The following is a 56,329-nucleotide window of genomic DNA, read 5'->3' as shown; positions in this document are numbered from 1 at the left end:
TCTGCAACGATTATCACATTGAAATTGTGAATATTTCTGGCTCTCCGCATGAATCGTTGCACTGCGGATGAAACGATAAGCAGAACTACCGAGTTTGTGTCAGGCATGGCAATGGAAACCGGCAACGCGTTACCCGAAATCGACTTGTGAAGCTTCCGCCACAACCCCCGCATCCTCCAGCTGCTCCCGATCGGGAAGATCGCGCAGGGACTCCAATCCGAAGGCAACCAGGAACTGCTCCGTGGTGACGAAGGTATAGGGAGCGCCGCGTCGCGGCGACCGCGGCCCAGTCCCGATCAGGTCGCGCGCATGCAGCCGTCCGATCAGGTCACGGCTGATCTCCTTGCCGAAGATATCCTTCAGTGCGTCGCGGGTGATCGGCTGGTGGTAAGCGATGGCGGCCAGGACCGCGACGTCGAATTCGCTCAGGTCCAGCAATTGGTCCCCGATATCTGCCGCCGCGCGGATCGCGGGGGCGTAGGTGGCGCGCGTGCGGAATATCCAGCCGCCAGCGACCCACGCAACTTCAAAAGCCCGCCCCTCCAGCTCGGCGGCGAGGTCCTCGACGAGCAGGTCAACCGAGGCCCCCTGCCCCACGACCCGCGCCAGATCCTCGCGCGGCACCGGCGAGGCAGAGGCAAAGAGCACCGCCTCGATCCGGCGCATCCACTCCCGCCAGCGCAGCTCCGGCGGCAGGTCGGCCAATTCGAGGTCCAGGTCAGGTTCCGAGCGATCCTTCGCCATAGCTACACCCCATAGAGCCGGAAGGTATCGCGCCCGGTCAGCTCGCGCACCGCGCCGAGGTCGACCAACCGGTCGCAGAGCCGCCGCGCGGCGCGATCCGGCAAGGGCAAGGCCGAAGGCGCCACCGCATCGCGGGTCAGGAACATGTCAACCGCGCCCCCTGCCCCCTTGGCCCGCAGCTTCAGCGCGACGGCTTTCAGATGCGCAGCTCGGCGCGTGAGGTCGGCGGCCTGCCGCACCGACTCGATCGCCGAAAAGATGAGTGCCCGATGACAAGCCAAGCGAAGGTCGTCGCCATGCTTGCGCAGGTCAGCGCGCTTCAGGCCCGCAGCCAGCAGCGGCACAAGATGCCCCCAACCAAGCGCCTGCGCGAGCGCCGCATCCGCGAGGATCAGCGCCGACACATCGGCACGGGGCCCCTCCGTCAGCACCGCCTCCAGCACCATTGCCGCACGGGTGACTGGCGCCCCCTGCCCCGCGTCGAGCCAGCCTGCTATCTGTGCAACCTCCTGTCCGCGCAGCGCGCGATGCAGAGCCTTGACTGACACCGGCCGTTCCGCCGCGCGGCGCCAAGCCAGGTAGGTTTCCCCCGCCGGTCCGGGCAGATCGCCGGGGCGCAGAAGGTGCACGACGTCGCGCAGCTCCCCTGCCCGCTCCGGTCGGCCGGAAAACGCGACACACGCTTCGGCCGCGCGCAGCGCGAGCCGGTCCGACAACAAGGCTTGGGGCACCTCCACGCGTCCCAACACAAGATGCAGGTGGTTCAGCGCCGCGCCCGACAAAAACGCAACATCTTCAAGGGTTTCAGCGCGTGCAGAGGTGACCCAGGCAGGCATCCGGGGTAACGTGTCGAGGTCGCTGGTGTGATCTGGTCGGGAAAAAGTCATGCCTGAAGCCTACATCAGCGCGGCGCTTTCGTCCACAATATGATGTGCAAACCGCCTCGCTTTGCAGTTCCTCGTTATGTCCAATAAGTTTGTATTATCGGACATAAAAAGATACGCTGAAAATCAGTTTAATTTCATCGCTGGATTCACTGGAAAATGGCCGCAGAGGACGAGAAATCGACATCATCAAACTCTGATGCAAGTCATAATGCTCAGGGCGACGCGAGAAATCAAGAAAAAAGCGATGGGATCGCCCTGCCCTCCCATGTCGCGGGCTCCGGCAGCCTTGATCGCCTGGTCGACACCGCCCGCGACTATGCCCGCGCTGCAGCGTCCGACAACACGCTGAAGGCCTATGCCAAGGATTGGGCGCATTTTGCGCGCTGGTGCCGGATGAAGGGAGTGGAGCCCCTGCCCCCCTCATCCGAGATGATCGGCCTTTACCTCGCCGATCTCGCCTCCGGGTCAGGCCCCTCCCCTTCGCAGTGGGCGTCCCGCCCCCTGTCGGTCAGCACGATCGATCGCCGCCTCTCCGGCCTCGCCTGGAACTATGCGCAACGCGGATTCACCCTCGATCGTAAGAACCGCCACATCGCGACGGTGTTGGCTGGGATCAAACGCAAGCACGCGCGCCCGCCGGTGCAGAAGGAAGCGATTCTGGCCGAGGATATTCTGGCGATGATCGCCGCCCTGCCCTACGACCTGCGCGGCTTGCGGGATCGGGCGATCCTGCTGATTGGCTACGCGGGCGGTCTGCGTCGGTCGGAAATTGTCAGCCTCGACGTTCACAAGGACGACACGCCGGACTCGGGCGGCTGGATCGAGATCTTCGACAAGGGCGTCGTACTGACCCTGAACGCAAAGACCGGCTGGCGCGAGGTTGAGATCGGCCGCGGCTCCAAGGACCAGACCTGCCCTGTCCATGCACTCGAGCAATGGCTGCACTTCGCCAGGATCGACTTCGGCCCTGTCTTTGTCGGCACCTCGCGGGATGGCAAACGCGCCTCTGACAAGCGGCTCAACGACAAACACGTTGCGCGGCTGATCAAGCGCACGGTCCTGGACGCGGGCATCCGGTCGGACCTGCCTGAGAAAGACCGCCTCGCTATGTTCTCTGGCCACAGCCTACGCGCCGGTCTCGCCAGCTCCGCCGAAGTCGACGAGCGCTATGTCCAGAAGCAGCTGGGGCACGCTTCGGCCGAGATGACTCGCCGCTATCAGCGTCGCCGAGACAGGTTCCGGGTGAACCTGACGAAGGCAGCCGGGTTGTGATGTGGATCAGGAGTCTTCGGACTTCAAAGCCGAAAGTGAGGCAACATGGCGAGGGAGATCGCTGCGGGAATGGAGGATATCCACGATGATGACCTCGTCCGATCGATCCAGAAACACAAGGAAATGTTCCCCTGCCCTTATGAACCGCAGGTCTTCGACATCATCAACGAGAACTGCGCAACTCCGGCTATGGGCCTGGCCGTTCAGAATTCTTTCACAGCAGTTGAGCAATTCGGCCTCGTAAAGCTCCGCTTGGCGCAGCCCGAAATTCTCGATCGTCCATCTGCCGATTTCAGTGAGGCTAGCTTCCGCACGACGAGTCAGCCGGAAGGATCGGCTCATGAACGCGCGCGCGCAGTCGCAAAGGCCCTACGGATCGCATCTTTGCCGCTTCCCTCCGCAAGATCGCCCGCCTTGGCCTGCGCCAGACCTTCAATTAGACCTTTCCGGATCCCGGCTAGTTGTGCTTCTTCCTGCTCCAGCAATCTCAGGCCAGCGCGCATTGCTTCACTCACGTTCTGGTAGCGCCCGGATGCCACCAAGGCTTGAACCAGTTGATCCTGAGGTTCGGTCAGGACAACGTTGCGTGTCACCATGTGTCAGATCTCCTTTGTTGGCAATATATGCCAATGCCACTTATTTATCAATACGTCACGCCGCCTGCCCGCTGAGCCTGCCATAGAAACTACGCTCCAAATGCAGCTCTCCTGCCCCAGCCTTCTCGACCATGCCCCGAAGATATCCGCCCGGCGAGGCAACCTCACCGACACTGTGCTTCTCGAAGACGAGCGCAAATGCGGCCGTGGCCACTTGGGTCCCCATTCGATCCTGCGCTACGTTCCAGGCATGCTCTGAGATACCGATCATCGGCCTGAGTTGCCCGGCAACGCGGTGCAGGTCGCCCCAATCCTTCAGGAATCCACCCATATTGCGCGCCCAGGACGCGAATTCCGGACAGGCCTGCATGATTGTCGGCAGATCGAGCGCCGTCCGCTTCTTGCGCACCTCGGCAACCCAGTCTTCCAGCTCCCTATCAACCCACTCTTCGGGTGGAGCATTGGGTACCACGCCCGCCGCTTCCTCTTTTTTAGAGGAATTACTAGTTACAGGATTAAGTTGATTTGTAATTAGTATATGAGGTTCAGAAATGACCTCCCTGGGGTCCATTTCTTGAGTCTTTTTTGTGATTTGGGTGTCTTTGTTACCGATGTTTTCCACAGGTTTTGTCGCACCAGTCGCCTTGAGATAGGCCGCTTCGACCCGTTCCTGAAGTTCCTTGAACCACAACAGTAGCCGTTCCAACTGCTCAGAGGCTTCATGACGACGCGGAAGCCGGTCCAGAAGTTCCTCAAAGAGTCCAGTGAATTGGCTCCAGGGCCCGCGCAGCGCGCTGCTGATAGCCGCCTCAATCCGAGCGCGGATCATCCGGCGTGCCACCGTAATCTGACGCTTCAGGCGCTGGCAGAGCTCGCGCTCGGCCTGCAGCTCGGCATGAAGCTCCTCGAACTCCTCGACACGGGCTGAAAGCGGCGACAGATCGAAGCCATACGCCTCAACGATGCGCCCATCGGCGTCCCTACGGCCCCACCGCTTGCCATTCGGGCTGTCCTGAAAGGAAATCACGCCGATCTCGGCCAGGCGCCGCGCATGGCGCTTGAGCGCGGAGAGCGAAAAGCCCGTCCGCTCCATCAGATAGGCGTTCGACGCCCAGACGATCGGGCGCTGCCCCTCCTCCCAGTCCTGGGCCTGGGTGAAGGCCCCGAGCGTGTCGAGGAGCATCATGTCGCCAGCCTTCAGGCCGATATGTGCACCAACGCGCTTGAGCGCGACAAATGCTCGTGTTTTGGGTACTGCTACCCGTTCACCGGCTTGGGCAAGTTGCTCAGCAACCCCAAGACCCGGTGTCGGCTTGCGCCAACCTGTATGTTTCATGCCTGTATCTCACCTCCGGTTATGTGGAGGCAAAAGAAAGCCGTTCGCTCAAAAGCGTTCATCGTTGACAGTGATTCGTGGGAGAGGTATCTTCTAAGCGACCAAACTTTTCAGATTAGCTCTCAGGCCACGCTGCTTGGGGGCTTTTCTTTTGCCTAGATCATTGTTCCGACTGCTCCTCTTTTGTTGCGAGGAATTCGCTGTAGAGCTGATCCAGTCGACCGGAGAGAAAGTCTCCGAACTCGGTTGAATCCTGTGCTGTCAGCGAAATACTGAATGCCCTTCCGGACCGGCCGATTACCCCTTTGATGCGGCCTTTGCCGGCGGTCCAGGTGCGCTTCTTGGGTGCCATGCGCGTCTTTCTGCGCTTGGGTGTCCTGCCCGCCTCTGCCAGTCTGCTGTGCAGGAGCTCGAACCTTGCATCGCTATCCAGCTCGTGAAACCCTTCGAGTTCCAAGGCACCTTCAAGGACCTTTTGGTTCGCAGACTCCGAAGCCAGCTTCTTGAAATCCTCCCAGCGGTCACGGCCAATCTGCTTAGCGGGACCGATCCGCTCAATCACATGCCTCGGGATGTTCTGCGCGACAGACAACATGCGCGACAACAGCGTTCCATCAATGGTCAGCGCCGACTGGATCACATCCTTCGCCTGCCCCATATCAAGGAGGCTTTTTGCGAAAAGCGCCTTCTCGATGAATGAAAGATCCGCGCGCGCCGTGTTCTCTTGCCCTTGGGCGAGAATGTGCGCCACATCGTCCATTGGTTTGACTACAGCGCGAACCTTCCGGCCAAGGGCTGACGCCACGCGCACACGCCGATGGCCGAAGACGATCATATAGCGACCGTCCAGATCCGGGTGCGGGCGAAGCAGTACTGGAGTGTCCTGGCGACCAGTTGCAATCGACTCCTTCAGCTCGTTGAAGGCCTCGTCGTCGTCGCTGAGACGATCCGAAATGAAGGACACATCGATCAATTGGGGATCGATTTCGACGATGGTTTCCCCTTCGAGCAAGCGCTTCGAATTTTCGGCAAGATTGTCAATCGAGACCTTCATGGACTTTGATGCGCCACGCATCGCATAGCCTGATCGGCCAGAGTCCTTCGGCTGCTCGGAAGAACTGGCCATCACATTTTTCAGGAGGTCTTTACGAGCCATCAAACTGTCTCCTTCTGGGCGATCATAGACGTGAACACTCTGGACAAATGGCTGTCTGCACGGCTGTCAAAACTATCAATCTGCACGGCTGTCAAAGACGTCGTCATTCGCGCCCCCATGCTTTGTGGATCAGCTCCGAAACCTCATCGTTCACGTCGTTCAGTGAAGTGATTGCCCGGTCATAAGTTGTGCGAACAAACTGGGAGCGCTCGACCTCGTAGAGTGTCTGTTTAGTAATCCCAGCGTCGGAGATCGCCGTGGATTTCAAAACAGGCGCGGTAAGCATCTGGTTCGGGAACATCGCCTGCAGAAACCCGACCATCTGCTTCTGAGGGCCATCAGTGGGTTCAAACCTGGTAACCAGATAGCGAAACCATTTCAGTCGCATGTTCGCGCCAGCGTCTCGTATTGTCTTCATGATTCCGCCAAGCATGAGCAGAAATTGACTCATCGACATAACGTCCAGCATCTGTGGGTGGACGGTGACGATGACTGACGACGAGGCTGTCAGTGCGGTCAGCGTGAGATAGCCAAGCTGCGGTGGGCAATCGATCACCACGACATCATAGCGATCATCGACTTCGTCGAGCGCCTTAGAGATCCGAGTGAAGAAAAGGCGCCCCTCGTGGGGGTCGCTGCTCGTCAAGGCAACGGGGGTATCGTACTCATACTCTTGAAGTTCCAAACTTGCAGGCACGATATCAAGGTTAGGAAAGTTCGTTGGTCGGATTACTTCGATAATTGGCTTGCGTTGATCATCGTAGCGGAGCGTCTCGTAGAGCGATGGAACATTATCGAGCTCCGGCTGAATACCATGCAGAGCTGTCAGTGATGCCTGCGGGTCAAGATCGATCGCCAGTACACGATGCCCTTTCAGCGCCAAGTGCTGAGCCAGATGAGCCGCAGTCGTCGTCTTTCCGGACCCGCCTTTGAAGTTGACGACAGAAACTACATGCAGTTCCTCACCTTCACGCCGATGGGGCACATACCGCCGCTTTCCAGGCCGACCATGCTTGTCCAAATACGCCCGCAGTTCGAGCATTTGCTCAGCTGAATAACTACGCCTCCCCGACGACGAGGTTTCGGGATCAGGCCCCTTACCTTCTAGGTGGAGCTTCTTGATTGTCGACTGGGTCACGCCGAGATAATAAGCGACCTCCGCCAGCGAAAACTGACGTAGACCTTTCTGGGCATCTGGAGGATACTGTTCCTGCCGCAACATATTGAGACGGTCAGAAATCAGCTCTCCCTGTTGAAGGATGATCTCGTCGAAGGGTTGATCCTTCGTATCAGCCGTAAATGACCTATCTCGCATCCGCCTGCCCTCTAAATATCGCTTTTTCAGCAATTTATCCCTTTAAAGTGTCATCTACACGGAAAAATGAGTCTTAACAACGATTTTCACGCGGTGGCTTATGCACTCCCGCAGCACGATCGAGTCTAGATGCGGCGACAAGCTATAGTGAGCGGCGAAAAAGGCGGCCCAACATATGGAACCAACGGTGCGGCCTTCTGCGCAGCACTCAACTCGAACGGCGCGGTAAAAATACTTTAACCTACTGTTTTAAAATACATTTATGTAACTGCACGGCTGTCAAACGGCACATGGCTTGAAGCGTCGAAACGCCTAGCGGATCCGCAAACACGACAGCCACGCAGCGAGCTGCATCAGAAAAGTTCTACATCTGAACCGTGGTCACTTGGTTCCGTCAAACACATCGCCCATGCCACTCCAACACATAATAAATCGTGTCAGTGCCATAGGAGACAACGAGAATCGGCTGGGTTGCCCCAGCCGATTCTTTGCGTCACGCGGCGTCTTTGGGGCCCCAGGGGATGATCGCCTGCAGGGACAGATCGTCCTGGCTTGCCGCCTTGCCGAGGTTGGCGTTGAAGCCGTGGTCGCGGATGGTCAGCGTGTAGTAGTCTGCGCCGGTCTCCTTGTTCTGCTTCTTCCAGATGCCGCCGCATTCGACCAGCTTGCCGCGCGGGGAGCGGCCGAGGACGCGGTGCGTGGGGGCCATCGGGTTCGAGCTCGCGACGGGTTCGACCGTGATGTCGAGGTCGAAGGTCAGGGTCGAGATGGAGCCGACGCCTTTGGCGGTTTCGATGTCGGCGCTGGTGAATTTGATGCAGTTCGTGGTCATTGCTCTTCTCCTTGTTTGCGTTGCAATGATGGTCAACTTGCAGCTGGCCAAGGCCCGGCCACACCGAAGGCGAAGCGCAGCGGAGAGGGGCAGGCGCCGATCTTTTTGCCGCGCGAGGATTGGCCCACCCCTGTTCTTTGGTGGGTCAGGGGAAAAAGATCGGCGACAACCTTTGTGGACGGGACGACAGCTGCGACCAGCATGTCATGCAACTCAGACATCGGGAGAAGTGCGGTGGCCGCGAAGGAAACTGGGTGAACAGCCGAGGGAGTTGCCACCAGAATCTTGGCTTCTTACTAACTCACAGAAGATGAGACATCGTCCAGACGTCAAAGTCGCATCCCCAGGATCACTAACGTGCCGATAGTCTTCGCTGAAGCGCCCAAGATGCGGAGGAGTGCTCGACGCGAACAGAGCGTGGAACGAAAGGCCGGGTCGCCACGAGACACCGCAACCATCCAATAGCCCTAAATGACAGCCCGTCTGGTTGGTTCGGTCAGAAAATGCGACAAGATATTTGGTCAAGGGCCGCCGGTACCAACGGACAGAGCATACTGCCTAGCTCTAGCATCAGTTGCCAACTTGCCCTTCCAGTGCGCATACTATACGTCATTGACACATACGCCGCCAAAACCTATATGGAACTGACGATGACGCGATTGCAGACAGTGGTCGAACTGCCCGAATTCCAAAGGCGCGCCAAGGCAATCATGTCGGACCAGGAGCGTGAGGCGGCGATCAACTTCATTGCCGCCAATCCGGAAGCGGGCGTCTCTCTTGGCGGCGGATTACGCAAAGTCCGCATCCCGAGAGAGGGGAGCGGCAAGAGTGGCGGCTTCAGGACGGTGTATGTCTTTGGCGGGACCCATATGCCGATCTTTCTGATCACGGTCTTCGCCAAGAATGAGAAAGCCAACCTGTCAAAGACCGAACAAGCTGCTGCGGTAGAGATGAGCAAGGCGCTTGTCGCGAAATATGGAGACGCAACATGAGTGCATTTGAAACCGTATCCAAGGGCCTCGAAGAGGCTCTGGCCTTCGCGAATGGCGATTTGGCCGACGCCAAAGTGCATGAAGTTTCCGTGGCGGAGGTCGATGTCGCCGAAGTCCGGCAACGGACGGGCCTGTCCCAGGCCGAGTTTGCGAAGAGCATTGGCGTCGCGAAAGGTACGCTCCTGAACTGGGAACACGGGCGCCGGCACCCGACAGGCCCAGCACAGGTTCTGCTGGCATTGATCGCCAAGAAGCCTTCCGTCGTACAGGACCTCTTGCGCGGGGCGTGAACCGGGGCCTAAGCCCCGATCCTCTTGATGCGGATTCCGAGCTTGCGGGCCTTGTCGACGATGTTCTCGGTGATGCCCGAACCGGGCGTGGCAATCAGACCCTGTGGCATGGTTTCGAGCATCTTGTCGTTGCGCTTGAAGGGGGCGGCCTTGCCGTGGCTCTTCCAGTCGGGCTTGAAGACCACCTGGGTGATCCCACGGGTATCTGCCCAGCGGGCCGCGATCATCTCGGCGCCTTTGGGCGTGCCACCATGCAGCAGCACCATGTCGGGGTATTTCGCATGGGTGGCATCGAGGACGGACCATATCAGATCGTAAGCCTGATAGTCCCCGCCTGAGAAAGCGATCCGCGTGCCTTCGGGGCAGTGCACCTCGGTCTCCTTGCGACGCTTGGCCGAGAGATAGGCCCGGCTGTCCACCACGGCGGAGGTGAGGCCGCGATGTGAGACCTTGGATCCGGTGCGGGGGAGCCAGGGCGAACCGGTGGCGGCCGAGAAGTGGTCTACGGCCAGATCGCGCATCTGCTCGAAGGCGTCGCGATGGTCCCAGAGCTTGAGCCCGATCATCTGGAGGCGCTCGAGTTCGACCGAGGCGACCTCGGAGCCGTCCTGTAGCCCCAAGCTTTCCCTGACCTCGAATTCGTTGTCGTCGAGAAGCTTCTGGATATGGGTGAGCCGACGATGGAAGATCGAGGTGAGGGACCAGAGCATCTCTTCGAGATTGTCTTCCAACTGGCTGCCAGTGAGGAGGCCGATGGTGGTGTCAAAGAGGGTCGCCATGGCGAGTTCGACTTCGTCGGGCTGGGGCAGGGGGCGGTGATCGGTCTCGCCGGGTCCCGGTGTTGCGCCGTGAAGTGCCAGGTGGTCGAGGATGCCGGAGGTCACGCCGGTCTCCTCTTGGATGTCTGTCTGATGGGGCATTGTCTGGTTCCTCTGTTTGATCTGACCCGATTTGGATGGGGCGATATCAGGACCGGCGGCGACCGGGCCGCATCCGTCAGGATCGGAGCGCAGCGGAGAATGCGCCCAAGGCCGGAAAATTGCTCCCGCGAGGAATGGCCCGAAGGGGCAGGGGAATTTTCTGGTTCGGGGGGCATTGCTGCCCGGGCGAGGGGCACTCTGCCCCGACCCGCCGGTCCATCGCTCCCCTTATCCAAACGGGATCAGATCGAACCCGCGGAACCTTTGCCCTGTCCGGCATCACCGGGGAGACTGGCGCTCATCCGTCCTCGATCTCCAGACCGTTTGCCTTCATGGCCCCTAACAGAGACCGGCGCAGCGCATCTCTGCCAAATGTCCGCAGATCATCGTTGAAATCGCCCAGTTCAGGGACGAGATAACCGCAGGAAATTCCTCGATATTCCAGTTGGTTACGCAATCTTATGGATGCATTGCGTCCGGCATCGTCATTGTCCCGCGCGATCCAGATGCGCTGAATCCCCGGCGATGGAATGAAGAGGCCGAGATGGGTGGCGGTGAGACAGGAGGCGAGGTCGAACTCCGGGAGAGCCGTTCCGATTGAGAGGGTGTTTTCGAGCCCTTCGCCGACGATGAGATCCGAGCGACCCGCGCCGGCCCAGAAGCGGATGGCATGGCCGTGCAGCTGCCCAAGGATCCGTTTGGGTCTCTCGATCGTGGCCAACCCGTCGGTAGACGGGTCGAGATAGACCCGCGCGCATCCGGTGATCTGGCCCCGTTTGTCGGTGATCTTTGCGAGCAGGGCAGGGGCCCTTCGCGGCTGATCGGGATCGTCCTCGCCCTGCCGCAGGAAGACTCGAGGGTGATAGCGCAGGGCAGGTCCAAGCCGTGTGATGCCGCGCCCCTGCAGATAGGTGGCGGCCGGGGTGCCAAGCACCGGCTTGCCAGCGGCAAAGAGCTTCCGCGCCCGCGCGATGCGTTTGGCGGAGGCTGCATCAGGGCGCTCAGCCCTTTGGGTGTCTCGAGGTGCGGCAGGGCAGGGGGCCTCGCCGAGAAAGGACCGGGCCTCCCTCAGCGTCTCCTTGAGCGTGACCGACCCAAGCCGTTCCTGCAGCAGGTCGATGAGATCGCCATATTCACCCGTCGCGAAATCTTGCCAGGATCCGGCCTTGCGCTCACCTTGAGCTTGCAGACGGATGGCGAGGCTTTGGCCCTTTGCACCGGACGTGTCGCCGACCTGCCAATAATTGCCCTGCTTACGACCCTCGGGGAAATACTGGCGGCAGAAACTCTCGGCACGGTCTGCCAGAGCGGCCGAGAGGTCTGCGATGCTGCGCCGCGCGCTCATGCGGCGACATCCGCTGCGCTGGCACCCACCGGGTGCTCAGCCAGAACCCGCGCCAGCACGTCAGTGCCATCCACTGGGATGAACACCCGAGTCTTCCACTGGATCACCTCGGCAAAACAACCCATCGCTTTCAGACGGGGCAGGGCCGCGCCCGACGCGCCGATCAGCTCAAGTCTCGGCTGTCCCATGACCAACGACCGGCGCAACTGGTAGCCGCCGAGGAGGTTCAGGGTCGTCCTGGCTTCCATCACCGCGCTGAGCACTTCCTGCGGCGACATCTCGATCTGACAATCGAGACCAAGGCGTGAATAGACATTCAGGAGCTGCTCCTGACTGACGAGACGGCCGATAGCGCGCTCCCCGTCCTCGGCCTGCAGGCGGTAAATGCGCATGTTGTCGGCAGGAAGCCGGTCCCAGATCGGCAGGAGGAGGCCGCAGATCAGCGTGATCTTCGATGTGGTGAACTGCGGCACCGCGTCGACCTCAGCCTGCCAGAGCTGTTCGAACATCGCATCGTCTATCTCTTCCCAGTGCGATTTCGAGAACTCGGTGAGGGCGAGGATCTCGGTCGCCATGGGCCGTAGCAGTTTCACCCGCAGGATCGGTACGCCATCCTCATCCATGAAGGCCGGCGCCTTCACCATCAGGGCCGCGCGTTTGGAGGTCTTGTTCCAATAGAGCGTCGCGCCTTTGTTATCAGCGCAGATGGCTTTCACGCGGGACAGGGTGAGCGGATCGTTTCGATCCGTACGCTCAACGGTCAGGGCGGTGGCCGTCGCCCCCGTCGCCTCATGTTCGAAGATCACCTTGCGGTCGACGATCTCGAATTTTTCGGCGCGCAGGGTCTCTAGCCCGACGTCCAGCGTGCCAGCCTGCCGTGCGTCCTCGATGATGGCCGAAAGTAACCCGCCGAAAGCCTCGAAGATCGCGTCCTGCATGTCGATCCGCAGTGCCAGACAGCGGTTCAGGAACTGCTGGATAGGCGGCAGATTCTCTTTCATCGTGCCATCCGCCTCATCGAGTGTCAGCCCGGTCATCTCCTGGAACCTGGCATATGAGCAGGCGTCGATCTTGCCCGCCCGCAGCTTGTAGAAGAACTGTCGCAGCGCCGCGCGTGCGTAGGGGCTCTCAAGATTGTCCTCGGCGCGGAACATGTTCTGGCCGCCGGTTTCGCGCTGCCCCTTGGTGATCGCCCCGAGCGTGTCGAGGCGGCGCGCGATGGTGGAGAGGAACCGTTTCTCACCCTTCACGTCTGTTGCGACGGGTCGAAACAGCGGCGGCAGCGCCTGATTGGTGCGGTTGGTGCGCCCGAGCCCCTGGATCGCATTGTCGGCCTTCCAGCCGGGCTCAAGGAGGTAATGCACCCGCAGGCGCTGGTTCTTGGCCCCGAGATCGGCATGATAGCTGCGCCCGGTGCCACCGGCATCGGAGAAGATCAGGATGCGCTTGGCATCATCCATGAAGGCCTGGGTTTCTCCGAGGTTGGAGGAAGCGGGACGCTTCTCGACCTTGAGCCGCCCCTCCCGCGTCTTCACGATGCGCCGTTTGCGCCCCGTGACCTCGGCCACAGCCTCCCCTCCGAAATGCCAAAGGATCTGGTCGAGAGCACCCTGTACTGGGGCGAGGGCACCGAGATGCTCGACAAGCTCGTCCCGCCGCCGCTCCGCCTCGCGGCAAATGATGTGATTGCCATCGCCATCGACGGCCGGGCGCGAGCGCAGATCCCCGCTCTCGTCGGTGTAAGGCTCGAAGAGCCGCGTCGGGAAGGAATGCATCAGGTAGTCCATGATGTTCTCGCGCGGCGTAAAATCGACCTGCAGATCATCCCACTCCGAAGGCGGGATCTCTTCGAGACGCCGTTCCATCACCGCCTCGCTGGTCGACACCACCTGGATCACCGCCGAATGTCCCGCCGCCAGGTCCGCCTCGATGGCGCGGATCAGCGAGGGGCATTTCATGGCGGTGATGAGGTGGTTGAAGAAGCGCTGCTTGTTGCTCTCAAACGCCGAGCGTGCGGCGGATTTGGCCTGAGGGTTCAAGGTGCCTGTCTCAGACGAAATGCCAGAGGCTTGTAGGGCAGCCTCAAGGTTGGTGTGGATGATCTGGTAGGCATCAGCGTAGCTGTCGTAGATCGCGACCTGGGCGGGCGTCAGCTCATGGACCAGCATCTCGTATTCGACCCCGGCATAGGAGAGGGACCGCGCGAGATAGAGCCCAAGCGCCTTCAGGTCGCGGGAAATCATCTCCATGGCGGCGATGCCCCCGGCCTCCATCGCGGCGACAAATTCTGCCCGCGTCACGAAGGGGAAATCTCCCGTGCCCCAGAGACCGAGGCGCGAAGCATAGGCAAGATTGCCAACGACCGTCGCCCCGGTGGCCGAGACATAGAGTACGCGGGCGTCGGGCACGGCGTTTTGCAGCGCGAGGCCCGCAAGGCCTTGTTGAGAGGCCTTTTTGTCGCCGCGGTCGGACTTTTCGCCGGCGGCATTGGCCATGGCGTGGCTTTCATCAAAAGCGATGACCCCGTCGAACCCCTCGCCGAGCCAGGAGGTCACTTGCTCGAGGCGGGCAGCCTTGCCCTCACGTTCAGCCGAGCGCAGCGTGGCGTAGGTAACGAAGAGGATGCCCTCGGGCAGGCGTATGTCGCTGCCTTGGCGGAATTTTGAGAGCGGCACGATATCGCTTTCACGCCCGCCGAGCGCCATCCAGTCGCGTCGCGCATCCTCGATGAGCTTGTCGCTCTTCGAGACCCAGACCGAGCGGCGACGCCCCTGCAGCCAGTTGTCGAGAATGATACCCGCGACCTGTCGCCCTTTACCGCATCCAGTGCCATCACCGAGGAACCAGCCCTTGCGCAGGCGGAAGGCGCCTTCGTCACCCTCAGCCGCTGCAATCAGTTGGCCTTCGATCTCGCCACGCTTGAACAAGCCTTTGAGATGCGTCTCGTGTGCATTGCCCGCGTAGATCACGCTTTCGAGCTGCGGCGCAGAGAGGAGACCGTCTCGAACGAGGGTCTTCGGCAGAACGGGGCGGTAGCTCGGCACGGGCGGCGGCACCGAGGCCATGGCGGCGGATTGCACAAGTGCTGTCGGATGCTCCGCCGCGCCGTCGATCCGGATCGCCTGCAGGTCATAGACCTCGTAGACCGTGTCCTGCAACGTGCCATAGGGTTCGCTCCAGGCTTTTGGCAAGTAGTCGAGCGGGGCCGTCTCGATGTCGTCGAACGGATGCTTCGCGCGTTCCTCGGCGAGCGCACGGGTTTCTTTGCGTGCTGCGTTGCGCAGGGCGTGGAGGTTGGTGCGGGTCGGCTGAGACGGGACCGAAAGGGCCGATGTGGTGGGGCAGGGCGGGGGGCTGCGGCGTTCCGGGCAATGGGCGAGTACTACGGAGAGAAGATCACTCGTGGTCGCGCAGATCGGATGATAGGCGGCGTCAATATCAGCCGGTGCGGTCTCTTCAGCACCAGCCGCGCGCTTATCGATTACCGTCAACCGCGTGTCGATCGTGGTGCCATGCCGTGCGAAGACCTTGCCGTCGATGGGGGCCGAAAACACGACATCGGCGCTCTGGCCGATCCGCTGAAATGTCGACTGGAAGGATTTCAAAGAGGGACGGAAGCTTTCGCCGGTGATGACGACAAGCCGCCCACCAGGCGCGAGGCGTGCCAGGGCGGAAAGCACATGCTGACTGGTCGCTTGCCTAAACCGGCCCTCGACATGGTTGGCAGCGGAAAACGGCGGGTTCATCACCACGACCGAGGGCGTGATCGAGCGATCAAGACGATCGTCGATCGAGGCAGCATCGTGGTCAGATACGGCGGCATCGGGGAACAACTGCCCCAGTAGGGCGCGGCGCGTGTCGGCAAGTTCATTCAGCGCCAACCGTGCACCAGCGATCTTTGCAAAGATGGCCAGCATGCCCGTGCCCGTCGACGGCTCGAGCATCAGGTCGTCGTCCCGAAACCCGGCGGCCTGCGCGACGATGGCCGCGAGGGGCAAAGGCGTGGAAAACTGTTGCAGACGGATACTGTCTTCGGAGCGGCGCGTGTGAGACGGGGCCAGAGCCGTGAAACGTTCGATCATGGTGAGGAAGGCCTGCGGCGACAGTGCCTGACGCTGCATCAGCGCGCCGTAGCGCGAGAGTATAAGGATTTGGGCGACCTCGGCCGCCTCATAGGCGTCTTTCCAGACCCAGGCACCACTTGTGTCACTGGCACCGCAAGCATCTTCCATCGCGGCGCGAAGTGCGGCGGCGTCGATGGACCTGCCTGCCTCGAAAACGGGGACGAGGATTTTCGCAGCCTGCATCAGGTTTTGGGCGAAGCGTGGGGCATCCGGCAGGGCAGGGGCTTCGGGCTCGGTTGCAAGTTGGACGGAATGGGGGTGAGCGTTCATCGGCAATCTCCGGGGTTGAGGGTTGGCCCCGAGCCCCGCGTGCACTCTCTCACCCGGGAGGGGTCACCCCTCCCGCCCTGTCTCTCACTCTTTCATGGCCTCGAAAACTGAAGTCTTGGCAGCGAAAACTTATCCACAAAATCTGGGGATGACGCTGTGGGCGTTGTCGCGCAAACCCATGCCAGGCTGCTGGGACACGGCCGTGCCTGCATTTTGGGCACCTCCAGCGAAACGGACCCGACACACAGCAAGCTCGGGGACCGAATGGTCAACGAGGAGAAATCGCAAGAGCTCAGAATGGGGATCTGCAAATAAAAAGGCGACATCCGGGAGGAGGTGGATGCCGCCGATTATTCCGGATCGGCTCAGGGAGGAGGAGAGAACCGATCACAAGAGCGAACATAGGAGCAATGCTGCAGTCGCACAATGGGCGGGCTATGACTTTTCTGCAATGCAGCAATGCATGTCCGCGATCGGGTGCTGCCCATAGTTCCGGTGTGTGGCGGCGAGTTATTCTATGGATATGCGGTCAATGCACCGGTCGCGGGTGGCGCATGGGGATCGGACCGAGGAACGGCATTCCGCGCCTCCGGCAAACAATGCGTCTCATAGGCGCCAACAAACCCCCAGCAAGCGTCGATCTCCTCGCCACCCTGTTCGACGATGTAACCATAGACACGCCCACCAAGGTAAGAATCGTAGTCGGCGGTCTCACCACGTAAGATGTCTACAGCCTGTTCGCGCAGGGCCTTGGTCACGCGTTTTACACCGAATTCCTTTCGGACCGCTTCGAGCGTCACGTAGACGTAACCGACCTGCCCAGAATCCCACGGGCAGTGGAACCCGACGGTGTTCATCGCGAGACCGGAATGGTCATAGAGAAACACAGGCAGAATGATTGCCTTCCGCTCGGCGCGGTCCCGCAGACGATCCATCGAGAGATCGCTCTGATCCGAGACGCCCGCAAGATCGCGCAGGAACGCCTCAGGGCTGTCGTACTGATGGCTGTCACCCAGCCGATAGCGGCGGTGCCAGCAGATCAGCGTACCGAGGTTGCACCACTCTCGTGGGTCCTCAGCGTCGGGGTCGTGGTAGATCTTGATCGTGTGGCCCTGGTGGACCTCCTCGTAGACGGGATCTTGCATGTCCATGTCCTTTCTCGAAACGCAATCGACCCGCCAAGCCGGTTGTGGCGCAGGCGGGTCGATCTGGATGGGATCAGATGGTTGGTGAGTTTGCCGCCCGGCGGATCAGGCGGCGGCGCGATTCTGGCGATGCTGGACGTGCTCGACAGAGACCTTGAGAAGCCAATCCTCAAAGCCAAGAATGGTCTGGTGACCCGCAACCGCCTGGACCCAGGCCGCACGCGGATCGCTGCCGATCTGCGTCGGGTCGTTGTCGATCCGGCCATTGGCCATCCACGGTTCGGGTTGTATGCGTCCGAGCCAGTCAGCCAGTGACGGGATACGCCCCTGGCAGTCTTCGCGCACATGCTGCTCGCCGATCCAGCGGATCGGAACGACCCGGCCCGCGCTGTTGATCAGGCTGCGACCGAACACCCGCTCGGCATCATAGATCCCGACCGTATGATGTTTTTGGGCTCTGTGAACAAAGAGACCTAGGTGCTCTTTAGATGAGTCAAACCAGTCATGCACATGTTGGTAATCATCTGGAACACCGCCAAATCTACGGGCCGAGCTTTCGGCGTGGTGGAGAGGATGTGCCATGTCAGAGCCCCTCATGTTCTGTGGTGTCGGTCTCGATGAAGCGGTTCGAGTGGCTGACATCGATCTTGTCCGTCTCGAGCGCCCAGGTCAATTCGCCATAGCCGCCCTCGTTGTTTTCGAAGCCAGGGCTCAGCGCATAGGCAAAGTCCCAGCCGAAATCTTCGACCCGTCGCCGCAGCTCTTCTGTCAGGGTAATCGTGTCAGGCGTCACGACGACCTCCTCGACATTGCCGGAATCGCCATAGCCTTCATATTGCACGTCGAGGCCGGTCACGCCGAGGCCGCGCAGTTCGGTGAGAAGGGCTGCGCGGGTCTCGACCCGCTGTTCGGCTGCCCGTCTCTGGGCTTCGAGCATCTGCGCGTAGAAATCATTTGCTTGTGTCATATCTTCGGTCCTTTGGAATTGAGGGAGGGTGAGGGCGACCGTCTTGCAGGCCGCGCCCCGGAGGTTTCCTTTGGGGGGCTTCAGGCCGCAGCGTCGCCGCGTTTCTCAGCCGTCCGGTCAACCAGGTTGAAATACAAATTCTCGGTCGCGCGCTTGAACCCCGGCGGTTTGCGCGGAGCGAGGCAGCGCACCGAGGCGCTGCAGCTCTCGCCGTGCTCCATCGCGAACTGCGTCACTTGGTCGATCAGATCATCCATGCCCGCGGCCTCGATGCGCTTTTCGGGGTAGTTCGCCAGCATCTGGAACTGGGTGACGACGAAGGCGCCATCGCGATGTGCGGGATAGAGGGTGATCTGGTAGTCGAGTGTCTTGGCCATCTCTGGTCTCCTGCGGCAGGCCGGACACGATCATCGCGCCCCTTGGAACCCGCCAGCCCGAAAGGACCGCCCTTTGTGCAAGGGCGATCCGTGGCGATGTCGGTGAAAAAGGGGCGTCAGTATTCCGACGGCAGAAGCAGGGTCAGGACCCGGCGCGTCTGATCAGGATCGGAGGGCTCAGGCGAGCCATAGGTGTAGTCGACGTCGTACAGGTCGATCTTGAACCAGACCTTCGTGCCGTCGAGGTCGATGACGCCCATCTCGTGCCATCCTTGCGGGTCGCTGTCAGCGTTGAACGCGTCAAATGAAGCCACGCTGCGGGTGAGAGCAAGCTGGGCATCGGGCCCAAGCGCTGCAACGCCACGGGTCATCACGAACTGGCCCTGCGGGGCATCGGTGACGAGGATATTGCCAAGGATAGAGCGACGAAAGGCGTCATTCTGCGAAGCGACGAGTGCGGCTTCCTTAACGGGATCGAGGTCAAGTGTGGTGGTCATGGGATATCTCCGGGACGGGCCCGCCGATCCGATATCGGCTGTTGGTAACCCGTCAGCCGGAAAGGGCCGCCCTCGATGTGAGGACGGCCCAAGGCTCATGTCGTGATCAGGTCAGCGTGCGGCTCGTCAAGCCGCATCCTCGCTGAGGAAGGCGGGCAAGGACGACGGTTCATCGCTCTCGGCGTCGCTCAGAGAATCTTCGGCGGACACATCCCCCTCCTCGGTCTCCGGCGCTTCGCCTGCCATGTCGGCAACAGCCTCCGCCGCACCGGCAAACACCATCCCGTCGGGCAGCCAGCGCGTCGTCCTGACAACCGTTGCGGCGTCGAACCCTTCCGTCTCGCCGGCCGTTTCCGCGAAGGCCCGCTCCATCGCGGCCGCGATATCGCCCTTACGCTCGCGATTGCGATCTTCGGCGTAATCGTCGCCAATGAGCTTGCGCGCGGTAGCGACCGCATGCCCCTTGTTGACCCGACCCCAGTAATTCTGAGCAGTCGGGCGCCAGCAGGCCGCCACATCGACGTCAAGACGCGCGCCGATCTCCTCGATGATCGGGGAGGGGCGATTGTCGGAGGAAAGCTGCGGCTTGACTGCCAGACCCGTCGCCCAGGCGAAAAGCGCCTGCTTGGCGGCAATGGGCAGCGCCGACATCGCCCGGAAGTTTTCGGGCTTCTCCAGCGTAATCCAGTCGGTGGCGAGGCCCTGCTCCAGCGCCTCGAGCATCTTCTGGGCAACAGTATCCGAATGCAGCACCTCGCGGTTCTGCGCCTGGAAGGGCCGGATCGAGATATCGAGCGCCTCGTTGTTGTAGGACCGCCCCAGAGCCTGCTCGCAGAGCGCGTAGAGCATCGCATCGAACGCCACCTCGAAATCCGCCGCCAGATGCGCCCGAAGGATATGCTGACGCGTCGCGCGCAGATCGTCGGCGAGGCTCGCCGAAATCCCGTTCGCCTTGCGCAAGGTCGCGGCCGGGTCGGAGGTGGGCACCGGTGTCGAGGAGGTTGGCGGCGTCACGTTCGGGCGGACAGGAGACGGGGCATCACCCGCGTCAGCACTATTTTCGCTCGGGACGACCGCAGCGGGGATATCTTCTGGCCGCACGAGGCCTTTCTCGACACGCAGCGCGCCGTCATGACCGATGGTCAGAACCACGCCCGCGATGGCACGATCTTCGTCCGCGTAAGGCTGCCGTTCGCGTTGCAGGGCCTCGATCTCGCGCAGGCGCGGCTCGATGGCATAATATTCTTCCGTCTCCGCGTCCGTCCAGTCCTCGCCGTCATTCTTCGCCGCCAGTTCTTCCTCGCGCGCAATGAGACGTTCTTCTTCGGTGAGCAGGTCCGGATCGGGGTCGATGTCCTGCGGATAGACCCGCCCGAAGCTGCGAAACGCGCCGTAATCCACCGAGAGATGCACCTCGACCCATTTCCACGTTCCCTCGAAGGTTTTCGCCGCAGCCTGCAGCTTTTCGATGGCGAGACGCTCTAGGAGTTCGGGGTTCTCCATATGGGCGCTGGCGCGGTCGTCGAAGAGATCGCGCAGCAGAACACCACCCGCCGCCTCATAGGCCTCAATGCCGACAAAGCGCCCGATGGCCGAGTTCGCCGAATGGGCGGTCTCGGTAAGATGGCGTTTGATGCTTTGCGGATGGATGTGATAGCCGCCCTTCACTGCGTTCCAGACCGCCAGCTGGCGATCATGGTCGTCGGTCAGTGTGAAAGCCATCACGCATTCAAGGGTCAGATCACCCGCGCGGAACTGCTCGATGATCTCGGGCGCGACACGGGCGAGTTTGAGGCGGCGGCGCACCAGGTCGACGGAGACGCCGAATTTGAGCGCGATCTCGTCTTCGCTGCGGCCCTCGGCGATCATCGCCTCAAAAGCCTCGAACTGGTCGGCGGGGTGCATCGCCGCGCGCTGGAGGTTTTCAGTTGCAGAAGTAAGGATGGCGTTGCGCTTATCATCGACGAGGCAGGGCACGGGGTGATCGGCGGGGATGACGCTGTCCTCAGCGAGCTGCTTCAGCGCCTTGAGGCGACGACCGCCGGCATCGACTGCAAAACGTGTCTCTGACAGCGCATGAACCACCAGATTCTGTTTAATTCCGGTCTCGCGGATACTGACGAGGAGCTCAGCATCGTCGCTGGCGCTGGCCGCAACTTTTCGAACGTTGAGCGGGCTCGGCTCCAACTGGTCGAGCGGGATCATCCGGATGTCGGTCCCGCCGCCAGGCACGGACAACTCAGTGGCTTCGGTTTTCTTCGCAGTGGCGGGTTTCGGGCGGGTTGTGGTCTTGGCCATGGTCAGGGTCCTTGTCACGCCGGACCCGGAAGAGCCTCTCTCTATCCTTTCAAGCCCGGCACCCGGGCTTCCCTTTCTCTGGCTTTTTCTTGTGTTCCCTTACATGAGATCGTTTTGCACAGGCTTTGCTGTCTCCAAAGCCTACAGGCCTAGCTCACTGTTTGATTTTCCGAACCCACTTCCGCGAGCAAAATCTGCCGAATTGAGCTTTCAATTTTGACTTTACCAAATGTTGAAGCATCTCGGAAAACTGACTTCGTTTCGCATTCGAAGCAAATCAAGTCATGCTGACGGCCGACAACTTTTAGACCAACTGAACTTTCCCCGACATGGACCACATAGACCTCGCATGCTAGGTTCGCGCCTGCTTTCACCGGCGCATGGAATTGTAGGTCCATAGAGACAAAAGGCATGGCCGTGTTTCTTTCCGTGAGTAGAAAAAGCCAGCCCCGGCCTGAAAGCAAATCGTCCCAGAAAGTCTCGATCGCTTCCAGCGCGAAATTCGTAATCCGGCCAGTAAAGGCGATTCCCAGCTGGTCACAGTCGCCAAAGAAAATCCTGCGTTCGAAGGCAAATCGTGGTTTAAATTCTGTTTCTGGTACATTCATTGCAGCGTTACGGGCTCAACATTTCTTTGTCTCTGGTGCGTGACAGCGATAGGAAGGAATAGTTTTCCGGTCATTATGCCATGCGCCGGAATTCGGCGGGGGTCGCGCCTGTCATTTTTCGAAAAGTTCGACTAAAATGACTCTGATCTGCAAAACCGCAGTCAAGCGCGACCACTTTCAGGGGGGCATTACCCTTTCTCAGCATCTCCTGGGCCTTCGATATTCGCTTGCGCAAAACATATGCATACGGTGCCAACCCAAACTCCGCCTTGAACTGACGCGAAAAGTGAAACTGGCTGAAACCGATAGATGCGGCCATGTCTTCCAGACTGAGGTTTTCACCTAAGCAGCTTTCAACGAGATCGATGATTCTCTGCCTTTGAGCAGGGCTGAAGTTCGAGTTTGCGTCGCTGGTCAAAGAGACCTTGGCGTACTGACGCAGAAGGTGAACGGCGATCTGGCTGCGCAGGGCGTCGATGATCAATCTCTGGCCGATTCCACCGTTCTTTAGCTCATTCTCTAGCAATTGGATGCAGTTCAGGATACAGGGGTCCTTCGCAGATAGCCAATCATTGATCTCAATGGACTTCGGGTCACGATCAAAGACCGAAAGGGCCGTGTTTTCGAGTTCGCTGTGATTGAGATAGACGTGTCTAACCGTGATAGGCTCGGACCAACTCCAAGTGGATTCCTCTGCACGCGTGAGCAAGGAAATCCTACCTTTCTCTACGCGCGCGCTTTGCCATGGGCCGCCACTCGTGCGGCGCATAGTGGTTGGCGCGCCATCATATGCAACAATCATATAGTCGCGCATGGGGGGAATTGCCGCGTCTTGTCGCTCATAACGATAGCCCTTCAGGGTAATGCCGTTCCAGTTGCACCCGGAACTGTCCAACGTAGTCGTGCCGGGAATCCATTCGGGTATCCGGTCCGGTGATATGAGCAGTCTTTCCATCTTGGCCTCCCTGAACTTTTTCACGATCGTCCGCTTGAGCTGAAATTTCGGCTTAGGTCGTCTCGCGCATCCGCGGTTCTTCTCGAACGATATCCGCTTGAGTCAATCTATCGATTTCAGCTTCTGTCAGTCCAGCCTCGCTAAGCAACTGCCTACTATGCTGCCCGAAGCGAGGCGGTGCCGCGCGAACCGCTCCGGGGGTACGCGACAAGCGTGCTGGCACGCCGGTGCCGCGGTAGGTACCAACTGATACCACCATGCCGCGATGTCGGGTGTGTGGATGCTCCAACGCTTCATTCACATTCCGAACGACTCCGGCGGGAATCCCAGCTTTCAAAAGCACCGGCTCAAGTTTGAAGGCGTCATGTTGCACCAGGCACTCTGACAAGACCTCTGTCATCTCTGACCGATGCGCAAGACGCGCGGCATTGTCGGCAAATCGTGGATCGCAGGGCACCTCAGGTAGGCCAAGCACGTCACAGAGTTTTGCGAACTGACCATTGTTACCGATAGCCAGATAGAGTTTGCCATTACTTGTTTCGAACATGTCGTATGGTACGATATTTGGATGCCCATTGCCGGTCGCCATTGGTATCTGTCCGGACATGAGGGAATTAGCCGCTTGGGGATGCATCATGCTGATCGCGCAATCATATAGCGGCACTTCGATGGCTTGGCCCAATCCGGACCGGCCCCGTTCCAAAAGTGCGGCGAGAATAGCGTTACAGGCGATCAGACCGGTGCCGATGTCCACGATGGGCGTACCCATGCGTGTCGGGCCTTCGGAGGGATTGCCGTTGATGCTCATGAGGCCCGTCATAGCTTGTACCACGGCGTCATAGCCGGGAAAACCGCCAAGTGGGCCATCGGAACCAAATCCAGTCACGTGGCAGAGTACCAGTCTAGGAAAACGTGCCCTGAGAACATCATCATAACCAAGCCCCCATTTTTCAAGAGTACCAGACTTAAAATTGTGAACTAAAACATCTGCATCCTGAAGAAACCGCAATATCAGGTCGCGCCCTTCCGGTTGCTGCAGATCGATAGCGATGGACCGCTTGTTGCGGTTGGCGCCAGAGAAATAGGCGCTGAGTTCATCATTGAAAGGCGGGCCCCAACTGCGGGTCTCGTCGCCCAGAGGCGGCTCCACCTTGATGACCTCAGCGCCATGATCCGCAAGCATTTGGGTGCAGTAAGGCCCGCCCAGCACGCGGCTGAGGTCGACCACCTTGATCCCGTCCAATGAGCCAGCCATCAAAGCGCCTCCTGATAGAGGCGCGACACATCTTCGGCTGTCATGTCGCGCGGGTTGGTCTCCAGCAATCGCGTGATACCGGTCACGACCTCATTAGCCATTCCGGGAATGGCTGCCTCGGTCACTCCGACACCAGAAAGTCGAGACTCAAGTCCGCTTTCGACTAGCATCCGTTCCATCTCGTCGATCAGGCCATGGGCCGCAGCCGCATCAGAGTTAAAAGGCCGCGAGGGCAGTAGTAACCGCGATAGACGAGCATATTCAGCTTCTGCAACGGGCATGTTGAACCTCATCACTGGTCCTGCGACCAGAGCGTTTGCGTGCCCGTGAGGAACCTTGAAACCTGTTCCCAGTGGGTATGACAAGGCATGAATCGCCCCCACGCTGGCATTAATGAAGGCCATCCCAGCCAGTGTCGCCCCCAACAGCATGGCCTCTCGCGCTGACAGGTCCGAAGGCGTTTCCATGACGATTGGTAAGTTCTGACCGAGAAGCACCAGCGCTTTGTCCGCCATTCCATCGGAAATGGGATTCTTTCTGGTGCGACTGGTTACTGCCTCAATGGCGTGAACCATTGCGTCTAACGCCGTGGCCGCTGTGATGTGACGAGGCATTCCCAATGTTAGCTTTGCATCTAGCAAGGCAACGTCAGGCAGAAGCTGCGGTGCATATACCGCTTTTTTTTCGTGGCTTTCCGAAGTCAGCACGGACACCCATGTTACCTCTGATCCGGTCCCTGCCGTGGTTGGCACCTGAATCAGTGGCAAGCGTTTATCGGTGACCTGATTGATCCCGATCATGTCCGTAATCGGTTGATCGTTGGCTACCGCCGCTGCGATGACCTTGGCAGTGTCCAGTGAACTGCCGCCGCCAAGTCCGATGATTCCGTCAGCACCAAAGGCCCGCGCGACCTCTACCGCGGCCTCGACGACAGCGATCGGGGGGTCCGCTTTGACTTTATGAAAAATCTCAACCTCGATGCCAGCAGCCCTAAGTGAGGCGGCTGCCTCGTCCGCAAAACCACAGGCCAATATGCCCGGGTCCGTCACGACCAGCGCACGGGTGCAAGACAAATCTTGCATCAGGCTGCCGATCCGGCCAAGCCCACCGCTCTCGCAGACGATCCTCGGGGTGGAAAGGAAATTGAAGTCCATAGTTTGTCTTCGCTCCTGTTAAGCTGCTGCAGTGCGGATCATATTCCGCGCGATCAGTATTTGCTGAATCTGGGTTGTCCCCTCGTAGATGCGGAAGAGACGCACATCGCGATAGAAGCGCTCGACCGCATATTCGGCCATGTATCCTGCACCGCCGTGGATTTGCACTGCGCGATCGGCCACTCGACCTACCATCTCACTGGCAAACATCTTGCAGCAGGCAGCATCAGTCGACACGTTCTGACCAGCGTCCTTGCGGCGTGCTGTTTCTTCGATCATGCAACGCGCTGCGAAGGCCTCGGCGCGACTGTCAGCCAGCATGGCTTGGATCAGTTGCTTTTCAGCGATGGGTTCACCGAATTGTTTGCGTTCAATCGCATAGGATAGGCTGTCACGGATCAGCCGTTCGGCGGCGCCCACACAGACGGCAGAAATATGCAGTCGGCCCCGATCAAGGACTTTCATTGCCGTTTTGAAGCCCTTGTTCAGACGGTCCGGCCCGCCGATGATGTTCGAGGCAGGCACGCGGACATTGTCAAGGATGACGTCGCATGTGTGCGAACCCTTCTGCCCCATCTTCCTGTCAGGCTGGCCAAGCGTTATGCCCGGCGTCCCTGCCTCGACGAGAAAAGCGCTTACGCCGGCAGAACCTTTCACCTCTGGACTGGTCCGGGCAAAAACCGTGAATAGATCGGCACGCGGCGCATTGGTAATGTAGCGCTTCGTGCCGTTCAGTAGGAAATCGTTTCCATCACGCCGCGCAGTGGTGCGCAGACCGCCAGCATCCGAACCAGCATCTGGCTCGGTTAGGGCGAAGGATGCGATCATATCTCCGGAGGCGAGAGCTGGTAGATACTTCGCCTTCTGCTCGTCGGTTCCATCGATGATGATTCCCTGCGAGCCGATCCCGTTGTTTGTGCCAACTAGCGACCGGAACGCAGGCGAAGCCTGGCCAAGAACGAAAGCGGCTTGCACTTCCTCTATCATCGACAAGCCAAGCCCGCCGAAATCCTCCGGGATCGACATGCCGAAAAGGCCCATCGTGCGGATTTCATCGACCAGCATAGGCGGAATCACATCTTCATCGGCGACGCGATCCTCGTAAGGGATTAGTCGCTCTTTCACGAAGCGGTCGAGCGCGTCGAGAAACTGGGAAAGGGTATCTGTATCAAGGGCCATTATGCTCTCTATTGTTCAGGGTGCGACCGCCGCAACGCGGCGGACAAGATCGACAAGGCGGTGCGCGACGTCGCTTTCGATCCAATCGCGCGTAAGGGTTTGCGAAGGACCGCCGCAGTTGAAGGCAATGATGGGTGAGCCGTCCGTCGGCACGAAGGGCACTGCTACTGCGTTCACATCACGCTTCCACTCCGTGAAGGACGTGCAATAACCGTACTGTTGGTAGTCTTCGATAGCTGCTTCGATTCCGGGCTGCACATTCGGCCAGTTGTCACCCTCATGTTCCTCCACAAGGGCCAGAATTCTGGCCTGCTCATCCGGGCCGTGTGCCGCTATGCAGGCGCGACCAACCGCGGTAGTGGCCAGTTTAATATGGGCACCAACCTCAATCGCCAGCGTGACGGCGTTGGTGCCCTTGCACCGCTCTAGATAGACCATCGATAGTCGGTCACGACTGGCCATGGCCGCCGGCATACCTGTGTAATCGGCTAATTCCTGCATAAAGGGCTTTGCGAGTTGCCGCAGCGGAATCCCTGCAAGGCAGGAGAAACCCAGCGAAAGCACTGGAGGGGCCAGTCGATAGCGTGCTGTATCCGGATCGTAGCTGAGGTATTCCAGCTTGTTCAGTGTATAGGCCAGCCTTGAGACCGTCGATCTGCTCAGGCCAGTGCGCTCGGCCAACTCACCATTCCCCAGAGCTTCCCCTTCCCGCCGAAAGGCCCGCAACAGCTCCAAGCCGCGCGCCAACGCCGTGACAAAATCGCGGTCCTGTCTCTCGGCGTCCTTGGTGCGGTCTTTCCTTGGTCTCACGACATCCCTCCTCGGGAAGAATTATGCGTCTTGAAACACATCTAAACGATCGATAACGTCCGCGTCAATACTGCGGTAAACTTTTCCGCTATGCGGAAAACTAAAGTCGTCCATCTGGTCCCCTTCGTGCCGGATCCTGCGGATGACACAACTGAGCGAGGGCATAACGCCATGAAAGAAATGAATTATCCGACCATCCAGCACCTCATCGGACGGGACTGGATCGCTTCTCCCACGCCGGAGGATCGTGCAGTCATAAACCCTGCAAACGGGCAAACTATCGGACAGATTCCGCAGGCTAGCGCCGCAGATCTGGACCATGCGGTTCACTCGGCCGAATCAGCTTTTCGCCGATGGAAAAACAGCTCTCCCATGGAACGAAGTGCAATTTTGCGACGGTTTGCCGACCTGCTGCGCCAAAATGACAGACTGATCGCTGGCTGGATCACTCTCGATGAAGGCAAGCCGCTGGCTGAGGCCTTGGCTGAGGTCCGCGCCTCAGCTGACCACGTCGACTGGCACGCCGAGGAATGTCGGCGCATTTATGGGCGCATCATTCCATCGCGCAGCCCGGGGGTACAGCAGCTTGTCGTGCGCGAACCGATAGGCGTCTGCCTTGCCATCACGCCTTGGAATTTTCCGCTGAGCCAAGCGGTACGCAAGGTCGCGGCGGCGCTTGCGTCAGGTTGCACGATGATCTTGAAAGCCCCGGCAGAGGCTCCGGCGGGCTGCATGGCAATTGCGCGCTATCTGCTGGATGCAGGCTTGCCCGAAGGCTGTCTGAACCTTGTCTGGGGTAATGCGGCCTTCATTTCGGAAACTCTTATTGCGCGCCCCGAGGTGCGCAAGATCACCTTCACCGGTTCGGTCGAGGTGGGCAAGCATCTGGCAGAATTGGCTGGCCGCCACATGAAGCGGGCGACGATGGAACTCGGCGGTCACGCGCCCGTATTGGTGTTCGACGACGCCGATGCCACGGCCGCGGCGCGCGCCTTGGCGGGCAACAAGCTGCGCAATGCAGGCCAGGTGTGCATCGCCCCAACCCGGTTTTACGTACAACAAGGCATCTACGACCGATTTCTGTCCGAGCTAGTTTCAGCATTTGAGAGCGTAAAGGTGGGCGATGGTTTAACCGAGGGCACACAGATGGGGCCATTGTGTCATCGCGGACGCGTGAATGCGATGGAAAAGCTCGTCGAGGATGCCCGCGAAAACGGTGCACGGGTGTTGACGGGAGGCAAAAGGGTTGGGAATCATGGTAACTTCTATGCCCCGACAGTCGTCGATACGCCCAACGACGACATCGACTTGATGCGCGAAGAACCCTTCGGCCCGATTGCTGTCGTCTCGTCTTTTCGTGAAATAGAGGACGGACTGTCGCGGGCCAACGGGCTACCCTTCGGGCTGGCGTCCTATGTCTTTACCAATTCGTTGGAGCGTGCAGATAAAGCAGCTGCGGGTTTGCAGGCAGGTATGGTAAGCATCAACCAGTTCGGCCTGGCTCTGCCCGAGACTCCGTTTGGCGGCGTAAGAGACAGCGGCTATGGGACTGAAGGCGGGACAGAAACCTTCGAAGGCTATCTCAATACCAAATTTATCTCGCGCAATCGAGCGCCAGTGCTGTGAGGATGCCCATGCCTGTTGAATTAAGCTTCTCAAATGGCGCAGCAATTCTGACCATAGACAATTCGCCGCTTAACCTAATCAACGCGGAGGTTCGGGCTGGAATACAACAATGTATCTTCCAAGTCCTCGAAACTGGCGCTACCAGGCTGATTATCACCGGCGCAGGAACGACGTTCGTCGCGGGCGCGGATGCGAAGGAATTCGGACAGTTGCCTGTTGATCCACAACTAAATGACGTGCTGTTGCAACTTGCGCACCTTCCGATTCCGACTATCGCAGCCATCAACGGGGCTGCGCTTGGTGGGGGACTAGAGATTGCTCTGGCTTGCTGCTATCGCATCGCCTCAACTTCTACCAAACTGGGCCTGCCAGAGGTAAACTTGGGGATCGTGCCTGGCGCAGGGGGAACCCAAAGACTGCCGCGACTTATCGGTATTGAAGCTGCGCTTGACATGATCGTCACCGGGAAGGCTGTTTCCGCCGAGCAGGCACTGAAAATAGGACTGATCCAGCTGCTAGCCGATGACCCGCTTGGCGCGGCCATAGCTCTCGATGACGCTGTTCTAGAGGCGGCACAGGCACCCGACAATCTTCCTTCACCAATGCCAAACCACTTCGCAGCGGAAGTCGCCCGCGCGCAGGTAGCGCGGCGTATGCCTGGCCAGAATGCCCCGCATGTTGCGGTGGACCTGGTCGCGGCCAGCGCGATGACGCCGCTGCACGACGCACTGGCCAGCGAGCGCGCTGCGTTTTTGGACCTTCGTGCCTCGGATCAGGCGCGGGCCCTTAGGCACGTTTTCTTCACCGAGCGTACCGCAACCAACAAGGGGCGCACCTACCCCCGACCTTCCCGAGATGCTGAAACCGCCATCGTGGTCGGTGGTGGTAATATGGGAGCAGCTATTGCGTACACGCTAGCGACCGCAGGGATCTCGGTGACTGTCGTCGAACGCAGTGCCTCGTCCGCAGAGTGGGCCAGAGAAAACCTGCAAAAGCTGATTGATCAGGGTATCAGTCGCGGCATTCTGTCCCCCGATGCGGGAAAGGCGGTTGAGGACCGGCTGGTTACGGTCTCAGGCTATGACGCTCTGCCACCAACCGATCTAGCAATCGAGGCGGCCTTCGAGGATTTTGCGGTCAAGAGCGCGATCTTGACCGAACTCGAAGGTGCTCTGCCGCCCGAGACGATTATTGCCACAAACACATCCTATCTCGATGTAAATCGGCTTTCTGATGGGTTGAAGCACCCAGCACGCTTTGTAGGGATTCATTTCTTCAGTCCTGCGCATATTATGAAGCTTCTGGAAGTCGTCAGGAGCGACCGAACGTCAGACGATACATTAGGTGCAGCATTTGTGCTGGCGCGCAGGCTTGGTAAAATCCCGGTACTGTCTGGTGTTTGCGATGGCTTCATCGGAAACCGAATTTTGTCTAGCTACCGTCACGCCGCTAATCGCCTTCTGGTGAAGGGGGCTATTGTCGACGAGATCGACGCGGCTATGCGCGGATTCGGTATGGCGATGGGTCCATATGCTGCACAGGACATGTCGGGGCTGGACATCGCCTACGCGAATATCCGTCGCAAGGCCGCTGCAGAAGGGAACTGCTGTGGTCACATGCCCTTGGTCGAGCGGCTGGTCGAAAAGCACAAACGCCTAGGACGCAAATCGGGCGCCGGATGGTACGACTATGGGCCGGACGGCAAACCCTCACCTTCGGAGCTGGTCGCTAGCGAAATACTCCGTGTCTCAGAAGAAATGAACTTCACTCGCCGGGAGTTCTCAGCTGACGAAATCGTAGAAAGGCTCTTGCTCGCAATGGTGGCGGAAGCCTGCGATATCCTTGACGAAGGCGTCGCAGAAAAACCGCAAGACATCGACCTAGTAATGATTCACGGCTACGGATTTCCCCGCTGGCGGGGAGGCCTGATGCACCACGCCAAAAATATCGGCAAGGATCGGTTGGCCGCGCTGTTTAGCGCGCTTGTCAAAGAGGACCCTTGCGACTGGAGGGTGCCTCGTTATTTAGAAAGGGTTTTCGCGACCTGACGGTCAAAGTCCCGCGCCATAAGGCGCTGCCCCAGCAACTTAACACAGTGCATCTTCGTCTCGACGCGGCTTAGGCGGTGATGGTCTTCCAAGACTTTGCGTTCTTACCTGGTGGGATAACGGCGTGGACGCCACGGTCCGCAATCGCGTCCTGGCATTTTCGTGTGTCATACGCACCGTCAGCCGTGACACTGCTGGTCTGCCGGGATCTGTTCAAGAAGGTTGGGTAACACTGGAGCGTCACCGATGTGGCTCCCGGTGATCTGAACAGCGCGCACTTCCAACGTTTGCTCGTCGATCCCGAGGTGGATCTTGCGCCAGACCCGTCGCTTGGGGCCGCCATGCTTGCGGGCATGCCACTCACCTTCAAGCTTGATCCCCGTGCTGTCCACCAACAAGTGCAACGGCCCTTTGGAGCCGCGATACGGGATGTTCACGGCCAGGGTCTTCTGGCGCCGGGACAGGGTGCTGAAGTCGAGCACCGTCCAGTCGAGACCGATCAGCCGCAACAGGCTCTCGACGAACCCGGTCGCCTGTCGCAAGGCCATGCCGAACAGGACCTTCATCGAAAGACAGGTCTGGGTCGCGGCGTCGCTGTAACTCTTCTGCCTGTCGGCACGGCCTCCCAGCTCATCTCGGGGTCAAACCAGATCGTCAGCGAGCCACGGCGCTTGAGCGCTTCGTTATAAGCGGGCCAGTTCATGGTCTTGTATGTCGGGGTTGTCGGTCTGCTCATGCACCTCAGCTACCACGCTGGATTCATAAGATGAGTCCGACACGGGATTTGTGCATGCATGCCCCCATTGGTGCAAGTGATTTTTTGAACGGCGCGAGCGTGTGATCGGGTGCGGTCATGTATCAGGCCTCTGTGTGCGGCGCTGATGTAACCGCGGGCCGGTATGGCGATGCGCGGACCAGAGGCATATCAACAAACCGAGCTCGGTGGCTCCTGCACAAATGCTGCTTTCTCTGACCCGGATCTGATCGATCCTTCGCCCTTACTTTTCAGTGACCTCCTCACACTCCCAACTTACCGGGACGTCGTGGCATGCCGTCTTCGCTATGCCATCGCCGCCACCGGATTCCGGTAATCCTCTTGTTTCATTATGATGGCCCAGAGGCCACGCGCCATCTTGTTGGCCAGCGCAATCGCGGCGACCCATGCGCGGCTTGCGGGTTAGTAGGCGTTTCAGCCAGCCATTATTCGGTGTGTTAAACCGCTCGACAGCCTGGAGGACAGCCATAGCGCCAGAGACCAAGAGTGTCCGGAGTCGCGCTGTCGCATCTTCGAGGTCTTCCCGAGCCGGGCTTTGCCGCCCGTCGAGTGCTGCTTCGGCACAAGCCCAAGCCAGGCGGCAAAATCGCACCCGCGCCGGAAGGTGGCCAGGTCACGGGCAAATGTCTCGATCGCAAGCGCCGTGACAGGAACCACGCCCGGCATGGTTTGTGTTCGGCGCACCAAGTCGGCTTTCTTGGCGGCACATCGCATCTTCGCGTCAAGCTCTGCAACACGCGTATTCAGCCCCTCAATCTGCCCCAGATACATCCGGCCGAGGTCACGAACCTCAGCATGCAGCGCGGTGTCATCACCTGCGATTGCGTCCGCGAGTCGCTTGAGATGGGCAGGCCCGCGGGCCGCGACCAATCCGTGTTCGGCGAGGTGGCCGCGTAAAGCGTTGATCATCTGGGGGCGCTGGCCGACAAACATCTGCCGCGTGCGAAACAGCATGGCACGGGCCTGCTGATCTTCCGTCTTCACTGCGAAAAAGCGCATGGTTGGACGCAATGCAGCCTCCAAGATGGCCTCTGCATCGGTCGCATCATTCTTCTGGCGTTTGACGAACGGCTTCACATAGACCGGCGGTATCAACCGCACGTCGCACCCCAGCTTCTCAAATTCGCGGCCCCAGCCATGCGCCGTGGCCACGCCTCCATGGCGATCATGCATTTGGGTTGCTGCGCCACGAACGCGAGAAACTGGCCTCGTGAAAGCTTTTTGCGAAACGCGACTGACCCATCATTGTACGCACCATGCAACTGGATAACGCGCTTTGCCAAGTCGACACCGATAATTTTAATTTCGGACATAGATGCTCCTTCCTTCTGTGATGGCTTTTAACGCTCATCATAGTGGCACATTGCGATGCCGTCGGGAGGGGGTATCCACGCCATCAACAGAGCCTAGTAACGGGCATATCTGCCTCACGACAGGCTGAGCACGATCATACTATTTCCAAAGCGGTATTGTTCAATACATGGCGCATTTTTCGCCCTTACTCTGAGATAATTGGCGTATGCCGTTGACCGTTTGACGTCTTCGAGATTGGCGACGTCAGTTGGTGGCTTTGCCAAATGTTATGCTTGGGAGGATAAACATGGAAATCAGTAGAGAAGCCGATACGCTGCGGGCGCTTTATCAGAATTGGACCGATCAGATGGTCGAGAACCCAGACCTGACGATCGCGAACCTGCGCAGCATGTTCGATGAATGGGGGCAGCCCGCACTAGAGCCGGAAAACGTTAGCTACAAAAGCGATCATGTCGGAGGAGTTGAGGCTATCTGGGCCCTACCAGCCGGGGCAGATACCTCGCGTGTAATTGTTTACACTCATGGTGGCGGCTTTGCCGTCGGCTCAGCCGATAGTCATCGAAAAATGGCAGGGCACCTCGCTAAGGTGCTTGGGGTTACGTCGGTGATCCTGCACTATCGGCGCGCACCCGAGCACCCATTTCCGGCGCAGATCGAAGATGCAGTAGCCGCATACAAAGCGCTGCTGGATAAGGGTTTCAAGGCAAGAAATATTCTGACGGCTGGCGACAGTGCTGGCGGCAATCTTGCCATCGCCAGCGTGCTGAAGTTACGCGAACTTGGGTTGCCACTGCCCGGAGCGGTCATCGCCTATTCGCCCTGGCTCGACATGGCGATGCGCGGGGAAACACTGGAAACCAACGCGGAAACCGATGCGCTAGTCGGCAAACCGATCCTCGAAGCGATGGCGGGGATGTTCCTCGGTGAAGGCACGGATCCGCTTAATCCGTTGGCCAACCCGCTGGAGAACGATTTCACCGGTTACCCGCCGCTCTATATCAATGCCGGAGGGGCCGAGACGCTTAAGAGCGATGCCGAACGGTTGCACGAAAAGGCCAAGGCACAGGGCGTAAACGTGACCCTGTCTATCGTCGAAGGCATGCAGCATGTCTTTCCCGCGCTTTCGGGACGCGCGCCCGAGGCAAACGAGGAACTTGGTCGCATCGCCGCATGGTATCGGGCCCTCTGAGACCTGTACTCGCACTGCATTGCGGTGCGGTGCGAGACAAACCCCTACGAAACATTCATCTAGCATCTCACCCGCAATCTGCGGGGCGGAGCGGTCTTACTCTGGGAGGAGTGATATGAACATTCAGACTGAGAATACTAAAACGGTCGGAGCGGATTTTGACGCAGTCGTCATTGGCGCGGGCTTCGGCGGGCTTTACGCTGTCCACAAACTTCGCAACGAGCAGGGACTGAACGTCCGGGGCTATGACAGCGCCAGTGACGTTGGCGGCACCTGGTGGTGGAACCGATATCCCGGTGCGCTGTCAGACACGGAAAGCTATGTCTATCGCTATTCTTTTGACAAAGAGTTGCTTCGAAAAGGCCGCTGGAAAACCCGGTATCTGACCCAGCCCGAGATCCTCGAATACATGAACGAGGTAGCGGATCATCTCGATCTTCGACGCAGCTACAAGTTCGACACCAAAGTGGATGGCGCGCACTATAATGAAAAAACCGGTCTCTGGAACGTGATCACTGATAGTGGTGAGACAGTTACCGCAAAATACCTTGTCACTGGCCTCGGTCTCTTGTCCGCAACGAATGTTCCAAAATTCAAGGGCATCGATGATTTCAAAGGCCGTATCTTACACACAGGTGCCTGGCCCGAGGGAGTGGACTTGAGCAACAAACGCGTGGGCATTATCGGCACCGGCTCGACGGGTGTTCAGGTTATCACTGCAACGGCACCAATTGCAAAACACCTGACTGTTTTTCAGCGCTCTGCACAATATGTCGTGCCGATTGGGAACACCCCGCAAGACGATGCTACCATCGCCGAGCAAAAGGCGAACTACGATAATATCTGGAATCAAGTGAAGAATTCTGTTGTGGCCTTCGGCTTCGAAGAAAGCGCCGAACCCGCCGAAACCGCCTCGCCCGAGGAACGGGAGCGGGTCTTCGAAGCCGCCTGGCAGCGCGGCGGTGGTTTCTATTTCATGTTTGGCACCTTTTGCGATATTGCGACCAGCCAAGTGGCCAATGATGCGGCCGCTGACTTCATCAAGGGCAAGATCAAGCAAATCGTGAAGGACCCCAAGGTCGCAGAGAAACTGACGCCGAAGGACCTTTACGCCAAGCGCCCGCTTTGCGGAAACAACTATTACGAGGTCTACAACCGAGACAACGTGACCCTCGCCGACGTGAAGGCCGATCCGATCGCAGAGTTCACTCCGAACGGCATTCGTCTCGAAAGCGGCGAGGAGCATGAGCTTGACATCGTAATCTTTGCCACTGGTTTCGATGCGGTCGACGGCAATTACGTCAAAATGGACCTCCGCGGACGCGGAGGCGTGACCATGCGCGACACTTGGAAGGAAGGCCCACTCGGTTACCTCGGCATGATGGAGGTAGACTTCCCTAACTTCTTCATGATCCTTGGCCCTAATGGCCCCTTCACTAACCTGCCCCCCAGCATTGAGACGCAAGTTGAATGGATCGCTGACACGATTTGCGCAATGGAAGAAGAGGGGGTTCAAAGTGTGGAGCCAACCGTGGAGGCGCGCGACGCTTGGGTTGGCACCTGCCGTGAAATCGCCGACATGACACTCTTCCCCAAAGCTGAAAGCTGGATCTTCGGCGCAAATATCCCCGGAAAGAAGAATGCGGTGATGTTCTACATGGCCGGGATTGGCAATTATCGCAATGCCATTAGTGCGGTTAAGGAGGAAGGTTATACATCCCTGATCCGCGACCGCACTGCCGAGAAGGTGTAAAGAATTCCGTCGGGCATTAAGAAAACCCGGCGGAAACAATTAAATTTGTTCATGAACACTCAGGAGAGAACTATGGGACGGGTATCCGGAAAAGTCGCACTGGTAACAGGTGGCGCCATGGGCATGGGAAAAGCCCATTGTGAAACGCTGGCACGTGAAGGCGCGCATGTATTTGTAACCGACCGTGATACGGAAGCGGGTGAAAGCGTAGTAAAAGGTATCATTGGAGCCGGAGGGAAGGCGGAATTCATTCAGCATGACGTGACGCTTGAAGAAGATTGGAAGAATGTCATCTCCACGGTGCAATCAAGTGCTGGTCGACTTGATGTGCTAGTGAACAACGCTGGCATTCTCATTCTGAAGCCGCTCCACGAAACCTCGCCTGACGAATTTGACATGACGATCAACGTCAATGTACGCGGTGTTTATCTCGGTATCCGAGCCGCGGTTCCATTGATGAAAGAGACCGAAAAAGCATCAATTATCAATATTTCTTCAATCTATGGGATTGTTGGTGCCGCTTCGGCGGGAGCCTACATTGGATCCAAAGGCGCCGTACGGATGTTGACCAAATCCTGCGCAGTCGACCTGGCCGAAAGTGGCATACGTGTCAATTCGATCCATCCCGGTGTCATCGATACTCCCATGACAAAAGATCTGCTACACGCCGACGAAGAGACCCGGCAGGCAATTCTGGGGGCCACGCTGCTCAAGCGGCCAAGCAAACCTGAAGAGGTTTCGAATGCGGTCCTGTTCCTCGCATCGGATGAGTCATCGTTCGTTCACGGAGCAGAGATTGTAGTAGATGGCGGTTATACTGCGAATTGACAGAGACACATCCCAAGTAACGGCCTGGAACCCGGGCCGTTACTGCCATTGCAAATTTCCAAGACGATAAACGCCAATGAAAATAATTGCACCTATAAAACACCTAATTGATTACAACGTGAAGGTTCGCGTTAAGGCGGACGGTAGCGGAGTTGGTCTCGCGAATGTGAAGATGTCGATGAACCCGTTCGACGAGATTGCGGTTGAAGAGGCGATCCGTCTGAAGGAAGCGGGCAAGGCGGACGAGCTTGTCGTCGTGTCGATCGGCGTGAAACAGGCGCAGGAAACGCTGCGCACGGCGCTGGCGATGGGCGCGGACCGGGCGATCCTCGTCGTGGCCGCCGACGACGTGCACCAAGATATCGAGCCGCTGGCGGTGGCCAAGATCCTAAAGGCCGTGATCGACGCCGAGGCGCCGGGCCTGGTGATCGCGGGCAAACAGGCGATCGACAACGACATGAACGCGACCGGCCAGATGCTGGCGGCGCTGCTGGGCTGGGGTCAGGCGACCTATGCCTCTGAGGTTGCGATCGAGGGCGAGCATGCCGTCGTGACCCGCGAAGTGGACGGCGGTCTGCAGACCATCAAGGTGAAGCTGCCGGCGATCGTCACCGCCGACCTGCGCCTGAACGAGCCGCGCTACGCCTCGCTGCCCAACATCATGAAAGCCAAGAAGAAACCGCTGGACGAAAAGACCGCCGCCGATTTCGGCGTCGATGTCACGCCGCGCCTGACCGTCGTCAAGACGGCAGAGCCCGCCGCGCGTTCGGCCGGGGAAATGGTTGGCTCGGTCGACGAGCTGGTGTCGAAGCTGAAAGAAAAGGGGATCGTGTAATGGCTGTTCTTCTCCTTGCAGAAATCGCCGGTGGTGCACTGGCGCTGGACGCCACCGCCAAGGCGGTGACCGCTGCCAAATCGCTGGGCGATGTGACCGTTCTGGTTGCGGGCCCCGCTGCCGCAGGCGAGGCCGCGTCGAAGATCGACGGCGTGGCAAAGGTTCTGGTGGCGGATGACGCCGCCTATGCCAACGGCCTGGCCGAGCCGGTCGCCGATCTGGTGGTCAGCCTGGCAGGCAATTATGAACATATCGTTGCTCCGTCCACGGCGAGCGCGAAAAACATCCTGCCGCGCGTCGCGGCGCTGCTGGACGTGATGGTTTTGTCGGACGTCACCGCCATCGTGGACGGGTCCACGTTCGAACGCCCGATCTACGCGGGCAACGCGATTCAGACGGTAAAATCCAACGATTCCAAGAAGGTACTGACCGTCCGCACCACCGCCTTCGACGCGGCTGGCCAGGGTGGTTCGGCCGCCGTCGAGGCCATCGCAGCGGCCGGCAACGCGGGCCTGAGCGCCTGGGTCGAGGACAAGGTCGCGGCGTCGGATCGTCCGGAACTGACCTCGGCCAAGATCGTGGTCTCGGGCGGTCGCGGCGTCGGTTCCGAGGAGAACTTCGCGATCATCGAGGGCCTGGCCGACAAGCTGGGCGCGGCGGTCGGCGCCTCGCGCGCGGCGGTGGATAGCGGGTTCGCACCGAACGACTGGCAGGTCGGCCAGACCGGCAAGGTCGTGGCGCCCGAGCTGTACATCGCGGTCGGGATTTCCGGGGCAATTCAACACCTTGCAGGCATGAAGGACAGCAAGGTCATCGTCGCCATCAACAAGGATGAAGAGGCCCAGATCTTCCAGGTCGCCGACTACGGCCTGGTCGCAGACCTGCTCGACGCCGTCCCGGATATGACAAAGGCACTCTAAGAATGACAAACGTCTACATCTGCGATTACATCCGCACACCAATTGGTCGCTATGGCGGCGCGCTTTCTTCTGTGCGAGCCGACGATCTTGGTGCAATCCCACTCAGGGCCCTGGCCAGCCGAAACCCGAAGCTAGATCTAGCGGCCATTGACGAAGTGATTTTCGGCTGCGCCAACCAGGCGGGCGAGGACAACCGCAACGTCGCACGCATGTCGCTGCTACTCGCGGGATTTCCGGATTGTGTCCCTGGCACGACGATGAACCGGTTGTGCGGATCGGGTATGGACGCCGTAATCACAGCCGCCCGCGCGATCAAAGCTGGAGAAGCCGATCTCATTGTTGCTGGCGGTGTGGAAAGCATGTCTCGTGCTCCGTTTGTGATGCCAAAAGCTACAACTGCATTCTCGCGCGAAAATTCTGCTGAAGACACCACCATCGGCTGGCGCTTCGTCAATAAACAGATGAAGAGTCAATACGGCGTCGACAGCATGCCTGAAACGGCCGAAAACGTAGCGGAAGACTTCAGCATCAACCGCGCCGACCAAGATGCCTTCGCCATGCGTTCGCAGCGAAAGGCGAGAGATGCCATGGCGAACGGTCGTTTGGCCCGTGAAATTGTCCCGGTAGAGATTCCTCAGCGAAAGGGGGAGCCAAAGATCGTCGTACAGGATGAACACCCTCGCGCGGGTACGACTTTGGAAGCGCTCGCCCAACTGAAAACTTTCGTAAAAGCGGACGGCACTGTAACCGCTGGGAATTCTTCGGGCGTGAACGATGGTGCCGCAGCATTGATCCTTGCCACCAGCGACGTCGCAAAAAAATTTGGCCTCACACCGATCGCAAGGGTCTTGGGCGGCGCAACCGCGGGCGTCGCACCGCGCATCATGGGTTTCGGGCCGGCACCGGCGTCGGAAAAGCTGATGGCGCGACTTGGACTGAAACAAGAAGACTTCTCGGTAATCGAACTTAACGAAGCCTTTGCTTCGCAGGGTCTGGCCACACTACGGCACCTGGGGATCGCGGATGATGACGCCCGCGTGAACCCGAACGGCGGCGCTATTGCTCTCGGCCATCCGCTTGGCATGTCAGGTGCCCGCATCACTGGTTCAGCGATGCTGGACCTCAAACCTGGAGAAAAGTCGTTATCGACCATGTGTATTGGCGTGGGACAGGGGATTGCAATCGCGCTCGAAGCTGTCTGAGGTGCCGCGACAACCACAAAACTAACATAAGTTCTCTTATGCGATTTTTGGCCAACCCCAAATTTCCTCGTAGAATTCGTCCTCTCCAACCTCCCTGTGGACGACCGACTGGCGGCACCGGTATTGCCGGTGTCGCCCTTTTCCGAAAGAACGATTGAACGACCCAGTATGTTTGCGAGACGGATCATCCCGTGACCTGCGTATCGGCAGGCATCCCATTCCGGCGATCTCGCGCCGTACCAAGAATTCTTCTCTGCACCTCCGAATGTAACATATATCGCGTGGCGATATTTCGCGCAGCGTGTCCGTTTCGCGGGCATGAACTTGCGGGACCGTGTAGCACTGAACATCCAGGAATTGAGACGCGCCCGCGGCCTCAGCCAAGAGGAGCTTGCTCATCGGGCCGATGTGAGCCGCGGCCATATGGGCAAGGTCGAGAACGCCAAGTTTGCGGCCTCCCTCGACCTTCTCGAACGCATCGCCAAGGCGCTCAATGTCGACCCCGAAGTACTCTTTGCGAAGCGCTAGTTCGTTTCCTGAGACTTTGATCCTATCCCCCAACACGAAAGATTCGAACGGCAAGAACGGTACGAGCGACACGGGTACATGACGAAGAGAAAGACAGGCTGGCCTTTCCAGGAAGGGTTTCTGAACGCCGGTACACAGGAGATTCACCTGTTCACCGATTACCGTTGGAATGATGGCTCGGTGAGCCGCCGCTGGCATGTCGATCCGGAACGCTTTGATGCAGATCTTGCCGAGCTTCGCTCAATTTCCCTGGTGGCATCGGACCGTTCGGATCAGTAGGAAAACCACTCCGAGTGGCCCATGTTGCCCTCGAAGTCGCCGTACTCGACCATGATGCTGCGAGAATAGAAGTGCCAACGGCCACCACCACTCGGATAGGCGATCTCCTGCCCGCTTTCCGAGACGAATGTCGCGGGCCAGGGCGTGTGGGATCCGTAGACCCGCTGGATGTAGCGGCAGGTCCGGTTCTCGCGATCGCAGGAGCGGATCGACCAATCCCACTGACGCGGCTCGTCGCGCGGCTCGTAGGAGCGCCCGGTGAACCAGATCACATGGGTCCGGTTCAGCCACTCGTATTCCGGCAGATTGGTGTCCAGCTCGCCCTCTCCTCCGGGTCCGCCCAGCTCGACCGGCACATGGGCGAACGTGCAGACCCCGAAGGGCGGCAGGCTCGGCCAGGGCGTGATGCGGTGGATCATGGTGCGATAGGCGCGCGCGCAGACCGCGCTCGGGGGGAAACCGCCCGCCATACAGAGCATGATGGCGCAATCGATGTCATAGGCCTGCGCCTTCTTAGGGGCTCCGAACACCGCCATCACTCCCATTGCAGCTGCCATCGCCTGTCGTTTCATGTCGCTCTCCCGCAAAAGTTGCGGCAACTATCGTGCAATATGTCTTTTTCTGCAATATGTCGTATTGACTCCATATGACTTTATGGCCTTAGTGTCGTGAAGTAGAAGGGCTCTCGTGGGGAGAGTCCGAACATGCCGATAGCGCGCAACCAGATCCTGATCACCATCGACGGTGTCAAAGACCTGTCCGAAAAGGGCATCGCGTTCCGCTGCCGGTATGAACTCGTGGGGTTCACGGACGATGGCAAGCCGCGCTACCAGTGCATCTACCTGCGCGAGGGCGAGCCGGAAGCCATTCTGGTCTCGACCCGGATCACCCCGCACGGGCCAGAGCCGCGGTATTTCAACATATGGCCGGGCCTCTTCAAACATCATCTCGAGTTCGGTGACGGGCGCGATCTGCGCTTTGGTCCTGATTACAGCATCACCCTCGAGGAGCGCGGCTGACGTCATCGCCTTCGGTCGCGACGGCACGGCACGGACCTCAGGCTGGACCTTTCATGGCGAACGACCTGCCTGGGCAGGGCTGGATGATAGCACTGAGACCGGAGAGGTTCTCGCCTCGCTGGATGCCACACCGCCGTCCGGACGCGACGACATCCTCTCCCTGATCCGCACGACTGCTGACCGGCACCAGGGGAACCGTGCCCTGCGGCACGTCGGTCTCGATGAGGACGACTGGCTGGTCCTTCTCCAGGCCTTGGTCGAGGCCGAAAGCAGCTACAATCCGACTGCCGTCAGCCCCAAGAGTGCCTACGGTCTTGGCCAGCTGATGCCGGATACTGCCCGTGCGCTCGGCGTCGATCCGCGCGATCCCTCTCAGAACCTCGACGGCGCCGCACGCTATCTCCTCGCCCAGCTCGCCACGTTCAAGGACATCAACCTGGCGCTCGCAGCCTACAACGCCGGGCCGCACCGCGTGGTCGAGTATTCCGGCATCCCGCCTTTCATCGAGACCCGCGACTACATCGCGCGCATCCATCAGATCCGGTCCCGGCTGTCGGGCACGCCCGTTTCCGCGCCGGACATCCGCATCGCAGATCGGGCCCCAGCCCGCGCGCCCGTCCTCATCGATCTTCAGTAAAACATGGGAACTTCGCATGCTCAGACATAGCCTCAGCCGCCTCTTGCCCATCGCCACAACCCTGGCGGCTTTCGCAACGCCCGCTCTCGCGCAAGACTTGTCGCCGATCCAGACCATGCTGGAAACTGTCGAGGCCGCGCTGACCGGTCCGATCGGGATCGCGGTCGCCACCCTCGCGGTCATCGGCACCGGCTTCATGTGCATGATGGGACGGCTGAACTGGGGTTGGTTCGCCTCGGTCATCATCGGGATCGTGCTGATCTTCTCGGCCGGCACCATCGTCGACGGCTTCTCCTGAGAACCGAATAGAGCAGTGGCAGAACGATCCCCCCTTTTTCTGGGCCTCGCCCGTCCGCCCAAGTATCTGGGTCTCCCTGTCGGATACCTCGTGGTGCTGGCGACCGGGGTCGTTCTGCCGTTCATCTGGACCAAGTCCATGGTCTTCTTCCTGATTGGCCTCGTCGCCTATCCGATCCTCTGGTTCGTCGCCGACCGCGAGCCGCATTTCTTCGAGGTCCTGCGCGTTTCCTTCGGCTCGGTGCGTCCGACAAAGAACCGGGCCCTGCATGGAGGCGACAGCTTTGGCGCTTGATGCGGGCACTCTTTCCACTCACGGATCAGCCCTGCATCAAGCGGGCGGCAGGGAGTTCGCGCGGGAGAGTTATCTCGCGGAACACCTGCCGTACTTTGCCCTCGCCGATGACGATGTGATGGTCCTCCGCGAGGGCGACCTCTTGGCGACCCTGCGCCTTGATGGTCTGAACCCGATGACAACTGAGGACGCCCGGCTCGACGCGCTCAAACGCGCGGTCGCGGCCATCGTCGCCCAGACCGGCAACGCCTTCGGTTTCTACATCCACCGGATCTCCGTGCCGCAGGATCTCGGAATGCGCCCCATCGAGGAATACAGCTTCGCCGCCGCGATCGACGCGCGCTGGCAGGCCCACGTCAAAGACCTGCGCCCGGCCAAGCGCCAACTCTATCTCAGCGTCATCCGGCGCCCCGACATCTCGGCCCGCATTCCGCTCTTGCGCGCGCTGGCCCGCAAGGCCTGGGTCAAGGACCGCGCGACACGTATGCAGGAGCTGAACGAGGTCATGGGCTTCTTCGAGGTGGCGCTTGCCTCGGCCAACCCGGTCCGACTGACCCGCACGGGCGGCGAATGGCTTGGCTATCTCAACACGCTGAACGCAGGCAGCTTCTCCCCCATCGCCTTCGGACAAAACGCTCTGCCTCTTTCACATACTTTGAGCAATTGCCGCGCGACCTTCGACGGCGACGTCGTCACCCTGAACGACGCCGTGACTGGGCGGGTCAAATACGGCGCGCTCTTTTCGATGAAGACCTACCCGGCGCTCACGGATGTCACGCTGCTCGACGCGCTCGACCTGCCGCTCGACATTGTCCTGACGAACTCCTTCAGCCCGATCCCGAACAACATCATGGCCGAACGCATCCAGCGGATCATCCGCCAGATGCAGGCTTCCGACGATGCCGCCGTCTCCCTGCGCGAACAACTCGGCCAGGCAGCAGACGATCAGGAGGCAGGACGCATCGCGTTTGGCGATCATCACCTCTCGATCGCGGTCTATGCCCCGGATCGTGACACGCTCGAACGCGCCGCCGCCCAGATCAAGCGCGTGGGCCAGGAGATCATGTCCGTCATCGTGCGCGAGAACATGGCGCTCAAAGCCACTTACTTCGCGCAGTCGCCAGGTAACTTCGGCTACCGCGCCCGCAAGACGCCGATTTCCTCGATCAACTTCGCCGACTTCGCGGCCCTCCATGGCAGCGTCGAAGGGCGTGGTCCGGACCAATCACCTTGGGGTCAGACCATTTCGGTCCTGCCCACGGTCAGCACCTCGGGCTATCGCTTCAATTTCCACGAGGCGGGAGCCCCAAGCAAGGAACCGACCGTTGGCCATACGCTGGTTCTAGGGCGCACCGGCACCGGCAAGACGCTGACCACCGCCTTTCTCGCAGCGCAGGCGCAGCGGGTCGGCGCACGGCTTTTCTTCTTCGACAAGGATCGGGGCCTCGAGATGGCTGTCCGCGCCCTTGGTGGCCGTTACAACGAAATCCGCGCCGGGGTGCCCTCGGGCTTGAATCCCCTCGATACCGAAATCGACGAACGTGGCCGCGCCTGGCTCTCGGATTGGCTTGCGACACTTCTCACACGCAATGGAACCCTCACGGGCGAGCAGTCACGACACATCCAAAGCGCGGTCTCGCAAAATGCCCATGCCGAGGGCTCGCTCCGGCGCTTCGCGAGTTTCGAGACCCTGTTTCAGTCGCTCGATGACGATGGCGAGCTACAGTCCCGCGTCGCCGAATGGGCCCCGGGCGGCCGCTACGGATGGGTCTTCGATGAGCCGGAACAGGGTGCCGGGCTTGAACTGGCCTCCGACATTATCGGCTTCGACATGACCGAAATCCTCGACATGACCACCGAGCGCATGGCGGTGCTCTCCTACATCTTCCGTCAGATCGAACGCGTGGTCGAGGATCGCCGCCCCACGATCATCGTGCTCGACGAAGCCTGGAAACTCCTGGACGATCCGTATTTCGGGGCGCGGCTGGAGAACTGGCTGGTGACGCTACGCAAGATGAACTGTGTCGTGATCATGATGACGCAGTACCCGAGCCAGCTCCGGGACAGCCGCGTTGGCAAGACCATCGTCGAGACGGTGCCGACCCAGATCCTCTTCCCGAACGATCGCGCTACGGTCTCGGATTACGACTTTCTTCGCGTGAACGCCAAGGAGGCGGCCCTTCTCGTCCAGCCCACAATCGGCCAGCGCATCGCGCTTGTCCGCTCGGCCGGCGACAGCGTCTTCGTCGATGCGGACCTCTCCGCCTTGGGCGACCTCCTCCCCATCCTTGGCGGCGGTGCAACCGGCGAGGCCCGTGTACCCGCCGATTGGCGCGCCAATCCCGATTTCTGGAGACATCTGATATGAGTTCAAAACCCCTCCTCGCGCTTTGCGCCGCCGCAAGCCTTCTCGCCGCTTGCGAAAAGTACACCGAGAAGACCTCGCCCTGCTTCGGACGCAATGGCGAGCCGCAGGTCACGCGCGCCGCGCTTTCCTTCTCGACCATGGGCGCACCAGTTCAGGAGACGACCAAACCCGACTGCCGTTTCGAACCCCTGCCCCGTCCGGAATGAGCCGCGCCGCGATCATATCCGTCGGGCTCTGCCTCGGCGCCCTGCCCGCGCATGCCCAGGGCGTGCCGACGCAGGACAATTCCGCGATCGGCCGCGCCATCGCGCGGGTGACGGCGCTGGCCGAAGATCTGGGCGTCCAGCAGGACAAGGATCGAACCGAGTCCACGCTTTCCGAGGTTCAGGCCGACCAGCTGCGCGTGCTCGAGGAGATGACGGCGGCCATCACCGGTCCGGGATTCGACATCCGTGCGCTCGAGGGTAATGCGGATTTCGGGGTGGCGGCGGTCTACCCGAACACCGATCCAAGCCCGATGAACAGCCGCCTTTTCGGCGAGGGCCGAGAGACGGTCGAGATGATGATTGTCGAAGTTGCGAGCGAGTTCGCAGGCGCTCCCGGTGTGGCCCGGGCCGGGCTCTCGGCCACGCAGTGGCGCTGCCTTTTCCAGGCGCTGATCAAGCAGGAAAGCCGGTTCAATGTCGCGGCCGAAAGCCCGGTCGGGGCCTATGGTCTCACGCAGCTCATGCCCGGCACCGCGTCTGACCTCGGCGTCGACCGCTATGACGTGAAAGACAACCTCCGCGGCGGCGCGCGCTATATCACCACCCAGCTCAACCGCTTCGGCAACATACCCCATGCGCTCGCGGCCTATAACGCGGGGCCGGGTCGGGTCATCGAATATGGCGGGGTGCCGCCCTTTGCCGAGACCCAAGGCTACGTGCGCAACATCTCGAAGTTCTACAACGAATACCTCGCCGTGGTCGGTGGCGCCGACGCGCTCGGAACACTCTCTCCCTCGGACTTTGCGCTCGCCGAATATGCCAGCATCTCCGAGGCGGGCGTCTATTACGCCGCCGACAGTTCGGCAACGACCGAGCAAGTGATCAACCGCCTCCGCGCGATCATCCTGCAGATCGATGCGCAACCCAACGCCAAGGCGGCCTGGGAGCTCAACACCTACGCCAAGGCCGAGATCGGCCGCATCCTCAATCTCCGCGTCCGACTGATGGCGGCAAACCAGCAGCGCGAGGCGGCCTATGCGCAGCACCTCGTGGCCGACCGGCTGGCCGAGCGCGACTTCATGCAGATGGGAGTTCCCGAATGAGACACCTTCTCCTGACCCTCGCGGCGGTCACCACACTCGGGTTTGCCTCGCCCGCAACGGCCCAGGGCGTACCAACCTTTGATGGCTCGCAGCTTGGTCAACTCGTGGCCCAGCTCGAGCACATGGCCAAGGACCTGAATGTTCAGATGCAGCAGCTCGCGACCATGCGGCTGGAATTGGAAACCCAGCTCTCGCAGCTCACCAACCTCGAGGCGCAACTGACCTCGCTCATTGAAGGCAGCGGGCTCGGAGAACTCTTTGCCACGGTCGAAGAATTCCGCGCGCTGCGTGGCAAGCTGGTCGCCCCCCTCAACACCGCGCAGTCCTTGGCCAGCGGCGATTTCCTGAGCGGCTTCAATCCCGGCGCGGAACTCTCGGCCTCGGTCGAGCGCGTGCTTTCGGGCAGCGGCTTTACCTCGGAACGTCTGAGCACGCTCTCTGGATCCGATCAGCCCGCCGACAAGCGCATCGCCACCTCGGCCGGGGCCAGCGCCATGTTGTCCGTCGCGGCGCAGGAGAGCCACGAAGAGGCGGGCCAAAGCCTCGAACGACTCGAGACCATGGTCGGCCTCATCGATGATCAGGACGGGCTGAAAGCCGCCGTCGATCTCAACACCCGCGTCACCGCAGAACTTGGCATCATCCTGACCCAGATCTGGCGGCTGGAAGCGGCGCAAGGCGTGAGCGCCGGCCAGCTTGGCGTCGTCGATGCCGCAACCCTCGCGGACGAGCGCAAGTTCCGCTCGATGGCGGTGGATCCATGAGGAAGTCCATGACCCACCGGTTGGCACCAATTCGGGCGCGTTGTCTCGCAGCACTTGTCCTGACTGCCCTGCCTTGTGTCGCACTGGCCCAGACTCCGAACACGAGTTCGTCTGATGACGCGCCCTTCAACTCGATGGCCATCGCGCGGGACGAGACCGATGATTGCCGGGTCCCGAAACCCCCAGTCGATCTCGCCGAGACCGCCTATCTCCGCAACGGCTACCGCGCAATCCTGCGCATCCTGATTGCCGAGGAGGCGCTCGCCTCGGAAACCTGCACCTGCCTGCTGGATCAGTTCACCTGGGATCAGGCACTCACCGCCCTGCCCCGGTTCCAGACCTCGGACAACCCGCGTCTGCCCTTCAACGTGCTCGAGCTCTACGCGCAGGCCGACGCGTTCGAGGCCCAAGTTGCGGAGGCCTGTGTAAAGTAGATGGGTGTTATTCGCGACATCCTCAGCCAGGTCGATGCCGCGGTGGATACTGTGGCGCAAGACGGCTTTGTCTCCTCGGCAGGTGCTGTCGGTGACGTGATCTCGGCAGGTGCCGCGCTCCTCGTCGTGCTGCTCGGGATCAATGCCGTGATGCAACTCCGGCCCCTGCCCTTCGGTACCGGCTTTGCCTTCGGGATGAAGGTGGCACTGGTAGGCATATTCGCACAAAGCTGGGACAATTTCAGCGTCATCTATGACATCGTCACGCGGGTTCCGGACTCCGTCGGTGCCTCGATCCTTGCCCTCACCGGCTCGGGCGACGAGGCCGGGGTCTATGAAAGCCTCGACAACATGGTCGCCCGCATCACCGCCTATGGCGATACGATCGGCGACCGCGCGGGCTGGGTCTTCGGCGCGGTCCTGGGTGCCATCTTCTTCGTGCTTTCCGCCGTATTCGCCGCTGTCACCGCCGGCATTATAGCCTTCGCCCGCATCGTCTTCGCGCTGATGATCGTGATTGCCCCCTTCATGATCGTGACCTCGCTCTTCAAGCCGACCCAATCCCTCTTCGAGGCCTGGACCCGCGCCACCATCGGTTACGCGCTGATGCCAGTCGCCGCCGCAGGGGCCGCGGGCATCATCGTTGCCATCGCCGAGGCGATCGGAGACGCCTCCGCCGATCCAGGTGACGTCGAGACCGTCAGCCTCATCCTGCCCTTCCTCGTGATCCTGATCCTCAGCGCCGGGATCATGGCCTCGGTCCCCTACATCGCCTCCAACCTCACCGGCGTTGTCGGCATTGCGTCCAATGCCGTGGGCCTCACAGGCCTTGCGCGCCAGGGGTTCGTGAACACGCGCCAGTATGGCACCGGCACGGCCGCGCGCCTCGTCACCGGAAAATCTCCGCACGAGCTGAACCATATGGCCAATACCGGCGTCGTGAAAACCGGCGAGATGATCCGCCAGAGCCCCGGCGCGCTTCTCTCCGCCGCCAAGGCCTTCCGCAAACCCTGATTTGAAAGACGACGACTTTGAAGAAGCTTGTGACCAGTTCCGCAGCTAGTGACCGCGACGCTTTCGAGGTGGATTTCATCTACGGGCCAAGACGGCGTGAGCGTTTCGCCTGGTTCGTTGCGGCGGCCGGCGTACTGGTCGGCGTCGCCGGCATGGTCGCGGGCGCGAGCCTCTTTCCCCTCAAATCGACCGAGACCTTCGTCGTCGTGGTCGACAAGGAAACCGGCCAGATGGACCGGGTCGCTGCCGTCCAGGCACTGACGCTGTCGGAAAGCGACGCCATCATCCAGGCCAATCTCGTGGCCTATGTTGACGACCGTGAAACCTACGACCTGACCGACGGCGAGCAACGCATCAACTCGGTGCTCGACCGCTCGGATGGTGATGCCGCCCGCACGCTGCGCGATCTCTGGTCCTCGACCAACGAGGATTACCCGATCACCGTCTATGGCCGCGACGCCAAGATCGAGGTGGTGATCAAGTCCGTGAACCAGATCGAGCGCGGGGTGGCCCAGGTCCGCTTCACCCGCACGCTGCGGCGCCCCCGCGACACCCGCACCGTGACCCGGTCTTACGTCGCCACCGTCGGCTACGACTTCCAACCCGAAACCCGCCAGCGCCTTCAGGACGTCTGGGCCAACCCCTTGGGCTTCGTGGTGACCTCCTACCGCGTCGACGCCGAGACCCTGGAGAACTGACCCAAATGAAATCCCTGCCTGCGCTCCTCACCACGTTTCTCCTGGCGCTTGCCCTTCCTGTTGCCGCCAATGCCGAAGCCACCCCCCAAGGCGGCCCGCTCGATATCCGCATCCGCACCGCCGTCTATAATGAAAACCAGGTCTACCGGATCGAGACCGATCTCAGGCATTCGACCACGATACATTTCGGGGCGGCGGAGCGCTTCGAGGCCGTCATAGTCGGCGACACCGAAAGCTTCCAGGTCGACCCGATCCCGGAGCTCGGCAATGTGCTCACGATCAAACCGCATGTGGCCAATGCCTCGACCAACATGACGGTCATCACCAACCGCCGCACCTATTCTTTCCATCTGCGCGAGGGCTCGATCCCGAACCGCACCGGCATGTTCTTCGAAGTCCGCTTCCGTTACCCCGACGAAGAACGCAGCGCGGCGGGTGCGACGCAGCCCAAGGGGTTCGAGGCCCCGCGCAACTACAACTACCGCGTCTCCGGCGAGGGCGACTTCCGCCCCAGCCATATCTATGACGACGGGCGCTACACATATTTTGTCTTCCCGGAGAACACCCGTCAGCCCGCCCTCTTCAAGGCCGATAACCAGGGCCGCGAGCGCACCGTTAACTGGACCCAACAAAGCAACACCGTCCGGGTGCTCGGGGTGAACACCTACTGGACGCTGCGCATCGGCGACGAGGCGATCTGCGCCTGGCGCGACGAGAGCGCCATCTATGTGAGCAACTGACCATGGCCGATCAACCCCCTCCCGACCTTCAGAACCGCCTTGATCAATTCAGCCAGCGCGGCAAGTCCAAGCGCCGCGGCAACAGCCTAGGGGTCGGCGCGCTCGCCGCCGCCCTCGCCCTTGGCGGTGCCGGGGTCGCGTATTTCCTGGCCACCGGCTTGCAGGAGGGCGACAGCGCGCTTGAGACCTCCGATGTCGAGACCTTCCAGGATCGCCGCCCCGGCACCGGTGGGCGGCTGGAGTTTCCACCCGATGAGACCGAACAACGGGTCAATGACGCGCTGATCGCCGTCGAAGAAGCGCTTGATGTGCCCGCCGCCCCTGCCCCCGAACCGAGCGCCGAGGTGCTGGCCGAGATCGCCAAGCTCCGCGAGGCCCTTGCCGCCAGCCAGGCCGCCCGCAACTCGGAAATCCAGTCCGCCGTTGCCGACCTGCGCGAAGCCTTCGATGAACAGAAGGCTGCATTGGAAGCGCTTATCGCTGAGAAAGAGGCAGAGCTTGCCAACCTGCAGCGCCAGACCGAGACCCGTATCGAGGGGCTTCAGGCCATGCTCGATGCCGAACGAGCGCAGCGCGAGGGGCTCGAGGCCGAGCTCGACCGCGAGGGGCTGATCGCAGACCAGCGCCTTCTCGAAGAACGCCGGCGTCAGGAAGAGGAGCAGCGCCAGCGCGAGGCCGAGCGGGTCGCCGAGGAACTTCTGACTGCGCAGATCAAATCCCCCGCCGTGGTCTATGCGGACGGTCCGCGCGGCGGCGCGAGTAGCGCGGCGGTGGCCGATCCGGCGGCCCCCGGCACCCAAGGGCCAACCCTCTCGGGCAATGAGCAGTTTTTGCAAAGCGCGCGCCCGCTCGAAGTGCAGGAGGCCGCCCGCCTCACCCATCCCGAGCGCACGCTGACGCAAGGCTCGGTCATCCAGGCCGCGCTCCAGACCGCCATCAACAGCGATCTGCCCGGGTCTGTCGTGGCGGTGGTCTCCGAGCCGGTTCCGGCGTTTTCCGGGGACCGGATCCTGATCCCCCGGGGCTCCCGCCTTTTTGGCCAATACCGTTCCGGGATCGAGATGCACCAGAAGCGTATCCTCATCCTTTGGACTCGCGTCCTGACGCCGGACGGCACCTCGATGGAAATCGCCGCCGTGGGCGGCGATCAACTCGGCCGCTCGGGCCTCACCGGTCTCGTCGACACCAAGTTCGCCGAGCGCTTCGGCGGGGCGGCGCTAATTTCCGTGATCGGTGCGGCACCTGCCGTTGCTGCGGAAAGCGCCAACAACGAAACCACCAGCATCGTCCTGGGCGATGTCGGCAGCGATCTGCAGGACGCAGTCGGTTCGGTCATCGCCGACCAGGTGTCGATCGCGCCCACGATTTATGTCGATCAGGGCGCCTCGGTCACCGTGCTCGTGGACCGGGATGTGGTGATCTACTGATGGATCAGGCGTCGCCAGCCTCCTACCTCGAGCGGTATCTTGACCCGTTCCGCGACCTTCTGCGCCGTGACGACGTGGTCGAGATCGCGATCAACCCGGATGGCAAAGTCTGGCTCGAGGTGGCGGGGGACGCCACCATGCGCCACGAAGGCCAGACCGTGGACCGGACCACCGCGCTCAACATGGCCCAAACCATCGTCGGTGACGCCAAGGCCCGCGTCTCTGAAAAGAACCCGCTCGTTTCCGGCAAGGTAGAATATGCGGGCCGCCCCCTCCGGGTCCAGGTCGCCGTGCCGCCCGCCATCGATCGCGGCGCCTCGATCACCATCCGTCTCTTCGCTTCGGGCAGCGTCCGGGACTACGCCCCGGCCTATCTCTTCGGCAAGGCCGTCTCGCTCGACGCGCTCCGCGCCGAGAAGATGAAGAACATTGCCAGTCTGGCGGGGGAGAACCTTGAGGCCGCGCTGCAAACCCTGGTCGAGGCACGGCTCAATGTCCTGATCAGCGGAGGCACCTCTACCGGCAAGACCACCTTCGCCCGCCACCTCCTGACGCATGTGAGCGAGCACGAGCGACTGATCACTATCGAGGACGCCTTCGAGCTCTTTCCCGGGCAGCCCAACACCGTCGCCCTTCTGGCCGACCGCGGTGCCGGTTCACAACGTAGCGCCAACGCCCTCCTGCAGGCCTCCCTCCGCATGCGCCCCGACAGGATCATCGTCGGCGAATTGCGCGGGGCCGAGGCCCTGACATATCTCGAAGCGATCAACACCGGCCATGGCGGATCGGTCTCAACCATCCACGCCGAAACCGCCGAACTCGCCATCGACCGGCTGGCGATCATGGTTCTGCAGGCTGGCACACCGCTGACCTTCGCCGAGGTGCGGGAATACATCCGGAAATCCATCGATGTGATCGTGCAGCTGGGACGGGCCGAGGGGAAACGGGGGATTACGGAGTTCTATCTGCCGGGTCGACGAAGCCATTGAAGGTTAACGGACTAATAGCAGATTAGCGACGTCTTGAGTGCAGTGATATCGGTGAAACGGTCGTTCACACATGGCGCAACGATCACCCTATGACATAGCAAGTATCTATTCCTGGCTTTGAAAGAGAAGTGGCTGTCGCCTAGACGCCGTGCTGAAAGATCGGGGGGCGCCCATTGTCCCAATCCTCTCGGTTCAAGAAGATTCGGTACCCTTTGAGGTGGAAGGCGGCATTTCCGAGATCCTTCACCGGATCTAGGGTGTCAACATGGATGAAGTGGCGATAGGCGACCCGGAATCCTTCGCCAGGTGCCGCACGGAAGTGAATGCCCTGGGGCCCGATCGTCAGGCATGCCTCTTGCTGCGGATCGTTCATCTCAGACAGCGAAGATGCCGTGAAATCCGGCTGTATTATCCAGTCGGTTCCAAAGGAGATACACCACTCGTCCGCTTCCCATTGGAATATCCGATGCCAAGTGGCTTCGCCTTCACGCCCGAAGTCAGGGTTCAATAGCAGAACCGTCGGCTTGTCGTTGGGCTGATCCAATGGTTCAGAAAGCTTAATGCCATAGATCGGTTGATGGCCGTACCTCTTGAGGAGAAACAGCGTACCCTTCGGCTCCTCGGCGAGAGCGGCTGATTTTGCGTTCAAAGTACTTCGCATGTGTGGACTCCCTCACGAGCCTTCATTCCCAACCCCTCCGGATATCGGTTCGATAACATTCGGGACAATGCACCGCGCTAGTCGGCCGCTTTTCACGGCGGGCCTCGCGACGTTCGTACTCATCAAGCACTTCGACTTCGAAGCGGTACCCACAATTGTTGCAGCGGAAATGAACACGCTCAGTCATAGCTGATACCTGCGTTACCAATGAACTCATTCCAGAGCACCTCAGCCGCTCGCTCTGGAGTCAGCCGTTCGTCAGCTCTACCGAAGACGTTCATGGTTTGAATCAGGAATTGCTCGTAATCATCGGCCGAAATGTTGAAACCGCCATTTGCTGTGTTGTCACCGGCGTTTTCGCTGAACGAGTAGTAAATATCGCCCAGGGCGACCTGCGAGCTCCGGCAGTGCACCGAGATGTGGGCCGTACCATTTCGATGTCCGCTGTTGACAACCGTTGCCCCAAAAGCGGTCGCACTTCTGTCAACGAAGCGTCCGCGCAATCCATCGATTAAGTCGATTTCGATGATCGCTCGTCGGAAGTAATCCTTGAAGGTGGCGAAGGCAGCATCGCGGAAATCACCCTTGTCGATTTGGTCGAACTGCCGCTTTGCGCGGTAGCGTGCCATCGAGGGGCGTGTGGCCGATGGCTCATCGGCTACTTTCGCCGCAGCTGTAGGTACGGCTTCAGCTTCGATGATGCGTCGAAGTTCCTGCACGACATTTAGGTAAGCGGTGTTTGGATTGGCCCAGGCGCTGATCGCCTTGCCGTCCGTCGGCACGGCCTTCAGTTGGCGCAACTCCCTCATCGCTTTCCAATCGCATTCCTCCACGATGATCGGCACTACACGGGCGGTCCCTGCGGCGTGGCGTTCAAGCGCGCGTCTCATTTCGCGCTCGACACAGTAGTCGGATGCGATGAAGTCGGGGCTCACCAGGAGCAGGAACAGGTCGGAAGCCTCAAGTTCCCGTTCAATCTCAGCGTCCAGTTCGCAACCAGCCAAGATGTTGCGATCATACCAGGTCTCAATACGCCCTTCCCTTGTAAGGTTCTTGAGGTGGACGTGCAGCCGATCAAGCGCGGCCTTGTCGCTATGAGAATAAGAAATAAATGCCCGCATCTGCTCAACTCAAATGTTTAATGTTTGTTCATGATTGACCCAAAGCGCTACCTACGTGAGACACGGCCTGTAGCGCTTGAACCCGAAACCACTGTTATACTGTTTACAGTCAGCGCTTCTTGTTCGACTGGGACAACACCGAAGCGGCAAGTGTCTTTGTCTTTTCAGAATAGCGATCGCTGCGAAGTACCTTTGACGCGAGGTCCTCCATTTCCGCTCCGGTTTGCCGATTGGTCTTTGACTGAGACAACGCCGAACCAGCAAGCTTGCGGGCGATCTGTGAAGAGCCAGGTTTGAAAAGGGTGTCTGCTGCAAGCGAGGCAACCTTGGTCGAAGTTCCTTTACGATTTACCGCCATACTATCCTCCATATGGTGTTTGGTTTGCTTCTAGTTACTAGATGTGGGATTTGAGCCAACTTTTCTCAAGCTTCATCAGTGACATTTTAAAATGGCAGCCTCGCCTCAAAAAGGTCTGGCGTGTCTTCGTCGCGCCGCCTGCTCAGGCCTTCACCAAGATGCAGGCACGGATGTTTAATACGTGTCAGGCCTTTGCCGCCCTCAAAATGGACCCACCCTCCTCTGGGCATGCCCACGCTTACGATCAGCGCCCCGCATATTGGACAAGTCCGCCTGAAGGATGCGCCCTTCTTGCTTTCACGATCGCCTCGAACTGCCCAACCTCCGCGAACGGATACCGTGCGCCCTGTCGACAGACGGCGGGTGTGTGCCTTCCTGTAATACCAACGGTCCGTCATCCCAGCCCCCTCCTTTCCTCGACCCGGCTGCCGCTTGGGGTCGAACGCACGTAGAAGCCTTGTGGAATAGCCTCTTGCACCAGCCCGACATGGGATATCAGGCCCACGGCACGACTGCCCTCTGTCAGCGCGGCAAGAACTTGGATCACCTGATCCAGTGTGCCCGCCCCATTTTCGGTGTCGAGGCTCCCAAAGCCTTCGTCGATGAATATTGTGTCCATCCGAATCCTGCCCGAAAGGCTCTCGACCACATCAGCGAGCCCAAGCGCGAGGGCCAGTGCCGCGATAAAGGTCTCGCCGCCTGACAACGTGGCTGTCGGGCGCGCCTTGCCGGTGTTGATGTCGAAGGCCTCGATTTCGAGCCCACGCTTGCCGCGACCGCCAGATGCCTCGAGCCCACGCGTTAGCCGGTAGCGACCACGTGTCATAGGGTCGAGCCTCATATTCGCCGCCTCAAGAACCTGGTCGAACATTGCTCCGATCGCGAAGGTCTCGAGTGTCATCTTGAAATCGTTCTTGCCGTTAGCCAGATCGGCCAGCCCCCGGAGCGGACCAGTCTCGGCTTCTAGCCGCTCGGTTTCGGCCAGAGCCGCGGCAAGCGATTCCTTGAATTTGGTCAGTGACGATACATCCGTTCTCGCTGTGGCAAGTGCAGCGTTGGCCGCGTTCAAGGTCTGGGTGGCGTCTGTCAACGCCAGCTGAAGCGGGGCAAGATCCGGGCGTTCACGATCTGCGCAAGCGGCTATGGCGTTATGCAATGTCGTGCGAGCAGCGATCAATCCATCGCGGTGATCGGTTACCTTCTTGCGGTCGGCGTCTAGAGTCGGGAAATGGCTCTTGCAAGCATCATATCCCGCTTTGTCCAGCCCAACCTCGGTAAGCCGAGCGACAAAATCACCTTGTGCCTTCTTCACGCGCTGCTGCTGCCCGTCGCGCGCCCGCTTCGCTGCTTCTAGCTGCTCTTGCGAACGGGTGAGCACCTCACTGGCGGCTCGGTCCTGTTGCGTCGCCACTTCCAGCGCCTCGGAGAGTTGCCTTTGCTCTCTCTGCAAAGCCTCCCGTCGAGCGACAACCGCCTCGGGCGTGCGCAGACCTTTCGGCAGGGCCTCAATCACTGTGTCCAGCTTGGCGCGCGCGCCGGCAAGAGCGGTCTCGGCTTTCCCCGCAGCGGTGCGCGCC

55 protein-coding genes and 2 pseudogenes are annotated in these 56,329 nt (G+C 60.2%); 27 read left to right on the top strand and 30 right to left on the bottom strand.

What is annotated here, in order from left to right:
- Positions 1-129 precede the first annotated feature (129 nt).
- The gene (locus J7359_RS16930) at positions 130-744 is read right to left on the bottom strand and encodes an SMC-Scp complex subunit ScpB (protein WP_065331086.1); all 615 of its coding nucleotides are present in this window, start codon (positions 742-744) and stop codon (positions 130-132) included.
- Positions 745-746: 2 nt separating this feature from the next.
- Positions 747-1,631: a DUF1403 family protein gene (locus tag J7359_RS16925; RefSeq protein ID WP_065331087.1), complete on the bottom strand. Its 885-nt coding sequence runs from the start codon at positions 1,629-1,631 to the stop codon at positions 747-749.
- Positions 1,632-1,787: 156 nt separating this feature from the next.
- Here J7359_RS16925 and J7359_RS16920 point away from each other — a divergent pair, with 156 nt between their 5' ends.
- Positions 1,788-2,903 (top strand): tyrosine-type recombinase/integrase, encoded by a 1,116-nt coding sequence (locus J7359_RS16920; protein ID WP_065331088.1) that lies wholly within the window; start codon positions 1,788-1,790, stop codon positions 2,901-2,903.
- Between the two features lie 6 nt (positions 2,904-2,909).
- Here the strand turns inward: J7359_RS16920 and J7359_RS16915 are convergent, their stop codons facing one another.
- The 6 genes from J7359_RS16915 to J7359_RS16890 all read right to left on the bottom strand — a co-directional run bounded on the left by J7359_RS16915 (position 2,910) and on the right by J7359_RS16890 (position 8,138).
- Positions 2,910-3,245, bottom strand: a complete 336-nt coding sequence (locus J7359_RS16915) for a type II toxin-antitoxin system RelE/ParE family toxin (RefSeq protein ID WP_064225037.1) — start codon at positions 3,243-3,245, stop codon at positions 2,910-2,912.
- Positions 3,242-3,499, bottom strand: a complete 258-nt coding sequence (locus tag J7359_RS16910; RefSeq protein WP_064225038.1) for a type II toxin-antitoxin system ParD family antitoxin — start codon at positions 3,497-3,499, stop codon at positions 3,242-3,244. Before J7359_RS16910 ends, J7359_RS16915 begins: the two co-directional genes overlap by 4 nt.
- A gap of 55 nt (positions 3,500-3,554) precedes the next feature.
- The gene (gene repC / locus J7359_RS16905; protein ID WP_065331089.1) at positions 3,555-4,835 is read right to left on the bottom strand and encodes a plasmid replication protein RepC; all 1,281 of its coding nucleotides are present in this window, start codon (positions 4,833-4,835) and stop codon (positions 3,555-3,557) included.
- Between the two features lie 160 nt (positions 4,836-4,995).
- Positions 4,996-5,991, bottom strand: a complete 996-nt coding sequence (gene repB / locus J7359_RS16900) for a plasmid partitioning protein RepB (protein WP_064225040.1) — start codon at positions 5,989-5,991, stop codon at positions 4,996-4,998.
- Positions 5,992-6,094: 103 nt separating this feature from the next.
- A complete protein-coding gene (repA, locus tag J7359_RS16895; RefSeq protein WP_064225041.1) occupies positions 6,095-7,306 on the bottom strand; it encodes a plasmid partitioning protein RepA in 1,212 nt (403 codons plus the stop codon).
- A gap of 493 nt (positions 7,307-7,799) precedes the next feature.
- The gene (locus tag J7359_RS16890) at positions 7,800-8,138 is read right to left on the bottom strand and encodes a DUF736 family protein (protein WP_065331090.1); all 339 of its coding nucleotides are present in this window, start codon (positions 8,136-8,138) and stop codon (positions 7,800-7,802) included.
- Between the two features lie 638 nt (positions 8,139-8,776).
- On the opposite strand from J7359_RS16890, the gene J7359_RS16885 reads away from it, so the two are divergent.
- The gene (locus tag J7359_RS16885) at positions 8,777-9,130 is read left to right on the top strand and encodes a type II toxin-antitoxin system RelE/ParE family toxin (protein ID WP_227511476.1); all 354 of its coding nucleotides are present in this window, start codon (positions 8,777-8,779) and stop codon (positions 9,128-9,130) included.
- The gene (locus J7359_RS16880) at positions 9,127-9,420 is read left to right on the top strand and encodes a helix-turn-helix domain-containing protein (protein ID WP_064225043.1); all 294 of its coding nucleotides are present in this window, start codon (positions 9,127-9,129) and stop codon (positions 9,418-9,420) included. The genes J7359_RS16885 and J7359_RS16880 overlap by 4 nt, the downstream gene beginning before the upstream one ends.
- A gap of 8 nt (positions 9,421-9,428) precedes the next feature.
- Here the strand turns inward: J7359_RS16880 and J7359_RS16875 are convergent, their stop codons facing one another.
- The 15 genes from J7359_RS16875 to J7359_RS16805 form a co-directional block, all read right to left on the bottom strand.
- Entirely contained in the window at positions 9,429-10,340 is a 912-nt protein-coding gene (locus J7359_RS16875) for a DUF2493 domain-containing protein (RefSeq protein WP_064225044.1), read from the bottom strand.
- 298 nt (positions 10,341-10,638) lie between these two features.
- Complete coding sequence (locus tag J7359_RS16870) at positions 10,639-11,685, bottom strand: toprim domain-containing protein (RefSeq protein ID WP_064225045.1); 1,047 nt, start codon at positions 11,683-11,685, stop codon at positions 10,639-10,641.
- A complete protein-coding gene (locus J7359_RS16865; protein ID WP_037930959.1) occupies positions 11,682-16,079 on the bottom strand; it encodes a strawberry notch-like NTP hydrolase domain-containing protein in 4,398 nt (1,465 codons plus the stop codon). The genes J7359_RS16870 and J7359_RS16865 overlap by 4 nt, the downstream gene beginning before the upstream one ends.
- Positions 16,080-16,594: 515 nt before the next feature.
- On the bottom strand, positions 16,595-17,224 hold the full coding sequence (locus tag J7359_RS16860) for a hypothetical protein (protein ID WP_037931030.1): 630 nt from the start codon (positions 17,222-17,224) through the stop codon (positions 16,595-16,597).
- A 105-nt stretch (positions 17,225-17,329) separates the two neighbouring features.
- Positions 17,330-17,806 (bottom strand): hypothetical protein, encoded by a 477-nt coding sequence (locus tag J7359_RS16855; RefSeq protein WP_037930962.1) that lies wholly within the window; start codon positions 17,804-17,806, stop codon positions 17,330-17,332.
- A 1-nt stretch (position 17,807) separates the two neighbouring features.
- Entirely contained in the window at positions 17,808-18,191 is a 384-nt protein-coding gene (locus tag J7359_RS16850) for a DUF6878 family protein (protein WP_009804230.1), read from the bottom strand.
- A gap of 80 nt (positions 18,192-18,271) precedes the next feature.
- Positions 18,272-18,568: a hypothetical protein gene (locus J7359_RS16845; protein WP_009804229.1), complete on the bottom strand. Its 297-nt coding sequence runs from the start codon at positions 18,566-18,568 to the stop codon at positions 18,272-18,274.
- Between the two features lie 116 nt (positions 18,569-18,684).
- The gene (locus J7359_RS16840; RefSeq protein ID WP_009804228.1) at positions 18,685-19,065 is read right to left on the bottom strand and encodes a DUF3768 domain-containing protein; all 381 of its coding nucleotides are present in this window, start codon (positions 19,063-19,065) and stop codon (positions 18,685-18,687) included.
- Between the two features lie 126 nt (positions 19,066-19,191).
- A complete protein-coding gene (locus J7359_RS16835) occupies positions 19,192-21,363 on the bottom strand; it encodes a ParB/RepB/Spo0J family partition protein (protein ID WP_009804227.1) in 2,172 nt (723 codons plus the stop codon).
- A gap of 149 nt (positions 21,364-21,512) precedes the next feature.
- Complete coding sequence (locus tag J7359_RS16830; RefSeq protein WP_007120589.1) at positions 21,513-21,971, bottom strand: acyl-CoA thioesterase; 459 nt, start codon at positions 21,969-21,971, stop codon at positions 21,513-21,515.
- A gap of 73 nt (positions 21,972-22,044) precedes the next feature.
- On the bottom strand, positions 22,045-22,926 hold the full coding sequence (locus J7359_RS16825; RefSeq protein WP_227511477.1) for an AraC family transcriptional regulator: 882 nt from the start codon (positions 22,924-22,926) through the stop codon (positions 22,045-22,047).
- A gap of 52 nt (positions 22,927-22,978) precedes the next feature.
- Positions 22,979-24,181 carry a CoA transferase gene (locus J7359_RS16820; protein ID WP_037930974.1) on the bottom strand — a complete coding sequence of 401 codons (1,203 nt, stop codon included), beginning with the start codon at positions 24,179-24,181 and terminating at the stop codon, positions 22,979-22,981.
- Positions 24,181-25,335 carry an iron-containing alcohol dehydrogenase gene (locus J7359_RS16815; protein WP_037930977.1) on the bottom strand — a complete coding sequence of 385 codons (1,155 nt, stop codon included), beginning with the start codon at positions 25,333-25,335 and terminating at the stop codon, positions 24,181-24,183. The genes J7359_RS16820 and J7359_RS16815 overlap by 1 nt, the downstream gene beginning before the upstream one ends.
- 18 nt (positions 25,336-25,353) lie before the next feature.
- A complete protein-coding gene (locus J7359_RS16810) occupies positions 25,354-26,514 on the bottom strand; it encodes an acyl-CoA dehydrogenase family protein (RefSeq protein ID WP_037930980.1) in 1,161 nt (386 codons plus the stop codon).
- 15 nt (positions 26,515-26,529) lie between these two features.
- Positions 26,530-27,324, bottom strand: coding sequence for an IclR family transcriptional regulator (locus J7359_RS16805; protein ID WP_037930983.1), 795 nt, complete (start codon positions 27,322-27,324; stop codon positions 26,530-26,532).
- Positions 27,325-27,495: 171 nt separating this feature from the next.
- Here J7359_RS16805 and J7359_RS16800 point away from each other — a divergent pair, with 171 nt between their 5' ends.
- Together J7359_RS16800 and J7359_RS16795 are read left to right on the top strand one after the other, a co-directional pair.
- The gene (locus tag J7359_RS16800; protein ID WP_224769585.1) at positions 27,496-28,950 is read left to right on the top strand and encodes an NAD-dependent succinate-semialdehyde dehydrogenase; all 1,455 of its coding nucleotides are present in this window, start codon (positions 27,496-27,498) and stop codon (positions 28,948-28,950) included.
- An 8-nt stretch (positions 28,951-28,958) separates the two neighbouring features.
- The gene (locus tag J7359_RS16795) at positions 28,959-30,998 is read left to right on the top strand and encodes an FAD-dependent oxidoreductase (protein ID WP_037930989.1); all 2,040 of its coding nucleotides are present in this window, start codon (positions 28,959-28,961) and stop codon (positions 30,996-30,998) included.
- On the opposite strand, the pseudogene J7359_RS16790 reads toward J7359_RS16795, so the two are convergent.
- Both J7359_RS16790 and J7359_RS16785 read right to left on the bottom strand, forming a co-directional pair.
- Positions 30,971-31,734 (bottom strand): annotated as a pseudogene (locus J7359_RS16790) (IS5 family transposase). The gene J7359_RS16795 and the pseudogene J7359_RS16790 overlap by 28 nt on opposite strands.
- 324 nt (positions 31,735-32,058) lie before the next feature.
- Positions 32,059-33,086 (bottom strand): annotated as a pseudogene (locus J7359_RS16785) (IS110 family transposase).
- A gap of 287 nt (positions 33,087-33,373) precedes the next feature.
- On the opposite strand from J7359_RS16785, the gene J7359_RS16780 reads away from it, so the two are divergent.
- The 8 genes from J7359_RS16780 (at position 33,374) to J7359_RS16745 (ending at position 40,621) form a co-directional block, all read left to right on the top strand.
- On the top strand, positions 33,374-34,276 hold the full coding sequence (locus tag J7359_RS16780; RefSeq protein ID WP_017468330.1) for an alpha/beta hydrolase: 903 nt from the start codon (positions 33,374-33,376) through the stop codon (positions 34,274-34,276).
- A 115-nt stretch (positions 34,277-34,391) separates the two neighbouring features.
- Entirely contained in the window at positions 34,392-36,029 is a 1,638-nt protein-coding gene (locus J7359_RS16775) for an NAD(P)/FAD-dependent oxidoreductase (protein WP_009804217.1), read from the top strand.
- A 72-nt stretch (positions 36,030-36,101) separates the two neighbouring features.
- A complete protein-coding gene (locus J7359_RS16770; RefSeq protein ID WP_009804216.1) occupies positions 36,102-36,857 on the top strand; it encodes a glucose 1-dehydrogenase in 756 nt (251 codons plus the stop codon).
- A gap of 76 nt (positions 36,858-36,933) precedes the next feature.
- The gene (locus J7359_RS16765) at positions 36,934-37,692 is read left to right on the top strand and encodes an electron transfer flavoprotein subunit beta/FixA family protein (protein ID WP_009804215.1); all 759 of its coding nucleotides are present in this window, start codon (positions 36,934-36,936) and stop codon (positions 37,690-37,692) included.
- Positions 37,692-38,612: an FAD-binding protein gene (locus tag J7359_RS16760; RefSeq protein ID WP_009804214.1), complete on the top strand. Its 921-nt coding sequence runs from the start codon at positions 37,692-37,694 to the stop codon at positions 38,610-38,612. Before J7359_RS16765 ends, J7359_RS16760 begins: the two co-directional genes overlap by 1 nt.
- A 2-nt stretch (positions 38,613-38,614) precedes the next feature.
- Positions 38,615-39,814: a 3-oxoadipyl-CoA thiolase gene (gene pcaF / locus J7359_RS16755; RefSeq protein ID WP_009804213.1), complete on the top strand. Its 1,200-nt coding sequence runs from the start codon at positions 38,615-38,617 to the stop codon at positions 39,812-39,814.
- 318 nt (positions 39,815-40,132) lie between these two features.
- Positions 40,133-40,342, top strand: a complete 210-nt coding sequence (locus J7359_RS16750) for a helix-turn-helix transcriptional regulator (protein ID WP_081285328.1) — start codon at positions 40,133-40,135, stop codon at positions 40,340-40,342.
- 78 nt (positions 40,343-40,420) lie between these two features.
- Complete coding sequence (locus J7359_RS16745; protein ID WP_065331048.1) at positions 40,421-40,621, top strand: hypothetical protein; 201 nt, start codon at positions 40,421-40,423, stop codon at positions 40,619-40,621.
- On the opposite strand, the gene J7359_RS16740 is transcribed toward J7359_RS16745, so the two are convergent.
- Positions 40,615-41,193 carry a hypothetical protein gene (locus tag J7359_RS16740; RefSeq protein ID WP_065331049.1) on the bottom strand — a complete coding sequence of 193 codons (579 nt, stop codon included), beginning with the start codon at positions 41,191-41,193 and terminating at the stop codon, positions 40,615-40,617. The two genes, J7359_RS16745 and J7359_RS16740, sit on opposite strands and share 7 nt — an antisense overlap.
- 132 nt (positions 41,194-41,325) lie before the next feature.
- Between J7359_RS16740 and J7359_RS16735 the strand changes: the two genes are divergently transcribed.
- The 14 genes from J7359_RS16735 to J7359_RS16670 all read left to right on the top strand — a co-directional run bounded on the left by J7359_RS16735 (position 41,326) and on the right by J7359_RS16670 (position 52,612).
- Positions 41,326-41,640, top strand: coding sequence for a hypothetical protein (locus J7359_RS16735; protein WP_008335576.1), 315 nt, complete (start codon positions 41,326-41,328; stop codon positions 41,638-41,640).
- A gap of 118 nt (positions 41,641-41,758) precedes the next feature.
- Entirely contained in the window at positions 41,759-42,277 is a 519-nt protein-coding gene (locus tag J7359_RS16730; protein ID WP_065331091.1) for a lytic transglycosylase domain-containing protein, read from the top strand.
- A 16-nt stretch (positions 42,278-42,293) separates the two neighbouring features.
- Positions 42,294-42,575: a TrbC/VirB2 family protein gene (locus J7359_RS16725; protein WP_065331050.1), complete on the top strand. Its 282-nt coding sequence runs from the start codon at positions 42,294-42,296 to the stop codon at positions 42,573-42,575.
- Positions 42,576-42,590: 15 nt separating this feature from the next.
- Entirely contained in the window at positions 42,591-42,869 is a 279-nt protein-coding gene (locus tag J7359_RS16720; RefSeq protein WP_009574107.1) for a VirB3 family type IV secretion system protein, read from the top strand.
- Complete coding sequence (locus J7359_RS16715; RefSeq protein WP_204353406.1) at positions 42,844-45,237, top strand: type IV secretion system protein B4; 2,394 nt, start codon at positions 42,844-42,846, stop codon at positions 45,235-45,237. The genes J7359_RS16720 and J7359_RS16715 overlap by 26 nt, the downstream gene beginning before the upstream one ends.
- Positions 45,234-45,443 carry a hypothetical protein gene (locus J7359_RS16710; RefSeq protein ID WP_065331052.1) on the top strand — a complete coding sequence of 70 codons (210 nt, stop codon included), beginning with the start codon at positions 45,234-45,236 and terminating at the stop codon, positions 45,441-45,443. The genes J7359_RS16715 and J7359_RS16710 overlap by 4 nt, the downstream gene beginning before the upstream one ends.
- Positions 45,440-46,546 (top strand): lytic transglycosylase domain-containing protein, encoded by a 1,107-nt coding sequence (locus J7359_RS16705; RefSeq protein WP_065331053.1) that lies wholly within the window; start codon positions 45,440-45,442, stop codon positions 46,544-46,546. The genes J7359_RS16710 and J7359_RS16705 overlap by 4 nt, the downstream gene beginning before the upstream one ends.
- Positions 46,543-47,310, top strand: coding sequence for a type IV secretion system protein (locus J7359_RS16700; RefSeq protein ID WP_065331054.1), 768 nt, complete (start codon positions 46,543-46,545; stop codon positions 47,308-47,310). The genes J7359_RS16705 and J7359_RS16700 overlap by 4 nt, the downstream gene beginning before the upstream one ends.
- 134 nt (positions 47,311-47,444) lie before the next feature.
- Positions 47,445-47,744, top strand: a complete 300-nt coding sequence (locus J7359_RS16695) for a hypothetical protein (RefSeq protein WP_065331092.1) — start codon at positions 47,445-47,447, stop codon at positions 47,742-47,744.
- Complete coding sequence (locus tag J7359_RS16690) at positions 47,745-48,758, top strand: type IV secretion system protein (RefSeq protein ID WP_065331055.1); 1,014 nt, start codon at positions 47,745-47,747, stop codon at positions 48,756-48,758. It begins immediately after the preceding gene.
- Positions 48,759-48,775: 17 nt separating this feature from the next.
- The gene (locus tag J7359_RS16685; RefSeq protein WP_065331056.1) at positions 48,776-49,456 is read left to right on the top strand and encodes a type IV secretion system protein; all 681 of its coding nucleotides are present in this window, start codon (positions 48,776-48,778) and stop codon (positions 49,454-49,456) included.
- A gap of 5 nt (positions 49,457-49,461) precedes the next feature.
- Positions 49,462-50,196, top strand: coding sequence for a TrbG/VirB9 family P-type conjugative transfer protein (locus J7359_RS16680; RefSeq protein ID WP_065331057.1), 735 nt, complete (start codon positions 49,462-49,464; stop codon positions 50,194-50,196).
- Positions 50,197-50,198: 2 nt separating this feature from the next.
- Positions 50,199-51,623 carry a TrbI/VirB10 family protein gene (locus tag J7359_RS16675; RefSeq protein ID WP_065331058.1) on the top strand — a complete coding sequence of 475 codons (1,425 nt, stop codon included), beginning with the start codon at positions 50,199-50,201 and terminating at the stop codon, positions 51,621-51,623.
- Positions 51,623-52,612 (top strand): ATPase, T2SS/T4P/T4SS family, encoded by a 990-nt coding sequence (locus tag J7359_RS16670; RefSeq protein ID WP_065331059.1) that lies wholly within the window; start codon positions 51,623-51,625, stop codon positions 52,610-52,612. The genes J7359_RS16675 and J7359_RS16670 overlap by 1 nt, the downstream gene beginning before the upstream one ends.
- A gap of 139 nt (positions 52,613-52,751) precedes the next feature.
- On the opposite strand, the gene J7359_RS16665 is transcribed toward J7359_RS16670, so the two are convergent.
- From J7359_RS16665 to J7359_RS16650, 4 genes are all read right to left on the bottom strand, one after another.
- Complete coding sequence (locus J7359_RS16665) at positions 52,752-53,273, bottom strand: hypothetical protein (RefSeq protein ID WP_065331060.1); 522 nt, start codon at positions 53,271-53,273, stop codon at positions 52,752-52,754.
- Between the two features lie 179 nt (positions 53,274-53,452).
- Positions 53,453-54,394, bottom strand: coding sequence for a toll/interleukin-1 receptor domain-containing protein (locus J7359_RS16660; protein WP_065331061.1), 942 nt, complete (start codon positions 54,392-54,394; stop codon positions 53,453-53,455).
- A gap of 109 nt (positions 54,395-54,503) precedes the next feature.
- Positions 54,504-54,752 (bottom strand): hypothetical protein, encoded by a 249-nt coding sequence (locus J7359_RS16655; protein ID WP_065331062.1) that lies wholly within the window; start codon positions 54,750-54,752, stop codon positions 54,504-54,506.
- Between the two features lie 394 nt (positions 54,753-55,146).
- On the bottom strand, positions 55,147-56,329 hold a 1,183-nt coding region (locus tag J7359_RS16650; RefSeq protein ID WP_280637524.1), incomplete at its 5' end, for an SbcC/MukB-like Walker B domain-containing protein.

Source organism: Paracoccus sp. R12_2 (assembly GCF_017744015.1).
In the GTDB taxonomy this organism is placed as follows: Bacteria; Pseudomonadota; Alphaproteobacteria; order Rhodobacterales; family Rhodobacteraceae; genus Paracoccus.
This window is presented reverse-complemented; position numbering and strand designations above follow the sequence as displayed.

What these genes read in the sequence shown, in the direction of transcription:
- J7359_RS16930 (WP_065331086.1), bottom strand. Translation starts at nt 744, where the DNA reads ATGGCGAAGGATCGCTCGGAACCTGACCTGGACCTCGAATTGGCCGAC.
- J7359_RS16925 (WP_065331087.1), bottom strand. Translation starts at nt 1,631, where the DNA reads ATGACTTTTTCCCGACCAGATCACACCAGCGACCTCGACACGTTACCC.
- J7359_RS16920 (WP_065331088.1), top strand. Translation starts at nt 1,788, where the DNA reads ATGGCCGCAGAGGACGAGAAATCGACATCATCAAACTCTGATGCAAGT.
- J7359_RS16915 (WP_064225037.1), bottom strand. Translation starts at nt 3,245, where the DNA reads ATGAGCCGATCCTTCCGGCTGACTCGTCGTGCGGAAGCTAGCCTCACT.
- J7359_RS16910 (WP_064225038.1), bottom strand. Translation starts at nt 3,499, where the DNA reads ATGGTGACACGCAACGTTGTCCTGACCGAACCTCAGGATCAACTGGTT.
- repC (WP_065331089.1), bottom strand. Translation starts at nt 4,835, where the DNA reads ATGAAACATACAGGTTGGCGCAAGCCGACACCGGGTCTTGGGGTTGCT.
- repB (WP_064225040.1), bottom strand. Translation starts at nt 5,991, where the DNA reads ATGGCTCGTAAAGACCTCCTGAAAAATGTGATGGCCAGTTCTTCCGAG.
- repA (WP_064225041.1), bottom strand. Translation starts at nt 7,306, where the DNA reads ATGCGAGATAGGTCATTTACGGCTGATACGAAGGATCAACCCTTCGAC.
- J7359_RS16890 (WP_065331090.1), bottom strand. Translation starts at nt 8,138, where the DNA reads ATGACCACGAACTGCATCAAATTCACCAGCGCCGACATCGAAACCGCC.
- J7359_RS16885 (WP_227511476.1), top strand. Translation starts at nt 8,777, where the DNA reads ATGGAACTGACGATGACGCGATTGCAGACAGTGGTCGAACTGCCCGAA.
- J7359_RS16880 (WP_064225043.1), top strand. Translation starts at nt 9,127, where the DNA reads ATGAGTGCATTTGAAACCGTATCCAAGGGCCTCGAAGAGGCTCTGGCC.
- J7359_RS16875 (WP_064225044.1), bottom strand. Translation starts at nt 10,340, where the DNA reads ATGCCCCATCAGACAGACATCCAAGAGGAGACCGGCGTGACCTCCGGC.
- J7359_RS16870 (WP_064225045.1), bottom strand. Translation starts at nt 11,685, where the DNA reads ATGAGCGCGCGGCGCAGCATCGCAGACCTCTCGGCCGCTCTGGCAGAC.
- J7359_RS16865 (WP_037930959.1), bottom strand. Translation starts at nt 16,079, where the DNA reads ATGAACGCTCACCCCCATTCCGTCCAACTTGCAACCGAGCCCGAAGCC.
- J7359_RS16860 (WP_037931030.1), bottom strand. Translation starts at nt 17,224, where the DNA reads ATGCAAGATCCCGTCTACGAGGAGGTCCACCAGGGCCACACGATCAAG.
- J7359_RS16855 (WP_037930962.1), bottom strand. Translation starts at nt 17,806, where the DNA reads ATGGCACATCCTCTCCACCACGCCGAAAGCTCGGCCCGTAGATTTGGC.
- J7359_RS16850 (WP_009804230.1), bottom strand. Translation starts at nt 18,191, where the DNA reads ATGACACAAGCAAATGATTTCTACGCGCAGATGCTCGAAGCCCAGAGA.
- J7359_RS16845 (WP_009804229.1), bottom strand. Translation starts at nt 18,568, where the DNA reads ATGGCCAAGACACTCGACTACCAGATCACCCTCTATCCCGCACATCGC.
- J7359_RS16840 (WP_009804228.1), bottom strand. Translation starts at nt 19,065, where the DNA reads ATGACCACCACACTTGACCTCGATCCCGTTAAGGAAGCCGCACTCGTC.
- J7359_RS16835 (WP_009804227.1), bottom strand. Translation starts at nt 21,363, where the DNA reads ATGGCCAAGACCACAACCCGCCCGAAACCCGCCACTGCGAAGAAAACC.
- J7359_RS16830 (WP_007120589.1), bottom strand. Translation starts at nt 21,971, where the DNA reads ATGAATGTACCAGAAACAGAATTTAAACCACGATTTGCCTTCGAACGC.
- J7359_RS16825 (WP_227511477.1), bottom strand. Translation starts at nt 22,926, where the DNA reads ATGGAAAGACTGCTCATATCACCGGACCGGATACCCGAATGGATTCCC.
- J7359_RS16820 (WP_037930974.1), bottom strand. Translation starts at nt 24,181, where the DNA reads ATGGCTGGCTCATTGGACGGGATCAAGGTGGTCGACCTCAGCCGCGTG.
- J7359_RS16815 (WP_037930977.1), bottom strand. Translation starts at nt 25,335, where the DNA reads ATGGACTTCAATTTCCTTTCCACCCCGAGGATCGTCTGCGAGAGCGGT.
- J7359_RS16810 (WP_037930980.1), bottom strand. Translation starts at nt 26,514, where the DNA reads ATGGCCCTTGATACAGATACCCTTTCCCAGTTTCTCGACGCGCTCGAC.
- J7359_RS16800 (WP_224769585.1), top strand. Translation starts at nt 27,496, where the DNA reads ATGAAAGAAATGAATTATCCGACCATCCAGCACCTCATCGGACGGGAC.
- J7359_RS16795 (WP_037930989.1), top strand. Translation starts at nt 28,959, where the DNA reads ATGCCTGTTGAATTAAGCTTCTCAAATGGCGCAGCAATTCTGACCATA.
- J7359_RS16780 (WP_017468330.1), top strand. Translation starts at nt 33,374, where the DNA reads ATGGAAATCAGTAGAGAAGCCGATACGCTGCGGGCGCTTTATCAGAAT.
- J7359_RS16775 (WP_009804217.1), top strand. Translation starts at nt 34,392, where the DNA reads ATGAACATTCAGACTGAGAATACTAAAACGGTCGGAGCGGATTTTGAC.
- J7359_RS16770 (WP_009804216.1), top strand. Translation starts at nt 36,102, where the DNA reads ATGGGACGGGTATCCGGAAAAGTCGCACTGGTAACAGGTGGCGCCATG.
- J7359_RS16765 (WP_009804215.1), top strand. Translation starts at nt 36,934, where the DNA reads ATGAAAATAATTGCACCTATAAAACACCTAATTGATTACAACGTGAAG.
- J7359_RS16760 (WP_009804214.1), top strand. Translation starts at nt 37,692, where the DNA reads ATGGCTGTTCTTCTCCTTGCAGAAATCGCCGGTGGTGCACTGGCGCTG.
- pcaF (WP_009804213.1), top strand. Translation starts at nt 38,615, where the DNA reads ATGACAAACGTCTACATCTGCGATTACATCCGCACACCAATTGGTCGC.
- J7359_RS16750 (WP_081285328.1), top strand. Translation starts at nt 40,133, where the DNA reads ATGAACTTGCGGGACCGTGTAGCACTGAACATCCAGGAATTGAGACGC.
- J7359_RS16745 (WP_065331048.1), top strand. Translation starts at nt 40,421, where the DNA reads ATGACGAAGAGAAAGACAGGCTGGCCTTTCCAGGAAGGGTTTCTGAAC.
- J7359_RS16740 (WP_065331049.1), bottom strand. Translation starts at nt 41,193, where the DNA reads ATGAAACGACAGGCGATGGCAGCTGCAATGGGAGTGATGGCGGTGTTC.
- J7359_RS16735 (WP_008335576.1), top strand. Translation starts at nt 41,326, where the DNA reads ATGCCGATAGCGCGCAACCAGATCCTGATCACCATCGACGGTGTCAAA.
- J7359_RS16725 (WP_065331050.1), top strand. Translation starts at nt 42,294, where the DNA reads ATGCTCAGACATAGCCTCAGCCGCCTCTTGCCCATCGCCACAACCCTG.
- J7359_RS16715 (WP_204353406.1), top strand. Translation starts at nt 42,844, where the DNA reads ATGGAGGCGACAGCTTTGGCGCTTGATGCGGGCACTCTTTCCACTCAC.
- J7359_RS16710 (WP_065331052.1), top strand. Translation starts at nt 45,234, where the DNA reads ATGAGTTCAAAACCCCTCCTCGCGCTTTGCGCCGCCGCAAGCCTTCTC.
- J7359_RS16705 (WP_065331053.1), top strand. Translation starts at nt 45,440, where the DNA reads ATGAGCCGCGCCGCGATCATATCCGTCGGGCTCTGCCTCGGCGCCCTG.
- J7359_RS16700 (WP_065331054.1), top strand. Translation starts at nt 46,543, where the DNA reads ATGAGACACCTTCTCCTGACCCTCGCGGCGGTCACCACACTCGGGTTT.
- J7359_RS16695 (WP_065331092.1), top strand. Translation starts at nt 47,445, where the DNA reads ATGGCCATCGCGCGGGACGAGACCGATGATTGCCGGGTCCCGAAACCC.
- J7359_RS16690 (WP_065331055.1), top strand. Translation starts at nt 47,745, where the DNA reads ATGGGTGTTATTCGCGACATCCTCAGCCAGGTCGATGCCGCGGTGGAT.
- J7359_RS16680 (WP_065331057.1), top strand. Translation starts at nt 49,462, where the DNA reads ATGAAATCCCTGCCTGCGCTCCTCACCACGTTTCTCCTGGCGCTTGCC.
- J7359_RS16675 (WP_065331058.1), top strand. Translation starts at nt 50,199, where the DNA reads ATGGCCGATCAACCCCCTCCCGACCTTCAGAACCGCCTTGATCAATTC.
- J7359_RS16670 (WP_065331059.1), top strand. Translation starts at nt 51,623, where the DNA reads ATGGATCAGGCGTCGCCAGCCTCCTACCTCGAGCGGTATCTTGACCCG.
- J7359_RS16665 (WP_065331060.1), bottom strand. Translation starts at nt 53,273, where the DNA reads ATGCGAAGTACTTTGAACGCAAAATCAGCCGCTCTCGCCGAGGAGCCG.
- J7359_RS16660 (WP_065331061.1), bottom strand. Translation starts at nt 54,394, where the DNA reads ATGCGGGCATTTATTTCTTATTCTCATAGCGACAAGGCCGCGCTTGAT.
- J7359_RS16655 (WP_065331062.1), bottom strand. Translation starts at nt 54,752, where the DNA reads ATGGCGGTAAATCGTAAAGGAACTTCGACCAAGGTTGCCTCGCTTGCA.